Annotated in this window: 49 protein-coding genes and 1 rRNA gene (1 of these 50 running past the window's edge); 33 read left to right on the forward strand and 17 right to left on the reverse strand. The window is 71.8% G+C overall.

The window, feature by feature from the left end; genetic code table 11:
- Together rrf and ACWEQG_RS23630 are read left to right on the forward strand one after the other, a co-directional pair.
- A 5S ribosomal RNA gene (rrf, locus tag ACWEQG_RS23625) occupies window positions 1–91 on the forward strand; the annotation flags it as partial.
- Between the two features lie 1,822 nt (window positions 92–1,913).
- Window positions 1,914–2,939 carry a hypothetical protein gene (locus ACWEQG_RS23630; RefSeq protein WP_452287784.1) on the forward strand — a complete coding sequence of 342 codons (1,026 nt, stop codon included), beginning with the start codon at window positions 1,914–1,916 and terminating at the stop codon, window positions 2,937–2,939.
- A 90-nt stretch (window positions 2,940–3,029) separates the two neighbouring features.
- Here ACWEQG_RS23630 and ACWEQG_RS23635 read toward each other — a convergent pair whose 3' ends face one another.
- A complete protein-coding gene (locus ACWEQG_RS23635; RefSeq protein ID WP_363471370.1) occupies window positions 3,030–3,956 on the reverse strand; it encodes an MBL fold metallo-hydrolase in 927 nt (308 codons plus the stop codon).
- A gap of 104 nt (window positions 3,957–4,060) precedes the next feature.
- Between ACWEQG_RS23635 and ACWEQG_RS23640 the strand changes: the two genes are divergently transcribed.
- Window positions 4,061–4,750 (forward strand): hypothetical protein, encoded by a 690-nt coding sequence (locus ACWEQG_RS23640; protein ID WP_452287786.1) that lies wholly within the window; start codon window positions 4,061–4,063, stop codon window positions 4,748–4,750.
- Here the strand turns inward: ACWEQG_RS23640 and ACWEQG_RS23645 are convergent.
- Window positions 4,725–5,951, reverse strand: coding sequence for a DUF1015 family protein (locus tag ACWEQG_RS23645; RefSeq protein ID WP_452287788.1), 1,227 nt, complete (start codon window positions 5,949–5,951; stop codon window positions 4,725–4,727). The two genes, ACWEQG_RS23640 and ACWEQG_RS23645, sit on opposite strands and share 26 nt — an antisense overlap.
- An 87-nt stretch (window positions 5,952–6,038) precedes the next feature.
- Between ACWEQG_RS23645 and ACWEQG_RS23650 the strand changes: the two genes are divergently transcribed.
- On the forward strand, window positions 6,039–6,470 hold the full coding sequence (locus ACWEQG_RS23650; protein ID WP_346228895.1) for a tetratricopeptide repeat protein: 432 nt from the start codon (window positions 6,039–6,041) through the stop codon (window positions 6,468–6,470).
- Between the two features lie 20 nt (window positions 6,471–6,490).
- Window positions 6,491–7,495: an HAD-IIA family hydrolase gene (locus ACWEQG_RS23655; RefSeq protein WP_452287790.1), complete on the forward strand. Its 1,005-nt coding sequence runs from the start codon at window positions 6,491–6,493 to the stop codon at window positions 7,493–7,495.
- 346 nt (window positions 7,496–7,841) lie between these two features.
- Here the strand turns inward: ACWEQG_RS23655 and ACWEQG_RS23660 are convergent, their stop codons facing one another.
- Window positions 7,842–8,189: an SCP2 sterol-binding domain-containing protein gene (locus ACWEQG_RS23660; protein ID WP_452287792.1), complete on the reverse strand. Its 348-nt coding sequence runs from the start codon at window positions 8,187–8,189 to the stop codon at window positions 7,842–7,844.
- 426 nt (window positions 8,190–8,615) lie between these two features.
- Between ACWEQG_RS23660 and ACWEQG_RS23665 the strand changes: the two genes are divergently transcribed.
- The 13 genes from ACWEQG_RS23665 to ACWEQG_RS23725 all read left to right on the forward strand — a co-directional run bounded on the left by ACWEQG_RS23665 (window position 8,616) and on the right by ACWEQG_RS23725 (window position 22,419).
- Window positions 8,616–8,837 (forward strand): hypothetical protein, encoded by a 222-nt coding sequence (locus ACWEQG_RS23665; protein WP_452287794.1) that lies wholly within the window; start codon window positions 8,616–8,618, stop codon window positions 8,835–8,837.
- A 73-nt stretch (window positions 8,838–8,910) separates the two neighbouring features.
- Complete coding sequence (locus ACWEQG_RS23670) at window positions 8,911–9,720, forward strand: TlyA family RNA methyltransferase (RefSeq protein WP_452287796.1); 810 nt, start codon at window positions 8,911–8,913, stop codon at window positions 9,718–9,720.
- Window positions 9,721–9,754: 34 nt separating this feature from the next.
- Window positions 9,755–10,693, forward strand: a complete 939-nt coding sequence (locus tag ACWEQG_RS23675) for an NAD kinase (RefSeq protein ID WP_452288197.1) — start codon at window positions 9,755–9,757, stop codon at window positions 10,691–10,693.
- 181 nt (window positions 10,694–10,874) lie between these two features.
- Complete coding sequence (gene recN, locus ACWEQG_RS23680) at window positions 10,875–12,644, forward strand: DNA repair protein RecN (protein ID WP_452287798.1); 1,770 nt, start codon at window positions 10,875–10,877, stop codon at window positions 12,642–12,644.
- 375 nt (window positions 12,645–13,019) lie between these two features.
- A complete protein-coding gene (steA, locus tag ACWEQG_RS23685; RefSeq protein ID WP_452288199.1) occupies window positions 13,020–14,216 on the forward strand; it encodes a putative cytokinetic ring protein SteA in 1,197 nt (398 codons plus the stop codon).
- The gene (locus ACWEQG_RS23690) at window positions 14,213–15,190 is read left to right on the forward strand and encodes a copper transporter (protein ID WP_452287800.1); all 978 of its coding nucleotides are present in this window, start codon (window positions 14,213–14,215) and stop codon (window positions 15,188–15,190) included. Before steA ends, ACWEQG_RS23690 begins: the two co-directional genes overlap by 4 nt.
- 40 nt (window positions 15,191–15,230) lie before the next feature.
- Window positions 15,231–16,178 (forward strand): hypothetical protein, encoded by a 948-nt coding sequence (locus tag ACWEQG_RS23695; protein WP_452287802.1) that lies wholly within the window; start codon window positions 15,231–15,233, stop codon window positions 16,176–16,178.
- A gap of 94 nt (window positions 16,179–16,272) precedes the next feature.
- Complete coding sequence (gene murJ / locus ACWEQG_RS23700; protein ID WP_452287804.1) at window positions 16,273–17,925, forward strand: murein biosynthesis integral membrane protein MurJ; 1,653 nt, start codon at window positions 16,273–16,275, stop codon at window positions 17,923–17,925.
- Window positions 17,926–17,989: 64 nt separating this feature from the next.
- Window positions 17,990–19,102, forward strand: coding sequence for a glycosyltransferase family 4 protein (locus ACWEQG_RS23705; protein ID WP_452287806.1), 1,113 nt, complete (start codon window positions 17,990–17,992; stop codon window positions 19,100–19,102).
- A 279-nt stretch (window positions 19,103–19,381) separates the two neighbouring features.
- Window positions 19,382–20,395 carry a TerC family protein gene (locus ACWEQG_RS23710; protein ID WP_363471387.1) on the forward strand — a complete coding sequence of 338 codons (1,014 nt, stop codon included), beginning with the start codon at window positions 19,382–19,384 and terminating at the stop codon, window positions 20,393–20,395.
- A 139-nt stretch (window positions 20,396–20,534) separates the two neighbouring features.
- A complete protein-coding gene (locus ACWEQG_RS23715; RefSeq protein WP_452288201.1) occupies window positions 20,535–21,194 on the forward strand; it encodes a phosphatidylserine decarboxylase in 660 nt (219 codons plus the stop codon).
- Window positions 21,181–22,020, forward strand: a complete 840-nt coding sequence (pssA, locus tag ACWEQG_RS23720) for a CDP-diacylglycerol--serine O-phosphatidyltransferase (RefSeq protein ID WP_452287808.1) — start codon at window positions 21,181–21,183, stop codon at window positions 22,018–22,020. The genes ACWEQG_RS23715 and pssA overlap by 14 nt, the downstream gene beginning before the upstream one ends.
- A gap of 102 nt (window positions 22,021–22,122) precedes the next feature.
- Window positions 22,123–22,419 carry a hypothetical protein gene (locus ACWEQG_RS23725; protein WP_030507339.1) on the forward strand — a complete coding sequence of 99 codons (297 nt, stop codon included), beginning with the start codon at window positions 22,123–22,125 and terminating at the stop codon, window positions 22,417–22,419.
- Between the two features lie 79 nt (window positions 22,420–22,498).
- On the opposite strand, the gene menC is transcribed toward ACWEQG_RS23725, so the two are convergent.
- The 4 genes from menC to ACWEQG_RS23745 form a co-directional block, all read right to left on the reverse strand.
- Window positions 22,499–23,599: an o-succinylbenzoate synthase gene (gene menC / locus ACWEQG_RS23730; protein WP_452287810.1), complete on the reverse strand. Its 1,101-nt coding sequence runs from the start codon at window positions 23,597–23,599 to the stop codon at window positions 22,499–22,501.
- Window positions 23,600–23,653: 54 nt separating this feature from the next.
- On the reverse strand, window positions 23,654–25,060 hold the full coding sequence (locus tag ACWEQG_RS23735; RefSeq protein ID WP_452287812.1) for a GntT/GntP/DsdX family permease: 1,407 nt from the start codon (window positions 25,058–25,060) through the stop codon (window positions 23,654–23,656).
- 125 nt (window positions 25,061–25,185) lie between these two features.
- Complete coding sequence (locus ACWEQG_RS23740; protein WP_452287814.1) at window positions 25,186–25,830, reverse strand: MBL fold metallo-hydrolase; 645 nt, start codon at window positions 25,828–25,830, stop codon at window positions 25,186–25,188.
- Window positions 25,827–26,717 (reverse strand): maleylpyruvate isomerase family mycothiol-dependent enzyme, encoded by an 891-nt coding sequence (locus tag ACWEQG_RS23745; protein WP_452287816.1) that lies wholly within the window; start codon window positions 26,715–26,717, stop codon window positions 25,827–25,829. The genes ACWEQG_RS23740 and ACWEQG_RS23745 overlap by 4 nt, the downstream gene beginning before the upstream one ends.
- 269 nt (window positions 26,718–26,986) lie before the next feature.
- On the opposite strand from ACWEQG_RS23745, the gene uvrA reads away from it, so the two are divergent.
- The 11 genes from uvrA to ACWEQG_RS23800 all read left to right on the forward strand — a co-directional run bounded on the left by uvrA (window position 26,987) and on the right by ACWEQG_RS23800 (window position 40,215).
- Window positions 26,987–29,827: an excinuclease ABC subunit UvrA gene (gene uvrA / locus ACWEQG_RS23750; protein ID WP_452287818.1), complete on the forward strand. Its 2,841-nt coding sequence runs from the start codon at window positions 26,987–26,989 to the stop codon at window positions 29,825–29,827.
- A gap of 164 nt (window positions 29,828–29,991) precedes the next feature.
- The gene (locus ACWEQG_RS23755) at window positions 29,992–30,426 is read left to right on the forward strand and encodes a Rieske (2Fe-2S) protein (protein WP_363471373.1); all 435 of its coding nucleotides are present in this window, start codon (window positions 29,992–29,994) and stop codon (window positions 30,424–30,426) included.
- A 389-nt stretch (window positions 30,427–30,815) separates the two neighbouring features.
- Window positions 30,816–32,795 carry an excinuclease ABC subunit UvrC gene (uvrC, locus tag ACWEQG_RS23760; RefSeq protein WP_452287820.1) on the forward strand — a complete coding sequence of 660 codons (1,980 nt, stop codon included), beginning with the start codon at window positions 30,816–30,818 and terminating at the stop codon, window positions 32,793–32,795.
- Window positions 32,796–33,033: 238 nt separating this feature from the next.
- The gene (gene rapZ / locus ACWEQG_RS23765; protein ID WP_363470444.1) at window positions 33,034–33,903 is read left to right on the forward strand and encodes an RNase adapter RapZ; all 870 of its coding nucleotides are present in this window, start codon (window positions 33,034–33,036) and stop codon (window positions 33,901–33,903) included.
- Window positions 33,904–34,185: 282 nt separating this feature from the next.
- On the forward strand, window positions 34,186–35,145 hold the full coding sequence (locus ACWEQG_RS23770) for a gluconeogenesis factor YvcK family protein (protein WP_452287823.1): 960 nt from the start codon (window positions 34,186–34,188) through the stop codon (window positions 35,143–35,145).
- Between the two features lie 63 nt (window positions 35,146–35,208).
- Complete coding sequence (gene whiA, locus ACWEQG_RS23775) at window positions 35,209–36,189, forward strand: DNA-binding protein WhiA (protein ID WP_030507327.1); 981 nt, start codon at window positions 35,209–35,211, stop codon at window positions 36,187–36,189.
- Between the two features lie 276 nt (window positions 36,190–36,465).
- Entirely contained in the window at window positions 36,466–37,470 is a 1,005-nt protein-coding gene (gene gap, locus ACWEQG_RS23780; RefSeq protein ID WP_452287825.1) for a type I glyceraldehyde-3-phosphate dehydrogenase, read from the forward strand.
- The gene (locus tag ACWEQG_RS23785; protein WP_452287827.1) at window positions 37,470–38,657 is read left to right on the forward strand and encodes a phosphoglycerate kinase; all 1,188 of its coding nucleotides are present in this window, start codon (window positions 37,470–37,472) and stop codon (window positions 38,655–38,657) included. Before gap ends, ACWEQG_RS23785 begins: the two co-directional genes overlap by 1 nt.
- Window positions 38,658–39,437: a triose-phosphate isomerase gene (tpiA, locus tag ACWEQG_RS23790; RefSeq protein ID WP_363470455.1), complete on the forward strand. Its 780-nt coding sequence runs from the start codon at window positions 38,658–38,660 to the stop codon at window positions 39,435–39,437.
- 124 nt (window positions 39,438–39,561) lie between these two features.
- The gene (secG, locus tag ACWEQG_RS23795) at window positions 39,562–39,792 is read left to right on the forward strand and encodes a preprotein translocase subunit SecG (protein ID WP_142559501.1); all 231 of its coding nucleotides are present in this window, start codon (window positions 39,562–39,564) and stop codon (window positions 39,790–39,792) included.
- 75 nt (window positions 39,793–39,867) lie between these two features.
- Entirely contained in the window at window positions 39,868–40,215 is a 348-nt protein-coding gene (locus ACWEQG_RS23800; protein ID WP_079319880.1) for an RNA polymerase-binding protein RbpA, read from the forward strand.
- Window positions 40,216–40,281: 66 nt separating this feature from the next.
- Here the strand turns inward: ACWEQG_RS23800 and ACWEQG_RS23805 are convergent, their stop codons facing one another.
- Window positions 40,282–41,169, reverse strand: coding sequence for a LysR family transcriptional regulator (locus ACWEQG_RS23805; RefSeq protein WP_452287829.1), 888 nt, complete (start codon window positions 41,167–41,169; stop codon window positions 40,282–40,284).
- 118 nt (window positions 41,170–41,287) lie between these two features.
- Between ACWEQG_RS23805 and ACWEQG_RS23810 the strand changes: the two genes are divergently transcribed.
- Window positions 41,288–42,181: an MBL fold metallo-hydrolase gene (locus tag ACWEQG_RS23810; protein ID WP_363470461.1), complete on the forward strand. Its 894-nt coding sequence runs from the start codon at window positions 41,288–41,290 to the stop codon at window positions 42,179–42,181.
- Between the two features lie 32 nt (window positions 42,182–42,213).
- Here ACWEQG_RS23810 and ACWEQG_RS23815 read toward each other — a convergent pair whose 3' ends face one another.
- Window positions 42,214–43,821, reverse strand: coding sequence for an amidohydrolase (locus ACWEQG_RS23815; protein ID WP_452287831.1), 1,608 nt, complete (start codon window positions 43,819–43,821; stop codon window positions 42,214–42,216).
- 62 nt (window positions 43,822–43,883) lie between these two features.
- Window positions 43,884–45,281, reverse strand: a complete 1,398-nt coding sequence (locus tag ACWEQG_RS23820; protein ID WP_452287833.1) for an NAD(P)/FAD-dependent oxidoreductase — start codon at window positions 45,279–45,281, stop codon at window positions 43,884–43,886.
- Window positions 45,282–45,477: 196 nt separating this feature from the next.
- Between ACWEQG_RS23820 and ACWEQG_RS23825 the strand changes: the two genes are divergently transcribed.
- On the forward strand, window positions 45,478–46,554 hold the full coding sequence (locus ACWEQG_RS23825; RefSeq protein WP_363470469.1) for a GNAT family N-acetyltransferase: 1,077 nt from the start codon (window positions 45,478–45,480) through the stop codon (window positions 46,552–46,554).
- 77 nt (window positions 46,555–46,631) lie between these two features.
- Here the strand turns inward: ACWEQG_RS23825 and ACWEQG_RS23830 are convergent, their stop codons facing one another.
- Complete coding sequence (locus ACWEQG_RS23830) at window positions 46,632–46,781, reverse strand: hypothetical protein (RefSeq protein ID WP_452287835.1); 150 nt, start codon at window positions 46,779–46,781, stop codon at window positions 46,632–46,634.
- Window positions 46,782–47,130: 349 nt separating this feature from the next.
- On the opposite strand from ACWEQG_RS23830, the gene ACWEQG_RS23835 reads away from it, so the two are divergent.
- Entirely contained in the window at window positions 47,131–48,060 is a 930-nt protein-coding gene (locus ACWEQG_RS23835; protein ID WP_452287837.1) for a hypothetical protein, read from the forward strand.
- A 120-nt stretch (window positions 48,061–48,180) separates the two neighbouring features.
- On the opposite strand, the gene pgl is transcribed toward ACWEQG_RS23835, so the two are convergent.
- The 6 genes from pgl to tkt form a co-directional block, all read right to left on the reverse strand.
- Window positions 48,181–48,960: a 6-phosphogluconolactonase gene (pgl, locus tag ACWEQG_RS23840; RefSeq protein ID WP_452287839.1), complete on the reverse strand. Its 780-nt coding sequence runs from the start codon at window positions 48,958–48,960 to the stop codon at window positions 48,181–48,183.
- A complete protein-coding gene (locus ACWEQG_RS23845; RefSeq protein WP_452287841.1) occupies window positions 48,957–49,880 on the reverse strand; it encodes a glucose-6-phosphate dehydrogenase assembly protein OpcA in 924 nt (307 codons plus the stop codon). Before ACWEQG_RS23845 ends, pgl begins: the two co-directional genes overlap by 4 nt.
- Before the next feature lie 49 nt (window positions 49,881–49,929).
- A complete protein-coding gene (gene zwf / locus ACWEQG_RS23850) occupies window positions 49,930–51,450 on the reverse strand; it encodes a glucose-6-phosphate dehydrogenase (protein ID WP_452288203.1) in 1,521 nt (506 codons plus the stop codon).
- 199 nt (window positions 51,451–51,649) lie between these two features.
- Window positions 51,650–53,275: a glucose-6-phosphate isomerase gene (locus tag ACWEQG_RS23855; RefSeq protein WP_452287843.1), complete on the reverse strand. Its 1,626-nt coding sequence runs from the start codon at window positions 53,273–53,275 to the stop codon at window positions 51,650–51,652.
- A 7-nt stretch (window positions 53,276–53,282) separates the two neighbouring features.
- Entirely contained in the window at window positions 53,283–54,386 is a 1,104-nt protein-coding gene (tal, locus tag ACWEQG_RS23860) for a transaldolase (RefSeq protein ID WP_363471742.1), read from the reverse strand.
- A 10-nt stretch (window positions 54,387–54,396) separates the two neighbouring features.
- Complete coding sequence (tkt, locus tag ACWEQG_RS23865; RefSeq protein ID WP_452288205.1) at window positions 54,397–56,430, reverse strand: transketolase; 2,034 nt, start codon at window positions 56,428–56,430, stop codon at window positions 54,397–54,399.
- Window positions 56,431–56,751: 321 nt separating this feature from the next.
- On the opposite strand from tkt, the gene ACWEQG_RS23870 reads away from it, so the two are divergent.
- Window positions 56,752–57,671: the 5' portion of a heme o synthase gene (locus tag ACWEQG_RS23870; protein ID WP_452287845.1), read on the forward strand. It continues 34 nt past the right edge of the window; the window shows 920 of its 954 coding nt (coding positions 1–920); it begins with the start codon at window positions 56,752–56,754; its stop codon lies beyond the right edge, outside the window.

The following is a 57,671-nucleotide window of genomic DNA, read 5'->3' on the forward strand; positions in this document are numbered from 1 at the left end:
ACCCGGTTACTTTCCGAACCCGGAAGTTAAGCCTGCCAGCGCCGATGGTACTGCACCGGGGACGGTGTGGGAGAGTAGGACACCGCCGGACAATCGTTGAAAAAGGGGTCACCCCGCATGGGGTGGCCCCTTTTTTGTTTTGAGTCATGTCGCCGCCCCACGCCAGGTAGACCTGGTGGACGGGAGCGAAAGCCCCATAGAGGCCCGGGTGGTAGTGACGGCGCGCTAGGCTGGCAGTGCCGGGCCACCCCACGGGTGGCCTTCGTCGCATCGGACGAGAAGCGAAGGCTGCGGCGGACGCGATCTCAGCGGACCTGCGGCGAAACAACGAGTCTTCCCTGCAACTCATCGGGTATGGGGTGGATCCCCAATAGTCCAGGACTTCGGGAAGACAGAGCCCTGCGGCCGGCGAACCGGACGCGGTGAGCAAGCAACAGAGGACAGAAGTGAACAGAGAAGACGGGCGCGACGGCGCGGGCCGTGGCGGAGACAACCGCGAAGAGAGCAGGGACCGGGGCGAGCGCGCCGGAGGGTTCCGCGGTAACGGAGGAAGCGGCGGCTTCGGCGGTCGTTATGGAGAGCGGCGAGAAGGCTTCCGCAGCGACCGCGGCGAGCGCGGCGAGCGCCCGTTCCATTCCGACAGGCGCGGCTCTCGCGACCAGGGCGGTCCGTCCGGTGGACGGTTCGGTTCACGCGATCGCGATGGCAGGACGACCGGCTCCTACGGGGATCGCGAAAGGGGTGGCGGCTACCGTGACCGGGACGACCGCGGTCGCCGTCCCTTCGGCACCGAGAACCGGGCGGGCGGCCGTACCGATGATCGCGGTGGGTACCGCGACCGCGACGGGGGGCGGAGCTTCGACCGCGGCGACCGGCCGCGCGGCGCCGGCGGGTTCGAGGGACGGCGGGATCGCACCTACCAGGACAGGGACGCCTCTCGGACCGATCGACCGCGCCGCTCCTATGCGGACCGCGACGACTCCCGCGGGGGCCAGGGCTTCCGCGACCGCGAGGAGCGGGGCGGAGGCCGCCCGTTCCGGTCCGATGACCGCGGCAGCCGGCCGTACGGCGAGCGCCGCACCGATCGTCGGGAAGGCGGAGGGTACGGAGACCGTCCCCAGCGCCAGGGCGGCGGCTTCGGCGGACGGTACGGCTTCCGCGAGCGCGACAGCCGCGACAGTCGCGAGGGCCGGGAGAGCCGGGAAGGCCGTTCCTACACCCCTCGGTACGAGCGCGATGATCGTGACGGGTCCGGCAGTCGCCCGCCGCGACGTCCGGACCAGGAGCGCGGTTACGGCCGTGACGACAGGGGTGGCAGGGGCAACGAACGCCCGGACCGTCCCCGGCGTCCCTACGGCGACCGAGGCGGCGACCGGGGCCCGGATCGAGGATTCGGCGGAGGAGATCGGCCGCGGCGTCCGTTCGGCGACCGCGACTCCAGAGGCGGCGAGGACAGGCCCAGGCGTTCCTACGCTGACCGGCAGGACGCGGGCGGCGGTGACCGCTACCGTGACCGGGACTCCTCCTTCGGTGACAGGCCACGCCGTACGTCGGGGGACAGGCCTGGCGGGTCCTTCCGCGACCGCGACGACAGGCGTTCCGGCGGTGACCGGGGGGAAGGGACTCGGACCTTCCGTGGGCGTGCGCCTGGTTCGGGTGATCGGCCGCGACGCGAGTCCGGCGGTGACCGCGGTGGCCGTCCCTTCGGCAGAGATCGTGACGAGTCCAGGTCCTATGGTGGCGACCGCGGCGGGGCGCGTCCCTTCAGTCGTGACGACCGGGGCGGCAGCCGGGCGCGCTACGGCAGGCCGGACGAGCCGAGCAGGCCGAGGACCCGCGAGGAGATCCCCCCGCTGGAGCCGGACATCACGCCGGACGAACTGGATCGGGAGGCACGTGCGGAGCTCCGCTCGTTGCCGAACGACCTTGCGGACCTCGTGGCCAGCCACCTGGTGGCGGCCGCCCGTGCGCTGACGGCGGAGGAGCCGGAAAAGGCGTACGAGCACGCCAAGGTGGCCCGCCGCTTCGCGGGCAGGATCGGCGTGGTCCGTGAGGCCACCGGCATCGCCGCCTACCACGCGGGTCAGTACGCCGAGGCGCTGGGCGACCTTCGCGCCGCGAGGCGGATCACCGGCTCGGACGAGTACCTGCCGATCATGGCGGACTGCGAGCGCGGCCTTGGACGGCCCGAACGGGCGCTCGACCTCGTCCGGTCTCGTGAGGCCGAACGGCTGGACCGCGCGGGCCGGATCGAGCTGGCCATCGTGGAGTCCGGGGCCCGTCGTGACCTCGGCCAGCACGACGCCGCTGTCATCACGCTGCAGCGGGTTCCGGAACTGCGCGACCCGCAGCCCAAGCCCTGGTCGGCACGGCTGGCTTTCGCGTACGCGGACGCCCTGGCCGACGCGGGCCACGAGGAGGCGGCGACCGACTGGTTCGCCCGCGCGATGGCGTTCGACGAGGACGGCGAGACCGACGCGGCCGACCGCTACGCGGAGCTGACCGGCGGACTCATCGAGGACCTGGAGGAGGACCACGACGAGTCCGCTCCCGAGGGCGGCGACATCCTCGACGACCTTCTCGACGACGAGGAGGAAGACGAGGAGGAGATCGGCGACGAGGACATCGCGGGGACCGTCGAGGACGAGGAAGACCAGACCGGCATCCCCGGCGGCGACCCCTCCGGCGACTCCTCCGGCGACTCTTCCGGTGAGGTCGTCCCGGCGGGTGAGCCCGCGGACGACAACCCGGCGGACGAGGACGCGCCCACGCCTGTGACGTCCTCGGCCGCAGAGGAGGCACCCGGTGCCGCCGAGACCGACCGGGCTTCGGAGAAGGAGAGCGGGCCGTCCTACGGCCCCGCGTTCATCGAACCGAACTTCGGCGACGTGCTCGATGATCCGGAGGACTCCGAGGATCGGGTGAAGCGCCAGCCCTGAGCTGTTCGAACGGGCGTCGCCTTGGCGGCGCCCGTTTCCTTTTGCCCAAGAAGCGCCGCCCAGCCTCTGCCTCCGACTGAGATGCCGAGGTCAGCGCGGGGTGCGGTCCAGCCAGTGCATGATTCCCGCGACGTTCGACGGCGCGCCGCTCAGCAGTTCGAACTGCTCGGCGGTGGCCGCGTCGGCGCGCAGCGCGGCGTACCGCTCCCGCGTCCGGTCGCGCACCATCGCGACGGCGTGGTCGAGGTCGAGGCCCTCGGCTCTGGCCCGCTTCGTGAGGTCCACCCAGAGCCGGAGTTCCTCGGCAGACCGTTCGAGGGTCGTGGGCACGTCCTCCACGGGTCCGTAATGGCTGAACAGCAGCCGCTGCGGTTTCAGCGCCGTGAACAGCGCTATCGAGTCGAGGGCGACGTCGAGGTCGAAGTCCGGCGGCGGCGTGGCAGGCCGGAGGTCTCCGGTCTCGGGCAGATAGACGCCCGCGGCGTCGCCGACGTAAAGGTCCCCCGTGAGCGAGTCCAGCAGGCCCACATGATGCTTGGCGTGACCGGGGGAGTAGTGGCTCGCCAGGGTGCGGCCGTTGCCAAGGTCGATCGTCCCGGTGTCGCCCAGGGCACGGATGCGGGCCGCGTCGGTGGGCGCGAGAGTGCCGAACAGTACGTCGAGCTTGTCGCCCCAGACCATCTTGGCGCTCGCCATGAGCCGGGACGGGTCGGCGAGGTGGCGGGCGCCCTTCTCGTGGACGACGATCTCCGCGGACGGGTAGTAGTTCGCGATGTCTCCCACGCCGCCCGCGTGATCCAGGTGAATGTGGGTCACCACGACGGTCGCGAGATCGTCCGGTCCGACCCCGAGGGACGACAGAGCGTCCCTGACCACGGGAGCCGAGGTCGAGGTGCCCGTCTCGACCAGGCACGGACGGTCGCCGAGGATCAGGTAGCCGGCGGTGATGCCGGAATAGCCCGCCATCCGCGTGTCGATCTCGTAGACGTCGCCGCCGAGTGGAGTCACGTTGTCCACAGTCCACTCCTGTAACTAGAACCGGTATCCACAGAATGGCATTCAGAGAGTCGCCGGCCCAACCTGGTCACGCACAGTGATCTCCGAGGCAGAGAGGAGATCACATGCACCGCAACGAGGTGACGCTCGCGGGGCGGCTGTCCATGGAGCCGGCGCACCGGGAACTTTCGAGCGGAGCCCTGCTGACACAGTGGCGCCTCGCGGTCCGCAGGCCCGGAGGCCGGCCGGGCTTCCAGCGGTCCGACGCGATCGAGTGCGCGACGTTCGACGACGGGGTGCGCGACATGCTGGCCGGGTGGCGGCTCGATGATCTGGTCGAGGTGGAAGGCGCGTTGCGCCGCCGCTGGTGGCGGGGCGGCAGTCGCTACGAGATCGAGGTTCGCAGGGCGCGCCGCGTTGAGCCGGCCGTACCCGCCCGGAGACGGCGCAGGAGGGCTCCCCGCGCCGGTGACGACACCGCCATCGGGGACACCACCACCGGGGGCGCCGCGGCTGGGGACGCCACCCTTGAGACCGCTCAGGCAGATGCCGCGGCTGGGGCGGCTCACGCACATGCCGGAGCTGCGGCGGCTCGGGCAGATGCCGGGGCTGCGGCCACTGATGCCCGCGAGGCCGTCGGACGCGGCGAGGCCGCAGAAGCGTCCTCCGGCGGTGCGGCTCAGCCCGCAGACCTTCCGGGGTCTCCCGGCGGGCAGGTCGTGGTGTCTCCCGCGCCGTCGTCCTGCGATCAGCGCGTCGCCGACTCCGGGCAGCCCGCCGGCGAGGTGGTCAGTCAGTCGCGAAGGTCCGCATGACCAGCCCCGTCCTGGGCTTGGGGCCGAACGAGGTCGACTTGCGCGGCACCCGTTCGCCCTGCGCCGCGACCGTGAGGACGTCCTCCGTGGACAGCGGATTCAGCAGCACCGCCGTTCCGCCGACCCGGCGCGCCTTGTCCACGGCGGCGAGGGCGTCGTGGTGCACGACCATCACCGACTGCTCGCTGTCGGTGATCCCCCACACCTTGGGCAGGAGGAACGCCGTGAGGATCGAGGTGTCGAGCATCCGCCACCGCGCGGACTGCTCGGACGGCATGGCGTGCTCGACCTGCAGCGGGTCCGGATCCGTCAGCAAGTGGGCGGGGCCGTCGCCGGCGAGCACGAAGGCGGGGCCGGTCGCCGTGGCGAGACCCGCGAGGGCGTCCTCGACCAGGGGGAACTCGTGGACCTGCCAGGCGCCCTTGGCCCGGGCGGCGGCCTCCTGCAGGGGCAGCCCGGGAATGACCCGGTGGATGGCCCTGAGATCGGGGGGATAGACCGTGGAATCGACCAGATACGCCAGGCCGTAGTCCCAGGGCCCGGGGCCGATGTGGTCCTTCTGCAGCGCCTCGTAGGTGGCGTAACGGTGGTGACCATCGGCGATGAGCGCCTGGCGATCGCGCAGGTCCTCCGCCACGGCGTCGATCTCGTGGACATCGGTCACCGCCCAGAGCCGGTGGTGCACGCCCTCACGGGTCCGGACGTCCACCAGGGGGAATCGCTGTGTCGCCACGTCGTCGACGAGCCGGGAGGCGGTGCCGCCGCCCTCGTACAACAGGAAGATCGGCTCGAAGTTGGCCTGCGTGGCCCGCATCAGGGCGAGCCGGTCGGCGACGGGCTCCGGCAGCACGTTCTCGTGCGGGAGGATCGAGGCCGACCCGACCCCCACGCCGCCGATCAGGCCCCGCTGCAGGAAACCGACCCCGCTCTGCTCGTACACGTACAGGCCGGGCAGGGAGTCGACCGCCAGCACTCCCTCGGCGAGCCACTCGCCCAGGGCGGCGCTCGCCTCGCCGTAGTGGCTGATTCCGGGAAGGATCAGGCGCACGACGTTGTTCGCATGACGACTGAGCAGTTCCCGCAGTTCCTCAGGGGAGATGAGGTCATACGGCGGGGAGGTGACAGCGGCCAGGTCGTCCACCGCGTATCGGACGCCGTGGAACGGACGTAGCACCAGTCCCGCCCGTTCAGAACTCTCCATACCGGGCATGTTGCCATAAGTGCCCGGACTCCCCGACGCTGCGGTGCCCGGTTGCTAGCGAAATCGGAGTGCAGGAGGGCTTACCCGATGATCGAAGGACGAAACGAGGCTTCTGCTTCTTCCAATGATCCGGGCGGTACGCCTTCCGGTGGTGTCTACGAGTGGTTCCAGCGCGGCATGAGGCTGCTCGAGGAGGGCAGCCCGGCCGCGGCCGCGGCGATTCTGGAGCACGCCGCACGGGCCGAGCCCGACTCGCGCAGCATCCGCGAGGCCCTCGCCCGCGCCCAGTTCAACTCGAAGCGATACGACGAGGCCGCGGGTAGTTTCCGCTGGATCGTCGACGCCAATCCCGCCGAGGACTACGCCTACTTCGGTCTGGGCCTGTCGCTGTGGCGCAGCGGAGACGTCGAGGGAGCGCAGGAGCCGCTCGCGGTGGCGGTGGCGATGCGCCCCGACCTCCGGCACTACGTGTCCGCGCTCAAGCAGGTCCGGGCCACGCTGCGGGCGAGGCGTGCGTGACCGTAGGCCATACTTCCGCCATGTCAGAAATCACCGGCACTCTCGCGGACGCCTACGACACGCTGTTGCTGGACCTCGACGGTGTCGTCTATCTCGGAAAACAGGCGGTCCCCGGTGCCCCCGAGGCGCTGGTGAAGGCTCGGGACCTGGGCGTGCGGCTCGCGTTCGTGACGAACAACGCGAGCCGCACACCGGGGGCGATCGCACAGCACCTCAATCATCTGGGCGTGCCGGCCGCCCCGGAGGATGTGGTCACATCCGCCCAGGCGGCGGCCCGCCTGATCGCGGAGCACGTGCCGGTGGGGTCGGCCGTCCTGGTCGTGGGCGGCATGGGACTGCGGATGGCGCTGCGGGAGCACGGCCTGCGTCCCGTCACGTCGGCCTTGGACGCTCCTGCCGCCGTGGTGCAGGGCATCGCCGAGAACCTGTCCTACGGGCTGCTGTCCGAGGGGGCGCTCGCCGTACGTCGGGGAGCCTGGTTCGTCGCGGCCAACGGCGATACGACGATGCCGACAGGCCGGGGCGAACAGCCCGGGAACGGGGCGATGAGCCGCGTGATCGCCACCGCCACGGGTGTAGAGCCCGTGGTCGCGGGCAAGCCGGAGCCGCCGCTGCATCGCGAGTCGATGATCCGCACCCGCGCCGAACGGCCGCTGATCGTGGGCGACAGGCTCGACACCGACATCGAGGGCGCGACCCGGGCCGGCGTCGACAGCCTGCTCGTGCTGACCGGCGTCGCGGGCCCGCTCGACGTGCTCACCGCCGCTCCCCGGCACCGGCCCACCCACATCGCCGCCGACCTGTCCGGCCTGCACGCGCCCGTGGTTCCCGTACGGCGGGGTTCGGGCGGCTGGACCTGCGGCGGATGGACGGCCGCCTGGCAGGACGGGAAGCTCGTGCTGACCGGGGAGGGCGACCCGGTCGAGGGGCTGCGCGCCGCGTGCGCCGCCACGTGGGAAGCCGCAGGGGACGGTCAGGCGGACGAGGACGCGGTCAAGGGCGCCCTCGCGTCGCTCGGCAACTGACCGGGGCCCAAGAACGGCGGCCGTGCGCGGTCTCAAGTGTCGGCTCGCCGCTTCGCGGGGCCGCTTCCTTGTGCGATCACTGCTGCAGGTGGTGAGCGGGGTCAAGGCCATGACGAGTGGCACGGGTTCGGGTGCCGGCTCATCGCTTCACGCGGCCACTGCTGTACGCGGCCACTGCTGCACGGGGTCACTGCTGCACGCGGTGACCGGGTGGGTCGCCCGCCGGGGCGGCCGTTCACGAGGTGACGGCCGCCGCTCGCTCCCGGCCCGCCGCTTCGAGCCCGGCCGCCGGGGGACGGCGCGTCCCACGATCCATGGTCGGCTTGGCGGGTACGCGCGTGAGCGGTCAGAGGAGCTTGCGCAGGCGCAGCAGATCGCCGAGGCTGGCGTCGATCTTGACCCGGCCGCCGAGCAGCGCGCGGCCCATGTCGAGTTCGCCGTTCACCATCGAGACCAGATCCTCGCTCTTGAGCGTCAGCTTGACCTCGGCGGGCCGCCCGTCCTCCGGGGGCACCTCCTTGAAGGGGTCAAGCCCGTTCCGGTGAAGGCGGCCGTAGAACGTCACGCCGAGATCGGAGATCCGGCAGGCCAGCCGGCGTTCGACCACGTGCTTGGCACGGTCCTCCTCGCTGATCTCGTCGAACTGCTTGACGAGCTTGTCCAGCGCCGCCCGGCATTCCTCGACGGTCGCCATGCGCCTGCCTCTCTCCTTCGGACCGTGTCTCCTCGTGAACCGCTTCTCCTCGTGCCGTGCGCGGATCACCAGTCGACGATGTGATTTCCCCTCTACCTACCGACAGTAGCTTTCCACCGGCGGGCGGCGCGAAATCCGCGCCGGGTCACGGAACGGCAACGGCCCCGAGGGGGGTGAGACCACGGGAGGGAATGTCTCGCCGTCTCCCGCCGAACGGCCGGATGGCGCACGATCGTCGGTGGCGTCCGATAGCGTCGAGGCGACCAGCGCCGTCGCGGCCCGCAAGGGGGACCGCCGCGGCATGGGCCGCGTGCGCGTACGGCACGTCCGGGGCCCGGTCCCGGCGGAAGCACGGGCCCAAGCCCCGGCGCGAGCGAGACGCCGCGCGTGGGGGATCATGGCGGTCAGGCGCAGCAGGAAGGGACCATGACGGACAGCGGTATCGCGGCCGGGGAACACCTCGCCTCGGGCGCCGACGGCGTGCAGGCCGCGTTGTCGCCTCTCGGACGGCTGGCTCACGTGCCGGTGTCCGAGCACGTGGGCGTCTTCGAGCGGGTCCTGGCCGGTCTCGAAGCGGTGCTCGCGTCCGTGGAGGATGCCGGGGGACCGCAGCCCGTACTCGGCGGCGGCGAAGAGAGCGACCGGTGAGCGTCACGAGAGCGGCCGCGGTCGCCGGGAGCCGGACGTACCCGGCACGCGACTGCGCGGCGGGACGGGTGCGGTGAAGCGCGTCCGGCTGGACAGCGAGCTCGTGCGCCGAGGGCTCGCCCGTTCCAGGGAGCAGGCGGTCCAGCTCATCGAGGCGGGCCGGGTCAGTGTCGGAGGCCAGGTGGCGGGCAAGGCGGCCACCCAGGTGGACACCGCCGCACCCATCGTGGTCGCCGAGGCGGCGGAGGGCCCGGACTACGTGTCCAGGGGCGCGCACAAGCTGCTCGGCGCGCTGCGCGCGTTCGAGGGGCTGCGCGTCGAGGGGCGCCGATGCCTCGACGCGGGAGCCTCCACCGGCGGCTTCACCGACGTGCTGCTCAGGCACGGCGCCGCCCACGTGCTCGCGGTCGACGTGGGCTACGGCCAGCTCGCCTGGTCGTTGCGCACCGACGAGCGGGTGACGGTGATGGAGCGGGTCAACGTCCGCGACCTGACTCCGGAGATGGTGGGCGAGCCGCCGACGTTGATCGTCGGGGACCTGTCCTTCATCTCCCTCCGGCTCGTCCTGCCGGCTCTGGTGGGCTGCGCGGCCGAGGTGGCGGAGTTCGCGATGCTGGTGAAACCTCAGTTCGAGGTCGGCAAGGAGCGCGTGGGGGCGGGAGGCGTCGTACGCGACCCGGCCCTGCGGGCGCAGGCGGTGCGGGACGTCGCGGCGTCGGCGCGCTCGCTGGGCCTGACGGTCAAGGGCGTGACGGCGAGCCCGTTGCCGGGACCGTCCGGAAACGTGGAATACGTGCTGTGGCTCGGGAAGGGGCAGGGGCACGAGCCCGTGCCCGACGTGGACACCGCCGTCGACACGGCGGTCGCGGAGGGCCCCCGATGAGCGCGGGCGGCGAGGCGTGGAGACGATGAACGCGATGAGCACGGGCGGCGCGGCGGGCGACCGGACGGACGCCAAGAGGACCGTCCTGGTGACGGCGCACACGGGCCGGGAGGCGGCCGTGCGCAGCGCCCGCCTGGTCGTGGAACGGCTGATCGAGGCGGGCATCAACGTCCGGGTGCTCGACGAGGAGGCGGCGGAACTCGGCCGCGTCCACGCGGAGGTCGTCCCGGAGAACGGGGCGGCGCTCGACGGGGCCGAGCTGATCATCGTCCTGGGCGGTGACGGCACGCTGCTGCGCGCGGCCGAGCTGGCCCGTCCGGCCGCGGTGCCGCTGCTCGGCGTGAACCTGGGCCATGTGGGCTTCCTCGCCGAGGCGGAGGTGGAGGACCTGACGTCCGTGGTGGACCGGGTGGTCGAGGGCAGCTACGAGGTCGAAAAGCGCATGACGGTCGAGGTCGTCGTGCGCCTCAACGGCTCGGTGCTCGCCCGCACCTGGGCGCTCAACGAGGCGTCGGTCGAGAAGAAGGACCGCATGCTGGAGGTCGTGGCGGAGATCGACGGCCGCCCGCTGTCGCGCTGGGGGTGCGACGGTGTGATCTGCGCGACCCCCACCGGGTCGACGGCGTACGCGTTCTCGGCGGGCGGCCCGGTGGTCTGGCCCGAGGTGGAGGCGCTGCTCCTCGTGCCCAACAGCGCCCACGCCCTGTTCGCCCGGCCGATGGTGGTGTCACCGAAGTCCACGCTCGCGCTGGAGATCCTTCCCGACACCAGCGCCGGCGTGCTGTGGTGCGACGGGCGCCGCCGCTTCGACATCCCGCCCGGCGCCCGGGTGGAGGTCCGCAGGGGTGAGGTGCCGGTGCGGCTGGCCCGACTGCTCGGCGTGGAGGCCACCGGGGCTCCCTTCACCGACCGTCTGGTGGCGAAGTTCGGCCTGCCGGTGCAGGGCTGGCGAGGCCGGGTGCGCTCCGGCTGACCGTGAAGGCGCCGCGGTCCACAGCGCAGTGTGGCGGTTGGTGGCGATATGCCGGATGAGCAGGCATTTCGTGTCCACAGATTCTCGTTCGGGCCGCGGGACGGACACGCCGTCCTCGAAAATCTTGACGAGTTACGCGTAGGATCTCTGGCGAGTTCGGTCGGCAAAACGGGAGGGACCAGTGCGGCCACGGGTCGAGGAGGTCCGCATCCAGGGGCTCGGCGTGATCGACGAAGCCATCCTGGAGCTGTCACCGGGATTCACCGTCGTCACGGGTGAGACGGGAGCCGGCAAGACGATGGTCGTCACCGGCCTCGGCCTGCTGTTCGGAGGGCGGGCCGACCCGGCCAGGGTCCGGCCCGGCGCCGACAAGGCCACGATCGAGGGCACGCTCGTCATCGAGCCGGGGGGCCGCGTGGCCCAGCAGGTCGCCGACGTCGGCGGCGAGGTCGAGGACGGGCAGCTCATCATCTCCCGGTCGGTCTCCGCCGAGGGCCGCTCCCGCGCCTGGCTGGGCGGCCGTGCCGTGCCGGTGGGCACGCTGACCTACATCGCCGACGACCTCGTGGCCGTGCACGGCCAGATGGACCAGCAGCGGCTGCTGCAGCCCGGCAGGCAGCGGGCGGCGCTCGACCGCTACGCCGGAGACGAGCTGATCAAGCCCCTGCGGGCCTACGAGCAGGCGTACAAGCGGCACAAGCAGGTGGGCGAGCTGCTCCACGAGCTGACCGTCAAGGCCAGGGAGCGGACGCAGGAGGCCGACGTGCTGCGGTTCGGCCTGGAGGAGATCGAGAAACTGGAGCCCCGGCCGGGGGAGGACGCCGAGCTGAAGGAGGAGGCCGAGCGGCTCTCCCACGCCGACGCGCTGCGCACCGCCGCCACGACCGCGCACACGGCGTTGCTCGGGGATCCGATGTCGGGCGCGCAGGACGTGCAGGACGCCGTGTCGCTGCTCGGCCACGCAAAGGCGGCCGTGGAGTCGGTGCGCGACTTCGATCCCGCGCTCGCCGGTCTCGCAGACCGCCTGGCCGAGGCCGGTTACCTGGTCTCCGACGTGGCCACCGAGCTGGCCGCGTACGCCGAGTCGGTCGAGGCCGACCCGGCGCGGCTCGCGGCGGTGCAGGAGCGCAGGGCGGCGCTGAACGGCCTCATGCGCAAGTACGGCGAGGACGTCTCGGCCGTCCTCGCCTGGGCGCAGCGGGCCGCCGAGCGGCTGTCGGAGCTCGAGGGCGACGACGAGCGCATCGAGGAGCTGACACGGGAGCACGGCGAGCTCACCGAGCGGCTGGGCGAGCTGGCCGGTGAGCTGACCGCCATCCGCGCCGCCGCGGCCGAACGGTTCGGCCGGGCGGTGACCGAGGAGCTGACCGCGCTCGCCATGCCGCACGCCCGGGTGAGCGTGGAGATCACCGCCACGGAGGGCTTCGGCCCGCACGGCGTGGACGAGGTCGAGCTCCGGCTGGCCTCGCATCCCGGCGCGCCGCCGCTGCCGCTGACCAAGGGCGCCTCGGGCGGTGAGCTGAGCCGGGTGATGCTCGCCATCGAAGTGGTCTTCGCCGGCGCCGACCCTGTGCCGACGTTCGTGTTCGACGAGGTCGACGCCGGAGTGGGCGGCAAGGCGGCCGTGGAGATCGGCAGGCGGCTGGCCAAGCTCGCCAGGACCGCGCAGGTCATCGTGGTCACCCACCTGCCGCAGGTGGCGGCCTTCGCCGACCAGCACCTCGTGGTCGAGAAGGCGAGCGACGGCAGCGTGGTCCGCAGCGGTGTCGTGACCCTCGACCGGGACGGTCGCGAGCGGGAGCTGGCGCGGATGCTCGCCGGCCTGGAGGACTCCGAACTCGGCCGGGCGCACGCGGCCGAGCTGCTGTCCATCGCCGCCGCCGACAAGGCCGCCTGGGAGAAGCAGTCCTCGGGCGGGTCCAAACGTTCGGGCCGCCGCACCGCCGGCTGAGTGCCGTGCACCGGCGCCCCGGAGTGCCGAGCGCCGGCCCCGGGGGTGGGCGTGGCCTGGCCCGGGGGCGTGTGGCGGGCACCTGCGCCCCGGCTGAGCGTATGCGCCCCGAAGGCGTCCCCGGCCCGCCCGGGGCGTACACTCGGCGGGGCGTGCGCGGGGGTGACGTTTCGATGGGGGCGCGCCGGGAAGCAGTCAAGCCCCGGGAACGAGGGGGCGAGGAACGGGGGTCGGACGGCGTCGCGGAAGGTGTGCGTCGACCCCGGCTGCCCCCGGTCGTCGCACCTCGGCAACATCCCTGACTTGCAGTGAGAAATCAGACGAGCCGTGGGGTGTGGAAGCGTGGCGGTCGCCGCCTCTGGCAGGATGGTCATGATGAAGGTCCCGAGCTTGAATGTTCCGGGCCTCCGCCGCAGGAAGGCCGACGGCCTTCCCGGGGTGACGGCAGTGGCGAGAATCGACAGGCGGACGAAGAGGCTGACCAAGCGCCTCAAGCCCGGGGAAATCGCGATTATCGATCACGTCGACATCGACCGGGTCAGCGGGGAGGCTCTCGTCGCGTGCGGCGTGGCGGCCGTGGTCAACGTCGCCGCGAGCATCAGCGGCCGTTACCCCAACCTCGGGCCGCAGATCCTGATCGACGCGGGCGTTCCCCTGATCGACAACGCGTCGCCGGAGCTGTTCGAGCGGATCGCGGACGGTGACGTGATCCGCGTCCACGAGGGCATGGTCTACCTCGACGAGGAACTGATCGGCAAGGGGCAGCCGCAGACCGCCGAGAGCGTCGAGGCGGCGATGACCGAGGCCCGCGCGGGCCTGGCCGTCCAGATCGAGGCATTCGCCGCGAACACGATGGAGTACGTCCGGCGCGAGCGTGACCTTCTGATCGACGGAGTCGGCGTGCCCGACATCCGCACCTCCCTGGAGAATCGCCACGCCCTCATCGTGGTGCGGGGTTACCACTACAAGGAGGACATCGCCACGCTGCGGCCGTACATCCGGGAGTACCGCCCGGTGCTGATCGGCGTGGACGGCGGGGCGGACGCGCTGCTCGACGCGGGGTACGTGCCCGACATCATCGTGGGCGACTTCGACTCCGTCTCGCAGAAGGCGCTGTGCTGCGGCGCCGAACTGGTCGTCCACGCCTACCGCGACGGGCGGGCTCCGGGGCTGGAGCGGGTGCACAAGCTCGGCCAGGAGGCGGTCGTGTTCCCCGCGACCGGGACGAGCGAGGACATCGCCATGCTCCTCGCCGACGACAAGGGCGCCACGCTGATCGTCGCGGTCGGCACCCACTGGACGCTCGACGAGTTCCTGGACAAGGGCAGGTCGGGCGCGGCGAGCACGTTCCTCACCCGCCTGCGGGTGGGCAGCAAGCTCGTGGACGCCAAGGGCGTGAGCAGGCTCTACCGCAGCCGGATCTCCACGCCCTCCCTCCTGCTGCTCGTGGCCACCACACTGGTCACGATCGGCGTCGTGCTCTCGGTGTCGCCGATCGGCCAGGTCTGGCTGAACGGCCTGCGCGTGGCCTGGAACGGCTTCATCTTCTGGCTGGTCGGACTCTTCTCGTGATCGATTTCCGTTATCACCTCGTCTCGATCGTGGCGATCTTCCTCGCGCTCACGGTCGGCATCGTGCTGGGCAGCACCGTGCTCGAGCCCACGTTCTTCAAGTCGGCCGAGGAGATGACCGCGTCACTGCGGAAGGCCAACGAGAGCAACCTGGCCCAGATCTCGCAGCTGCAGAGCCGCGAGGAGGGCAGCGACTCGCTGGTCACCACCCACCTGCCCGAGCTCGTGCGCGGGCAGCTCGCCGGGGAGCGCGTCGTGCTCGTCGAGGCTCCGGGCGCGTCGGCCGCCCTGCGCGACCCGATCGAGAAGCTCGTGACGAGCGCGGGCGCCGTCTACAGCGGCAGGGTCAGCCTGACCGAGAAGTTCACCGACGCCGAGCAGGCGAACGTGGTGGACGGGCTGGCCACCAACCTCGCCCCGGCCGGCACCGCCTTCCCCGACGGGGCCACGCCGTACGACAAGGCCGCGGCGATGCTCGCCGGTGCGATCGTGACCAACGACCGCGCGCAGGCGGGCCGGGCCAACCCCGCGGCCACCGGTGTGCTGGAGGCCTTCCAGGCCGGCGACTTCCTGACCCTGAAGGGCGATCCGGAGCAGCGCGCCACGATGGCCATCCTGCTCGCGCCGTCCCAGCCGTACGAGGGAGAGGACGCCGACCGGCAGACGAACGCGGTCGTCTCGGTGGCGGCCGGGCTCGACACCGGCGCCCTCGGCACCGTCCTCGCGGGCACCGTCACCGCGTCCGGCACGGGCGGGGTCATCGCGGCCCTGCACGACACCGGCGGCGTGGCCTCCGCCGTCTCGACGGTCGACACCGTCGATTTCGCCGCGGGCCGTGTCGTCGTGGTCTACGCTCTGCGGGAGCAACTGACCGGCCGTTCCGGCGCGTACGGCGTCGGCAGCGGCGCGACGGCGTTCGAGCCCGCGGTGACCGCGCCCAGCCAGACCCCCACCCCGGTGGCGAGCCGGGGCTGAGCCGCCGGCCGGCACACCAACGGAGAGAAGGGCAACAGCCGTGGCCACACGTTCCCAGGCCGGCACCCGCGCCGCCGCGGCGCTCGGAGCCGCCGTCGGCGCCGCGCTCGGCGCCGTCGCCGCGCGTGCCGCCTTCGCCGCGTTCCGGCGCCGCCCGCCCATCGGCGACGAGAAGACCGCCGACGAGTACTGGACCCGGGTCAACCACCGCGGCGAGCCGGTCACGCTGCTGGAGGGGCCGGCGTTCGCCGCCGGCGCTGTCGCTGCCTCCGCCCTCGCCCCCGGCCTGCCCGTACGGACCCGCGCGGCGGCCGTGCTCGCCGGTGCGGGCAGCGGCGTCCTCGGCGCGTACGACGACCTGTTCGGCTCGACCTCGTCGAAGGGGTTCAAGGGGCACCTGGCCGCGCTCGCGCGCGGCGAGGTGACCAGCGGCGCGGTCAAGATCCTCGGCATCGGCGCGACCGGGCTCGCCGCGGCGGCGCTCGCCCCCCGCGACGGCCGGGGCATGGTGACGCGGTCTCTCGACACGCTCGTCGACGGCGCGTTGATCGCCGGCAGCGCCAACCTGGCCAACCTGTTCGACCTGCGGCCCGGCCGCGCGATCAAGGTCGGTCTGCTCGCCGGGGCACCTCTGCTGGCCGCCTCGGTCGCGGCGCCGTACGGCCCGCGCTCCCGCCAGACGGCCGCGCTGACCGCCGTTCCGCTGGGCGCGGCGGCGGCGCTGCTCCCCGAGGACCTGGGCGAACGGGCGATGCTCGGCGACGCCGGAGCGAACGCGCTCGGCGCGCTGCTCGGCCTGGCGGCCACCGCACGGCTGGGCAGGCCCGGCCGGATCGCCGCCCTCGGTGTCGTCGCCGCTCTCACCGCGGCCTCGGAGAAGGTCAGCTTCACCAAGGTCATCGCCGGCAACCGGGTGCTCAACCGCCTGGACATGCTCGGCCGGCGCGCTCCGCAGGCAGCCCCCGGCACGTCGGGGCCGCGCGGGTGACCTGGACGACCAGGGCCGTACGCGGAGGCGTATGGCATCGGCATGGGTAAGCGGCGTGGGTAAGCGGCATGGTTAGGCGGCATGGTTAGGCGGCATGGTTAGGCGGCTCGGGGCGGGGATCGCCGGGGCGGCGGTCCTCATCGGGGTCATCACGGTCCTGGCCCGGGTGACAGGCTTCGCCAAGCAACTGGCGTTCGCCCGCACGGTCGGCACGAACTGCCTGGCCACCGCCTACTACTCGGCCAACAGCGTGCCGAACATCGTCTTCGAGGTCGTGGCGGGCGGTGCGCTCGCCGGGATGGTCGTCCCGGTGCTCGCGGGAGCCGCCGCCAGATCGGACGGCGAGGCGCGTGCGGAGGTCGGTCGGATCGCGTCCGCGCTGCTGACCTGGGTGATCGTGCTGCTGGTGCCGCTCGCGGCGCTGACCGCGCTGGTCGCGGGGCCGGTGGCGCGGCTGCTCGTCGGCTCCGAGGTGGAGCACTGCGACGTCGGCCAGGTGGGCGCCGTGGCCGCGCGCATGCTGGTCGTCTTCGCGCCGCAGATCCCGTTGTACGGCATGGCGGTGGTGCTCTACGGCGTGCTGCAGGCGCACCGGCGCTTCTCGGGGCCGGCGCTGGCGCCATTGGTGTCGAGCGTGGTGGTCATCATCGCCTACCTGGCTTTCGGGCCGCTCAGCGGCGGCGACAAGGACCCCGCCACGGTGCCGGGACCGGCGGAGATCGCGCTGTCGGCGGGTACGACGCTCGGCGTGCTGGCTCTGGTGGTCACCGTGGTCGGGCCCGCGTGGCGGCTCGGCCTGCGGTGGCGGCCCACACTCCGCTTCCCCGACGGCGTCGCCGTACAGGTGCGGCGGCTCGCCCTGGCCGGGCTGAGCGCGCTGGTCGCCCAGCAGGCCGCCGCGGCGATCCTGATCCCCGTGGCCAACCGTGTCGGCGGGGGCGCGCTGCCCGCCTACAACTACGCCTGGGCGATCTATCAGGTGCCGTACGCCGTGCTGGCGGTGCCCATCGCGACCAGCGCGTTCCCGGCGCTCGCCGCACGGGCGCAGACCGACGGCGAGGGCTTCGCGGCGCTGGCGGCGCGGACCACGCGCGCGGTCGTGCTGGTCTGCGGCCTGGCGGCCGGCGCGCTCGCCGCGATCGCGGGACCGCTCGCCCACGTCTTCCTCGCCCAGGCGGACACCGAGGTCGCCGCGGCCGAGTTCGCCCGCGGGATCGCGCTGTTCGCGCCGGGGCTGATCGGGTACGGCCTGGTGGCCCACCTCAGCCGGGTGCTGTACGCCGGGGGGCAGGGCAGGGCGGCGGCCCGGGGGCAGGTCGCCGGATGGCTGGTCGTGGCCGTCGCCCAGGTGGCGTTCGTCCTCGTGCTGCCGGACGGCTGGGGTCTGGGCGGGCTCGCGCTCGGCCAGGCGGCCGGCATGACGGTGGGGGCCGCGTTGCTGCTGGCCTCGGTCGTGCGGGCGCGGGGAGCGCGGGCCGTCCACGGTGTGACGAGGGCCGGGCTGGCAGCCCTGCTGGGCGGGGGCGCGGGCTTCCTCGCGGGCGCGGCGGCCGCTCGGCTTCCCCTGGCGGGGGAGGGTCCGTGGGGCGGTCTCCTGACGGCCGCTCTGGCCGGGCTGACGGCCATGGTCGCGGGGCTTGTCGTCGCCGCGCTCGTGGACCGCGCGGACCTGGCCGCCGCCCTGTCCGGAGTCAGACGCGGAAGAGGCACGAGTCCGGCGGACCCGCCGGCCGAGGAGGCGGTGTGAGCGAGCGAGTGGGTGGACACGGTGCCTGGCGCATGCCACTTCGAGCCGCAGGCGAGGAGGGGGCATGAGCCGGATAGTGCTCGTGCTGGGGTCGAGCCTGGGGGGTGTGGGCCGGCACGTGCGGATGCTCGCCGGAGGGCTGGTCGCGCGGGGGCACCGGGTGCTGGTCGCGGGCCCCGGCAGCACCGAGGAGGCCTTCGGCTTCACCGGCACGGGCGCGGGCTTCGCCGAGGTCGAGATCGCCGACCGGCCGCATCCCGCCCAGGATCTGCGGACCGCCCTGCGCCTGCGCACGCTGGCCCGTGGCGCGGACGTCGTCCATGCCCACGGCCTGCGGTCCGGTGCGCTGGCCGCGCTCGCCCTCACCGGGTCGCGGGGGTGGCCGCGTCTCGTGGTCACCCTGCACAACGCGGTCACGGCGGGCGGGGCGATCGGGACGGTCTACGGGCTGCTGGAACGGATCGTCGCCCGGCGCGCGGACCGCGTTCTGGCGATCTCGCCGGACGTCGCGGAGCGCATGCGGGCGAGGGGCGCACGCGGGGTGGACCTCGCGGTGGTGCCCGCGCCGCCGCTCGCGGAACCCGCCCGCCCGGCCGAGAAGGTGCGGGCCGAGATCGCCGCCCGGCTGTCCGGCGCCGCGGACGCGGCACGGGCCGCGCGGGAGCGGCCGATCCTGCTCACGGTAGCCCGGCTGGCTCAGCAGAAGGGCCTGGAGACGCTGCTCGACGCGGCGGCCGGGCCGTACAAGGGGGATCCGGTCTTCGTGATCGCGGGCGACGGGCCGCTGCGCGCGGAGCTTCAGGCCCGCGTCGACGCCGAGGAACTGCCCGTGGTCCTGTACGGCTGGGCCGACCCGGCCGATCTGCTGCAGGTCGCGACGGCGGTGATCGTGCCCAGCAGATGGGAAGGGCAGCCGCTGAGCGTCCAGGAGGCACTGCGGGCGGGCAGGCCGATCATCGCGACCCGGGTGGGCGGCATCCCGGAGATGGTGGGCGAGGCGGCCCTGCTGGTGCCGCCGCAGGACCCGGGCGCGCTGAGCCGGGAGATCGGCCGCCTGCTCGGCGACCCCGCCCTGGCCGGTCGTCTGGCGCAGGCCTCCGTACGCCGTGGCCGGGAGCTGCCCGACGAGGACGCGGCGTCGCGTGCGGTGCTCAGGGCGTACGGGCTGGCGTCGTAACGTGTCAGGAGTGGCGGGAGGGTGCGAACACCCTCCCGCGGCGGTGACAGAAGACCGCCGGTCCGGTGACCCGCCGGGGTTTTCGGTCGAGGATCGCCGACGTTCCGGCAAGGATTAGGTGGGACTAAGTCTGATCCATATACTGGACGGGTTGGGGGGGAGTATCCCTTCGCGGCGGTTCCGTCATCACGGTGTCAGCACCCGGGGCCGTCGGTCCGTCGTGCGCGTACGGGCGGGAGAGACCTCCGGCAGTGTGTTCAGCGCGCGCCGGAGGTAGTCGTGGTACATGCACCGTTGTGGCTGTGGGCCCTGGTCATCGTGGGTCTTCTCGTCGTGGTCGCCGTCGACCTGTGGATCGTCGATCGGGGTGAGCCGCGGGAGTTCTCGATGCGGCAGGCCGGCATCTGGGTGGGCTTCTACGTCTGCCTGGCGGTGCTGTTCGGCATCGGGTTAACGATTTGGGCGGGACCCGGGACCGGTGGCGAGTTCTTCGCGGGCTATCTGACGGAATACAGCCTCAGCGTCGACAACCTGTTCGTCTTCTACATCATCATGAGCCGTTTCGGCGTGCCCCGGATCTACCAGCACAAGGTCCTGCTCGTAGGCATCGTCCTCGCCCTGGTAATGCGCGGGATCTTCATCGCCATCGGGGCCGCCGCGCTGAGCCGCTTCGGCTGGCTGCTGTACGTGTTCGGGGTCTTCCTGATCTACACGGCGTACACGCTGATCCGGGACCACAACAAGGATGACGACGAGTTCAACGAGAACATCCTCCTGCGCTGGGCCCGGCGGGTCTTCCCGACCACTCCCGACTACGTCGGCTCCCGGGTGAGCGTGCGGGTGGACGGCAAGCGCATGGTGACGCCCATGCTGATCGTGATGATCGCCATCGGGACCACGGACCTGCTGTTCGCCCTCGACTCGATTCCGGCCATCTTCGGCCTCACGAAGGCGGCCTTCATCGTGTTCGCCGCGAACGCGTTCGCCCTGATGGGACTGCGTCAGCTCTACTTCCTGCTCGGCGGACTGCTGCAGCGGCTGGTCTACATCAGCTACGGATTGGCGTTCATCCTCGGTTTCATCGGGGTTAAGCTGATTCTCGAAGCACTTCACGAGAACGAGGTCTCCTGGGCTCCTCAGATCCCCATCTGGGTGTCGCTGGCGGTCATCGGCGTCACCATGGCCCTGACCACCGTCGCCAGTCTGATCAAGGCTCGCCGCGACGACAAAACCATCACTCCGGCGGAAGCCTCGCAAGCGGAGGCCTCTCAGGCGGAAGCCCCGCAGGGCTAGCGAAAACGGGCAGTCACCCTGTTTGCTTGTTCTCGTTGTGCCACACATTGACTGCCGGATCGGTAATATCGATCGTTAGCTCGCATGCCGGTCCATAGTCGCCAGAAGAGTACAAAGGTCATCTGTGTCCAACGAATCGTTGCCTCGCGGCCCTGAATCCGGGCCCGCGCAAAGTGCCCGGGGACGAGTCAGGCTCGCACGCGGGGTGTCCCCGTGGCTGGCTCCGACCGCCGCGGCGGCGGCCGTCACCGCCGTTCTCACCCGAAGGTCGCCCCGTTGGGCGCTGGCCGCGGCGCCACTCGCCGCACTCACCGGCGGGATGCTGTGGTTCTTCCGCGATCCCGAGCGCGTGCCCGGCGAGGGCAGGCTCATCTCGCCCGCCGACGGCGTCGTGCAGAGCATCGACCCCTGGCCGGACGGCCGGACCCGGGTCGCGATCTTCATGAGTCCGCTGAACGTCCACGTCAACCGGGCGCCCGCGGCCGGCACGGTCACCTCGGTCGAGCACGTGCCCGGCGGCTTCGTGCCCGCGTTCAACAAGGACAGCGACCAGAACGAGCGTGTCGTCTGGCATTTCGACACCGTGCTCGGAGACATCGAGATGGTGCAGATCGCCGGCGCCGTCGCGCGCCGCATCGTGCCGTACCTGTTCGCGGGCGCGAAGGTCGTCCAGGGCGAGCGGGTCGGGCTGATCCGTTTCGGCTCCCGAGTGGACGTCTACCTGCCCGAGGGCATCAGGCCGGCGGTCACCGTCGGCACCCGGACCGTCGCGGGGGTGACACGTCTTGACCACGTCTGACCTGGGAGCCGAAGCCTCCTGGCCGGTGGAGGAGGCGGCCGAGGAGCCGCGCGGGCCCGTCGGCAAGGCCTTCCGCCTGTCGGCCGCCGACTCCCTTTCGCTGGGCAACGCCCTCAGTGGCTTCCTCGCCGTCTGCGTGCTCGCCTGGTCGGCGATCAGCGACCTGCAGGCCAGCGGCAAGTTCGCCCCCGACCCGCGCTTCTTCGGCACCGCCGTGGTGCTGCTGCTCATCGGCGCGACCTGCGACCTGTTCGACGGCCTGGTGGCGAGGAAGTTCCGCGCGTCCGCGATGGGCGCGGAGCTGGACAACCTCGCCGACGTGATCAGCTTCGGTTTCGCGCCCGCCTTCATGGTGATGATCTGGGCCGGTTTCTCCGGCAAGCTCCCGCTGTGGCTGGTGCTGTGCGCGGCCGGATCCGTCCTGCTCGCCGGCGTCGTACGGCTGGCCCGCTTCGCCTGCGTGAAGACCAAGAGCGGCGACTTCATGGGCCTGCCGATCCCGATGGGCGCCATGACCGTGGTGTCGATCGTGCTGCTCTTCCAGCCGAACTACCTCACCATGGCCGCCATCTTCGGTGTGGCCTGGCTCATGGTCAGCCGCATCGAGTACCCCAAGCCGAAGGGCAACCTGGCGGCCGTCGTGCTGGCCTGGATGCTGATCAACGTGGCGTGCCTGACGATCTGGGCGGCCGGTCTCGCCGGCGGTGACCAGCTGATCAAGGTGGGCGCCACGATGCAGATCGCGATCGTCTCCGCGATTCCGCTTCGGGTTCTCATGTTCAAACAGCAGCAACGCAGGGAACGACGCTCGGAGAACGCGGGCTGACGTCGTCGCACGAACAGGGCCCCGGTCGGCTGGGGCCCGCCATCCTGGGCCCGGGCCAATCCACGTGGAGAAAACGCCTAGTCCAATGGAGCCCTGGTCGCCATGCCTCGTGAGCACACCCGGACGTACTTTCTCGGAAAACTGGCCCGTGAGCTTGAGTTGCGGGGGCTGGAGGCGTCGCTGCGCCCGGATCCGCCGTCGCTGAAGGTCCGCGACCCGGACGCGGCGCTGTTCACCGAAACGGTCGACTGTGTCGCGATGTCGGACGGCTGGTTCTACCGCTGGTCCTGGGGCGACGTGGTGGAGAGTGCGGAGGAGCCCGCTCTCGCGGCCGACCGCATCGTCAAGGTCTTCACCACCGGCGAACCCCGGCCGCACCCTGCCCTTGGCGACGCCTGACGGGTCGCGCTCTGTCTTCGGCGACGCCTGACGGGTCGCGCTCTGCCCTCGGCGGCGCGCTGACCGCCCGCCCACTCAGTCAGAGGCGGATCCACTCCGTCGCCGTGGTGACCTCGTCCAGGACGTCCGGGAGGGGATCCACTCCCAGCCCAGGGCCGTCCGGCACGTCGAGGTGCCCGCCGTCCAGCTCGAACGGCGGGGTCACGTCGGTGTGGAAGTAGCGCCGGGAGGCGGAGGTGTCGCCGGGGAGTGTGAAGCCGGGCAGCGCGGCCAGCGCCACATTGGCCGCCCGGCCGATGCCCGTCTCCAGCATGCCGCCGCACCAGACCGCGACGCCGTGCGCGCGGCACAGGTCGTGGATGCGCCGGGCCTCCAGGTAACCGCCGACCCGCCCCGGCTTAATGTTGATCACCGAGCACGCGCCGAGGCTGATCGCCGCCGCAGCGTGGGCCGCCGACTCGACGGACTCGTCCAGGCAGATCGGCGTGCGGATCGACCGGGCGAGCCGGGCGTGCTGCACGAGGTCGTCGTCGGCCAGCGGCTGCTCGATCAGCAGGAGGTCGAAGTCGTCCAGCCGGGCCAGGTGCCGGGCGTCCGCGAGCGTGTAGGCCGCGTTGGCGTCCACCTGGAGCAGCAGCTCCTCCCCGAACCGCTCGCGGACCGCGCGGACCGGCGCCACGTCCCACCCAGGCCCGATCTTCAGCTTGACCCGTACGTACCCCTCCTCGACGTACGCCCCGACGGTGTCGAGCAGCTCGGCCACCGAGCCCATGATCCCGACCGAGACGCCGCAGGGGACGCGGTCCCGGGTGGCGCCGAGGAACCGGGCGAAGGACTCGCCGGTGATCCGGAGCGACGCGTCGAGCACCGCCGCCTCCAACGCGGCCTTGGCCATCCGGTGACCCTTGAACGGCGCGAGGGCGGGACCGACGGCCTGGGGGTCCAGCCCGCGGGGCAGCGCGGGGATCAGGAAACGCCGCAGCACGTCGGCCGCCGCGTCCACGTACTCGGAGGAGTAGAGCGGCTCGGACATCGCCACGCACTCGCCCCAGCCCTCGGCCTCCGGCGTCACCACCCGCACGAGAAGGACGTCGCGTGCGGTCTCGGTGCCGAACGACGTCCGGAACGGCGCGACGAGCGGCATCGCGATCCGGCGCAGTTCGATTCCAGTGATCTCCATGAGGTGCCCGGCTCCAGGGGAAGGACGGTTTGCGCCGTTCACTATACGGACGTCTCAGACCACCAGTCCGAGCAGGAGCACGCAGCAGAACGACACCACGGAGATGATCGTCTCCATGATCGACCAGCTTCTGATCGTCTCGCCGACCGACATCCCGAGGTACTCCTTGACCAGCCAGAACCCGGCGTCGTTCACGTGGGAGAAGAACAGCGACCCGGCCCCGATGGCGAGCACGAGCAGGGCGACGTGGGCGGGGGACTGGCCGGCGGCCAGCGGCGCGGCGATCCCGGCGGCGGAGATCGTGGCGACGGTCGCGGAGCCGGTGGCCAGCCGGATGCCGACGGCGATCAGCCAGCCGAGCACCAGCACGGGTACGCTCGCGCCCTGCGCGGCCTCGCCGATGACCTTGCCGACCCCCGAGTCGACCAGGGTCTGCTTGAATCCTCCGCCCGCGCCGACGATGAGCAGGATTCCGGCGATCGGCGGCAGCGAGTCGGCGATCGCCGAGGAGATCCGGGCCCGGCCGAAGCCCGCGGCGCGGCCCAGCGTGAACATCGCCACGATCACCCCGATCAGCAGGGCGATCAGGGGAGTGCCGAGGACCTCGAACAGGGTGCGCACCGCGTGGTCCTCCGGCAGGACGATCTCCACGACGGCCCGGCCCAGCATCAGCACCACTGGCAGCAGGATCGTGGCCACCGTGACGCCGAAGCCCGGCCGGGGGCGCGCCCCGTCCTCCGGCTCCGCGTCTTCCGCCTCAGGGGTCTGTTCGCGTTCGAGCCGTTCCGGCGGCGCCGGTCGCACCCATCGGGCGGCGAGCCTGGCGAACAGCGGGCCGGACACGATCACGGTCGGGATCGCCACCAGCAGGCCCAGCCCGAGCGTGAGCCCGAGGTCCGCCTTGAGCGTGTCTATCGCGACCAGCGGCCCGGGATGCGGGGGCACCAGGCCGTGCAGGACGGACAGGCCCGCCAGGGCGGGGACCGCGATGAGCAGCAGCGGGCGGCCGCTCCGCCGGGCCACCAGCAGGATGACGGGGATCAGCAGGACCAGCCCGATCTCGAAGAACATCGGCAGTCCGATGAGCACCGCGATCAGCGTCACCGCCCATGGCAGCGCCCGGTCGCCGCTGCGGCGCAGGATGCCGTCGACGATCTCGTCGGCCCCGCCCGAGTCGGCCAGGAGTTTGCCCAGCATCGCTCCGAGGGCGATGAGCACGCCGACTCCGGCGACGGTCGAGCCCAGACCGGCGGTGAAGCTGTCGATCAGCTTGGCGGGGGCCATGCCGGCCACCAGGCCGAGCACGCCCGAGCCGAGCGCGAGCGCGAGGAACGGGTGGGTCCGCAGCTTGGTGATCAGCACCACGATGACCGCGATGCCGGCCAGGACGGCAACGATGAGGCGGGTGTCGTGGCCGCTCCACGCGGCCGCGCCGGCGAGGGGGGTCATGAGGGGGGTCATCCGGGGGCTCCTCCGACGGTCCGTGCGGTAGCCGCTGCCCCGCAGGAGCCCTCCGAATCACGTACGCCCGGCCCCCGTGGATCACGCCCCTCGGGGCCGGGACGCCGGTGGCGTCCCGGCGTCCGTCACCAGCCGCGGGCCTTCCACTCCGGCAGGTGCGGCCGCTCGGCGCCGAGGGTGGTGTCCCTGCCGTGGCCGGGGTAGACCCAGGTCTCGTCGGGCAGGCGGTCGAAGATCCGTTCCACGACGTCCGTGAACAGCTGCTCGAACCGGGCCGGGTCCTTCTGCGTGTTGCCGACGCCGCCGGGGAACAGGGAGTCGCCGGTGAACAGGTGGCGGTCCTGGTAGAGCAGCGCGATCGAGCCGGGAGTGTGGCCGCGCAGGTGGATGACGTCCAGCGTCACCACGCCGACCGTCACCCGGTCGCCGTGCTCGACCTCTCTGGTCACCTTCACCGGCAGTTCGGGGGCGTCGAGGGGGTGGGCGACGGTCTGGGCTCCGGTGGCCCGCGCGACCTCCTCCAAGGCCATCCAGTGGTCGGGGTGCCGGTGGGTGGTCACGATCGCGCTGATCGGCATGTCGCCGATGAGCTCGAGCAGCCGGTCGGGCTCGGCCGCCGCGTCGACCAGCACCCCGTCGCCGGTCTCCGCGCACCGCAGCAGGTAGGCGTTGTTGCCGAAGTCGCCGACCTCGATCTTCGAGATCGTCAGCCCCGGGACCTCGCGCACGTCGGCGGGCCCGTTCTTGGTGACGTTTCCGGTGTAGGTCATGATCGTTCCTCTCTGGGTTCCCGGTTCTGGTTCGCCGTGGGCGGCCAGGACGGCGGTGGTTCGGCGGGCAGTCCCGCGGGGGACGGCTTCGGCCACGGTGGCGGGGACGGCAGCCCTCCGGCCGCGTCGCGCTCGAGGCGCGCATCGGGAGTGTCGCGCCGGAGGCGCGCATCGGAGGTGCTGTGCCGGGGAGGCGCCTGTGGTGCACCGAGTCGCAGGCCCGCGCCGTCGGTCCTGCCCGCGAGCCACGCGAGCAGCTCGCGCGGCGTGCCCTCCACGACGGGGCCGTCGCCGAGGCCCGTCCAGGTCCTTATGACCTCGCCGGTGCCCGGCTCGCGGGCGACGACCTCGCCCACCGGGGTCTCACTGCCGAGCCAGAGCATCGTGTCGTGCAGCTCTCGTCTCACGTACGTCTCGGGCCAGTCGGCCCACCCGTAGCCTGCCCCGAGGTCGGCGTGGTGCACCTCGACCTCCCTGAGCCGCCGGATCGGGACGTACCAGGCGGGGTGGTCGGGCGGGTTCATCCCCGCGACCATCGCGGTCCACGCCTCGGCGGGCGTCTCCCTCATCGCCGCCGCGAACCGCTCGGCGCTGTCGCGCAGGTCGGCGAGCTGCTCGGCGGCCGGGCGGGCCGCGCCCGCCTCGATGTCGGCCTCGCGGGCCCGCGCCGAGGCGTACTGCGGGGTACGCACCCCCGTGCGCGCCCAGGACAGCAGGTTGACGTAGCTGTCGGCGTTGCGGGCGACGTGCGTCAGGACGTGCCCCCTCGTCCAGCCGGGCAGCAGGGACGGCGCGCGGAGATCCTGGTCGGTGAGGCGGGCGGCGGTCGCCATCAGGCGCCCGGTCGCCTCGGTGAGCTCCCGCTCGATCTCGTCGATTACGGACATGGAGAGAATCATGCCCCCGGCACCCCCGGCCGCCGTCCCCGCACCCGGCGGGAAGAGGACGGCGCCCGCGGCGGTTGTATGAGCAGGGGTTTCCTGCGGATGGCAGGCACCGGTTTGACGAAGCTCATACCCTGGTTCACGGAGCGTGTCCCACACAGCACGCGGGGCCGCCCCCTCCGGCCGCCGGACGATGCCCCCCGAAATTGTCGGTGGCTCTGGATAGCCTGCCCGTGCACCTCCATTCACCTCATCGACCTATCGGGACCACCGTGGCTGACCGCCTGATCGTGCGTGGCGCACGCGAACACAATTTGAAGGACGTCTCGCTCGACCTCCCGCGAGACGCTCTGATCGTTTTCACCGGACTGTCGGGCTCCGGCAAGTCCAGCCTGGCCTTCGACACGATCTTCGCCGAGGGACAGCGGCGATACGTGGAGTCCCTGTCCGCGTACGCCCGGCAGTTCCTGGGTCAGATGGACAAGCCCGACGTCGACTTCATCGAGGGCCTGTCCCCGGCCGTCTCCATCGACCAGAAGTCCACCAGCCGCAACCCCCGTTCGACCGTCGGCACGATCACCGAGGTCTACGACTACCTGCGCCTGCTGTGGGCGCGCATCGGCAAGCCGCACTGCCCGCAGTGCGCTCGCCCGATCGCCCGGCAGACGCCGCAGCAGATCGTGGACCGCGTGCTCGAGCTGGAGGAGGGCACCCGGTTCCAGGTCCTCGCCCCGATCATCCGCGGTCGCAAGGGGGAGTACGCCGAGCTGTTCCGCGAGCTGCAGACCAAGGGCTACGCCCGGGCACGCGTCGACGGCACGATCGTGCGGCTGGAGGAGCCGCCCACGCTCAAGAAGTACGAGAAGCACGACATCGAGGTGATCGTCGACCGTCTGTCGGTCAAGGAGAGCGCGCGGCGCAGGCTGACCGACTCGGTGGAGACCGCCCTGCAGCTGTCCGGCGGCACCATCACGCTCGACTTCGTCGACCTGCCGGACGACGACCCCAACCGTGAGCGCTTCTACTCCGAGCACCTCTACTGCCCCTACGACGACCTGTCGTTCGAGGAGCTCGAGCCGCGGTCGTTCTCGTTCAACTCGCCCTTCGGCGCCTGCCCCGAGTGCACCGGTCTCGGCACCCGCATGGAGGTCGATCCCGACCTCCTCGTCCCCGACCCCGAGCGCACGCTCGGCGACGGCGCGATCAGCCCGTGGGCGAACGGCCACACCAGCGACTACTTCGTACGGCTGCTGGAGGCGCTGGGCAACGCGCTCGGCTTCGACCTCGACACCCCGTGGGAGCGGCTGACGAAGAAGGCGCAGAAGGCGATCCTGCACGGCCACGACGAGCAGGTCCACATCCGCTACAGCAACCGGTACGGCAGGCAGCGGTCGTACTACACCGACTTCGAGGGCGTGATCCCCTGGGTGCAGCGCCGGCACGCCGAGTCGGAGAGCGACGCCAGCCGCGAGCGGTTCGAGGGCTTCATGCGCGAGGTGCCCTGCCCGGCCTGCAAGGGCCGCCGCCTCAAGCCGGTCTCGCTGGCCGTGACCGTCGGGGACGCCTCGATCGCCGAGGTCTCGGGAATGTCGATCGCCGACTGCGCGAAGTTCCTGTCCGGCCTGCGGCTGTCGGAGCGGGACATGCACATCGCGGAGCGGGTGGTCAAGGAGATCAACGCCCGGCTGGGCTTCCTGCTCGACGTCGGGCTCGACTACCTCACGCTCGACCGCGCCGCCGGCACGCTCGCCGGTGGCGAGGCGCAGCGGATCAGGCTGGCCACGCAGATCGGCTCCGGCCTGGTCGGCGTGCTGTACGTGCTGGACGAGCCGTCCATCGGACTGCACCAGCGTGACAACCAGCGGCTGCTGGAGACGCTGATCCGGCTGCGCGACATGGGCAACACGCTGATCGTGGTCGAGCACGACGAGGACACGATCGCCGCCGCCGACTGGGTGGTCGACATCGGCCCCGGCGCGGGTGAGCACGGCGGCCAGGTCGTCGTGTCCGGCACCGTGCAGGAACTGCTCGCCAGCGAGGAGTCGCTGACCGGCGCGTACCTGTCGGGCCGCAAGGCGATCACCGTGCCGGAGATCCGGCGCCCCCGGGACAAGAAGCGGCAGCTCGTCGTGAAGGGCGCCCGCGAGCACAACCTCAAGGGAGTGGACGTCGAGTTCCCGCTCGGCGTCTTCACCGCGGTCACCGGCGTCTCGGGGTCCGGCAAGTCGACGCTGGTCAACGACATTCTCTACGCGGCGCTGGCCAAGGAGCTGAACGGCGCGAAGAGCGTGCCGGGACGGCACTCCCGGGTGGTCGGCACCGACCTGGTCGACAAGGTCGTCCACGTCGACCAGTCGCCGATCGGCCGCACGCCGAGGTCCAACCCGGCGACGTACACGGGCGTCTTCGACCACGTGCGCAAGCTGTTCGCCGCCACGACCGAGGCGAAGGTCCGCGGCTACCTGCAGGGCCGGTTCAGCTTCAACGTCAAGGGCGGGCGCTGCGAGGCCTGCTCCGGCGACGGCACCATCAAGATCGAGATGAACTTCCTGCCGGACGTCTACGTCCCCTGTGAGGTCTGCCACGGCGCCCGGTACAACCGGGAGACACTGGAGGTCCACTACAAGGGCAAGACGATCTCAGAGGTCCTCGACATGCCGATCGAGGAGGCGCTGGGGTTCTTCGAGGCGATCCCCGCCATCCGCCGTCACCTGCAGACGCTGCACGACGTCGGTCTCGGGTACGTACGGCTGGGCCAGCCGGCGACCACGCTGTCGGGCGGCGAGGCGCAGCGGGTGAAGCTCGCCTCCGAGCTCCAGCGGCGGTCGACCGGCCGCACGGTGTACGTGCTGGACGAGCCCACCACCGGTCTGCACTTCGAGGACATCCGCCGGCTTCTCGGCGTGCTCAATCGGCTGGTGGACGCCGGCAACACGGTGATCGTCATCGAGCACAACCTCGACGTCATCAAGACCGCCGACTGGATCGTCGACATGGGGCCCGAAGGCGGATCCGGGGGCGGCAGGGTCGTCGCCGCCGGCACGCCCGAGCAGATCGCCCGGGTCGAGGAGAGCCACACCGGCGTCTTCCTCCGCAAGATTCTGGGCGTATGAGTATTCGTCTCATCTTCTCTCCCTACTCTTCTCCTTCCGACCGCGTCACCCTGAACCGGCCACGGGGTGATGGCCGTACCTGAGAGCACACAGGGTGACGCGTCGCGCAGGGGAAGACCCGGGGCCATGGACGTCCCGGGCCGCCGCATCAGGGAAGGATGAGCATGACGGATACGACACGCCGGGCCGTGATCTTCGGCGCCGGGGGCGCCGGGCTGGCCGTGGCGCTGAGCGCGTGCGGCGCCTCCGACGGGGACGCCACGGCGTCGGCGGACCAGGGCACGTCCCAGGACGCTCAGGGAGCACAGGGCGGGGGCGAGATCGCGAAGACCTCCGACATCCCCCAGGGCGGCGGCAAGGTCTTCAAGGACCAGGACGTCGTCATCACGCAGCCGGAGGCCGGCACGTTCAAGGCGTTCAGCGCGACCTGCACCCACCAGGGCTGCCCGGTCGCCAGCGTCTCGAACAACGAGATCGTCTGCCCGTGCCACGGCAGCAAGTTCAGCGCCAAGGACGGTGCCGTGACCAACGGGCCGGCCACCAAGCCGCTCGCGGAGAAGACCATCACGGTGAGCGGCGACAGCATCACCCTCGCGTAGGGGCGCCGGAGAGCGTGCCGCCGCCTGCCGGACGCGGGGATCCCGCGCGGAGGCGGCGGTCGCCCGACGGCTCCGGCTCCTCGTCCCGTGGAACCCCTTCGGCGCGTGAACCCTCCGGCTCGCGAACCCCGCGCGAGGCCGGCCGGGCCGCGTCGGAGAGGTCCTCCCGGGCGTGGGGACCGGTGCGGCCGCCACGGGACGGCAGGTGAAACGTCACGCCGGCGGCCGCGGTCGTGCCCGCCGGGCGATCGGCGGAATCGGCCGGTGCTGTGCTGATCTACGCCGTAAAGGCGCGCTCATCTCTCATCGCGCCAGGACCCGCACGGGCCCTGGCTCGTCGGCCGGGATTGTCGGCCGGGATTGTCAGCGGAGCCCAGTAGTCTTTGGGTGTGGCGGATCCGGCAACCTATCGACCGGCGCCCGGATCGATCCCCGAGTCGCCAGGCGTCTATCGCTTCCGCGACCCGGGCGGCCGGGTGATCTACGTGGGCAAGGCGAAGAGCCTGCGGCAGCGGCTCAACTCGTACTTCGCGGACTTCGCCGGCCTGCACCCGCGGACGCAGACGATGCTCACGACCGCGGCGTCCGTGGACTGGACGGTGGTCGGCACCGAGGTCGAGGCGCTCCAGCTCGAATACTCCTGGATCAAGGAGTTCGACCCCCGGTTCAACGTCAAGTACCGCGACGACAAGTCGTACCCGTACCTGGCCGTGACGATGGGGGAGGACTTCCCCCGGGTGCAGGTGATGCGCGGGGCCAAGCGGAAGGGCACCCGGTATTTCGGCCCCTACTCGCACGCCTGGGCCATCCGGGAGACCGTCGACCTGCTGCTGCGCGTCTTCCCCGTGCGGACGTGCTCGGCCGGGGTCTTCAAGCGGGCGGGGCAGATCGGCCGCCCCTGCCTGCTGGGATACATCGACAAGTGCTCGGCGCCCTGCGTCGGCCGGGTCACCCCGGAGGAGCATCGCGCCCTCGCCGAGGACTTCTGCGACTTCATGGCCGGCAACACCGGGCGCTTCATCAAGCGGCTGGAGCGCGATATGCGCGACGCGGCTGCCGTGGAGGAGTACGAGCGGGCCGCGCGGCTGCGCGACGACATCCAGGCGCTGCAACGGGCCCTGGAGAAGCAGACGGTCGTGCTCGGCGACGACACCGACTGCGACGTGATCGCCCTCGCGGAGGACCCGCTGGAGGCGGCGGTCCAGGTCTTCTACGTGCGCGGCGGCCGCATCCGCGGGCAGCGCGGCTGGGTGGTGGACAAGGTCGAGGAGGCCACCCCCGGCGAGCTGGTGGAGCAGTTCCTGCTCCAGATGTACGGCGAGGCCACGATTCCCCGCGAGATCCTCGTGCCGGCGCGGCCCCCGGACGAGACCGCGCTGATCGAGCTGCTGAGCGAGCAGCGGGGCTCCCGGGTCGACCTGCGCGTTCCCCAGCGCGGTGACAAGAAGAGCCTCATGGAGACGGTGGAGCGCAACGCCAAGGAGTCGCTCGCCCAGCACAAGCTGCGCCGCGCCAGCGACCTCACCACGCGCAGCCGCGCTCTGCAGGAGATCGCCGACGCCCTCGATCTCGACCAGGCGCCGCTGCGGATCGAGTGCTACGACGTGTCGCACATCCAGGGCGAGAACGTCGTGGCCTCGATGGTGGTCTTCGAGGACGGCCTGGTCCGCAAGAGCGAGTACCGCCGCTTCTCCATCAGGACCGCGGAAGGCGACGTCGCCTCGATATACGAGGTGATCTGCCGGCGGTTCAAGCGCTACCTGGAGGAGCGGGCGGAGACGGGTGAGCTGGACGCCGAGGCGGACGACGGGGCGGACGACGGGGCGGACGACGCGGGCGAGCGCGAAGCCGGGCACGGGGCCGGGACGCCGATCGACCCGGAGACCGGCCGTCCCCGCAAGTTCGCCTACCCTCCCAACCTCGTGGTGGTGGACGGCGGCCCGGCGCAGGCGGCGGCCGCCCAGCGCGCCCTGGACGAGCTCGGCATCGACGACGTCGCCGTGTGCGGCCTGGCCAAGCGGCTGGAGGAGGTGTGGCTGCCTGGCGACGACCAGCCCGTGATCCTGCCGCGCAGCAGCGAGGGGCTTTACCTGTTACAGCGCGTCCGTGACGAAGCGCACAGGTTCGCCATCACCTACCATCGGACGAAGAGGTCGAAATCGCTCAAAGAGAGCGCGCTCGACCAGGTGCCGGGCCTGGGCCCGGCACGCCGTCAGGCCCTGCTGCGTCACTTCGGGTCGGTGAAGCGGCTGCGGGAGGCGAGCGCGGAGGAGATCCGCGAGGTCCCCGGCATCGGCCGCGCGACCGCCGAGGCCATCGTCGCGGCACTGCGCGGTGAGAGCCCGTCCCCGGCGGGGCAGGGGTCGTGAGGTGCCCGCGCGAGCACCATGGCATGTCCCGGCCAGGGCGGGGTCAGCAGGGAGGGCACCATGGGAGTTGCCCGGCGTGGCGGTGGCGCGATCAGGTGAAGAGGTGTCATGCTCCGGCACCAGAAGGTCCTCCCCGCGGGGCACGCCAGGTCCCGGCGGCCGTCCCGGTGCGGGCGCCGGGCGCGGACGGGGCTGACGTTGGGCGAGATGACATGGGCGGCAAGGCGGTGAGCGGGCGATGAGCACGACTGAGCCGGCATTCGTGGTGATCACTGGAATGTCGGGGGCGGGGCGCAGCACCGCGGCGAAGTCTCTGGAGGACCTCGGCTGGTACGTGATCGACAACCTGCCGCCGGGGCTGCTGTCCTCGCTCGCCGAGGAGGCGGGCCGGGTGAACATGGCGACCGACCGCGTCGCGGCCGTGGTCGACGTGCGCAGCCTCGCCTTCACCACCGACCTCAACGCGGCGATCGAGGAGCTCGACGGGCGCGGCGTCGGCGTCCGGGTGGTGTTCCTGGAGGCCAGCGACGAGGAACTGGTCCGCAGGTTCGAGAACGTCCGGCGGCCCCACCCGCTGCAGGGCGACGGGCGGCTCGTCGACGGGATCGACCGTGAGCGCGGCATCCTGCGCGAGGTCCGCGCCAACGCCGACCTCGTCATCGACACGTCACTGCTGAACGTCCACGAGCTGCGTAAGAAGATCGTGTCGTTCTTCGGCGGCGAGGACCGGCCCGGGCTGAAGGTCAACGTGGTGTCCTTCGGCTACAAGTACGGCCTGCCGGTCGACGCCGACCTCGTCGTGGACTGCCGGTTCCTGCCCAACCCGCACTGGGTGCCGGAGCTGCGGCCCATGAACGGGCTCGACGCCCCCGTGCGCGACTACGTGCTCAACCAGCCGGGTGCCAAGGAGTTCCTCGACGGATACGAGGAGGTCCTCGGCGTCGTGGCCGCGGGATACACCCGCGAGGGCAAGGGCTACGCCACCCTCGCTGTGGGCTGCACCGGAGGCAAGCACCGCAGCGTCGCGATGGCCGAGCAGCTCGGCGCGCGCCTGCGCGAGCGCGGCATGGACGTCCAGGTCAGCCACCGGGACGTGGGCCGCGAGTGACGGCTTCCGGCCGCGGCGCGGCGGGGGCGGTCCCCTCAGGGCGTACGGTGGCGGGCACCGGCCCGTGACGGGTCCGGGCCCGCACCACGTCCGCCGAGGAGCGCGCCCGGCGCCGGCCGCGGTGACCGGAAGGGCGCGATCGATCAGCACGACGTGAGCGCCACGGCTCCGCAGAGCGGTGCTCGTGGCGCGGCGAGGAGGACGATGAAGGACCCCGCCGCGGAAGCCGCGGACCCCCCCGTCCCCCGACATTCCCCGGAATCCCCCACCCCCGGCAGACCGATGTTCCCCCAGCAGCCCGAGACCGCCGCGAGCGGTCCCAAGGTCGTCGCGCTCGGCGGTGGCCACGGCCTCTACGCCTCCCTGTCGGCCCTCAGGACCGTCACCGACGACCTGACGGCCGTGGTGACGGTGGCCGACGACGGCGGCTCCAGCGGACGTCTCAGGCGTGAACTGGGGGTCCTGCCGCCCGGTGACCTGCGGATGGCGCTCGCGGCCCTGTGCGGCGACGACGAGTGGGGCAAGACCTGGAGCGAGGTCGTCCAGCACCGGTTCAGGAGCGAGGGCGAGCTGCACGGCCACGCCGTCGGCAACCTGCTCATCGTCGCGCTCTGGGAGCTGCTGGACGATCCCGTCGTCGGCCTGGAATGGGTGGGCCGCCTGCTCGGCGCGCACGGCCGCGTGCTGCCCATGGCGTCCGTGCCGCTCGACATCCAGGCGCAGGTCGAGCTGGACGGGCTGATCACCACGGTGCGCGGGCAGGTCGCGTGCGCCTTGACGCCCGGGCGGGTTCGCTCCATCTCGCTGCTGCCGCCCGACCCGCCCGCCTGCCCCCAGGCGATCGAGGCGATCGAGGCGGCCGACTGGGTGGTGTTCGGGCCCGGCTCCTGGTTCACCAGCGTGCTGCCGCACCTCAAGGTGCCCGGGCTCGCCCGGGCGCTGCACGAGACGAGCGCCAGGCGGATGGTGATCCTCAACCTCGCGCCGCAGGCGGGGGAGACCGACGGCTTCTCGCCCGAACGGCACCTGGAGGTGCTCAGGGAGCACGCACCCGCGCTGCTCGTCGACGCCGTGGTCGCGGACGACGCGGTGGTCGCCGACCCGAGGGCGCTGGAGAAGGCGGCGGCGTCGATGGGCGGCCGGGTCGTTTTGGCCGATGTGGCCGCCTCTGACGGATCCGCCCGGCACGACGGACCACGTCTTGCCGCTGTCCTGAATGAGATTTTCCGCGAGAAGCGGTGATTGCGTGCGCACAAGGTGCGAGAGACTGGCGGGCAGAGTCTGTTTGGGGGAGGACACGCGCTGATGGCCATGACGGGTGTGGTGAAAGACGAGCTGAGCCGCCTTCCGGTGCTCAAGCCATGCTGCCGGAAGGCGGAGGTGTCCACGCTGCTGCGGTTCGCCAGCGGGCTGCACCTGGTGGGCGGGCGCATCGTGATCGAGGCCGAGCTCGACACCAACGCCACCGCCCGCAGGCTGATCAAGGACATCGGCGAGGTCTTCGGGCACAAGGCCGAGGTGCTGGTCCTCGCGCCCGCCGGGCTGCGCAAGGGCTCGCGCTACGTCGTGCGCGTCTACAAGGACGGCGAGGCGCTGGCCCGGCAGACCGGCCTGATCGACAACCACGGGCGTCCCGTGCGGGGGCTGCCCCGGCAGGTCGTCTCCGGGGCGACCTGTGACGCCGAGGCGGCCTGGCGGGGTGCGTTCCTCGCGCACGGGTCGCTGACCGAGCCGGGCCGGTCGATGTCGCTGGAGGTGACCTGCCCCGGTCCCGAGGCGGCGCTGGCCCTGGTCGGCTCGGCCCGGCGGCTCAAGATCCACGCCAAGGCCCGCGAGGTGCGCGGCGTCGACCGCGTGGTGGTGCGCGACGGCGACGCGATCAGCGCGCTGCTGACCCGGCTCGGCGCCCACGACAGCGTGCTGGCCTGGGAGGAGCGGCGGATGCGCCGCGAGGTGCGGGCCACCGCCAACCGCCTGGCCAACTTCGACGACGCGAACCTGCGCAGGTCGGCACGGGCGGCCGTGGCCGCGGGGGCGCGGGTGCAGCGTGCGCTGGAGATCCTCGGCGACGAGGCCCCCGAGCACCTCGTGATCGCCGGCCGGCTGCGGGTCGAGCACAAGCAGGCGTCCCTGGAGGAGCTCGGCCAGATCGCCGACCCGCCGCTGACCAAGGACGCCATCGCCGGGCGCATCCGGCGCCTGCTCGCCATGGCCGACAAGCGCGCCCAGGACCTCGGCATCGCCAACACCGAGGCCAACCTCACCGCCGACATGCTCGCTCAGTAGCGGTCCCTCTGCCGGTTCCGTCCCCGAGTCCCGGTGACGGTGTCGCCGAGCCGTCCCAGGCGGCCGATCGCGGAGGGCGGCGGTCCCGCGGAACGGGGTGCGGCGGGGTCCGCGCCATGGGGAAAGGACCCGCTCATCGGCCTGTCCGGCCTGACACGCCGTCAAAGTGCGGCCCGGTGGTCTACACCAATTTGGGTCCGATAAGGTCTGTCATTGAGGTTTAACACAGCCCTGGCGCCGGTAGTCCGGCGCACGACGTACGAGGAGATCGGTTCCGTGAGCATCCGCGTAGGCGTCAACGGCTTCGGCCGTATCGGCCGCAACTTCTGGCGCGCTGTGGCGGCCAGCGGCAAGGACATCGAGGTCGTCGCCGTCAACGACCTCACCGACAACGCCACGCTGGCCCACCTGCTGAAGTACGACAGCATCCTGGGCCGCCTGCCGTACGAGGTCAAGGCCTCGGCGGACGAGATCACCGTTGACGGCAAGGCGATCAAGGCGTTCGCCGAGCGCGACCCCGCCAAGCTGCCCTGGGGCGACCTCGGCGTGGACGTCGTCGTCGAGTCGACCGGTCTGTTCACCGACGCCACCAAGGCCAAGGTGCACGCCGACAACGGCGCGAAGAAGGTCATCATCTCCGCTCCGGCGAAGAACGAAGACGTGACGATCGTCATGGGCGTGAACCACGACAAGTACGACCCGGCGGCTCACACGATCATCTCGAACGCCTCCTGCACCACCAACTGCCTGGCCCCGATGGCCAAGGTCATCAACGACACCTTCGGTATCGAGAAGGGCCTGATGACCACCATCCACGCCTACACGCAGGACCAGAACCTGCAGGACGGCCCGCACAAGGACCTGCGCCGCGCCCGCGCCGCCGCGCTGAACATCGTCCCGACCTCCACCGGCGCCGCCAAGGCCATCGGCCTGGTCCTGCCGGAGCTGAAGGGCAAGCTCGACGGCTACGCGCTGCGTGTGCCGATCCCGACGGGCTCGGCCACCGACCTCACGGTCGAGGTCGGCCGTGAGACCACCGTCGAGGAGGTCAACGCCGCGCTCAAGGCCGCCGCCGAGGGCCCGCTCAAGGGCTTCCTCAGCTACACGGAGGACGAGATCGTCTCCAGCGACATCGTCACCGACCCGTCGTCCTGCATCTTCGACGCCGGCCTCACCAAGGTGATCGGCAACCAGGTCAAGGTCGTCGGCTGGTACGACAACGAGTGGGGCTACTCCAACCGCCTCGTGGACCTCATCGAGTACGTGGGCGCCTCCCTCTGATGATCGGAATCGACGAGCTCGACGTGAAGGGCCGGCGCGTGTTCGTGCGCGCCGACCTCAACGTCCCCCTCGACGGGGAGACGATCACCGACGACGGCCGCATCCGGGCGTCGGTGCCGACGATCAGGAAGCTGGTCGAGCGCGGCGCGAGGGTCGTCGTCGCCGCCCACCTCGGCCGCCCCAAGGGCTCGGTGACGCCGAAGTACTCGCTCGCCCCGGTCTCCCGGCGGCTGGCCGAGCTGCTCGGCGAGGACGTGGCCTTCGCCGCCGACGTGGTGGGCGAGTCCGCGCAGAGCGTGGTGGCGGGCCTGCAGGACGGGCAGGTCGCCCTCCTGGAGAACCTGCGCTTCGAGCCGGGCGAGGAGTCCAAGGACGACGCGGTCAGGGGCGAGTTCGCCGACAAGCTGGCCGCCCTCGCCGAGCTCTACGTCGGCGACGGCTTCGGCGCGGTGCACCGCAAGCACGCCAGCGTCTACGACCTGCCCAAGCGGCTGCCGCACGCGGCCGGCGACCTGGTCCTCGCCGAGGTCGAGGTGCTGCGCAAGCTCACCGAGGACCCGGCCAGGCCGTACGTCGTCGTGCTGGGCGGCGCGAAGGTCTCCGACAAGCTCGGTGTGATCGCGAACCTGCTGTCCAAGGTGGACCGCCTGCTCATCGGCGGCGGCATGGCCTACACCTTCCTCAAGGCCCAGGGCCACGAGGTGGGCAAGTCCCTGCTGCAGGAGGACCAGATCGACCAGGTGAAGGGCTTCCTCGAGGAGGCGGCCTCCCGCGGCGTCGAGCTGGTGCTGCCGGTGGACGTGCTGGCCGCGACCGAGTTCGGCGCCGACGCGCCCCACGACGTCGTGGAGTCCACCGCGATCCCGGCCGACCGTGAGGGCCTGGACATCGGCCCCCGCACCCGGGAGCTGTTCGCCTCGAAGCTGGCCGACGCCCAGACGGTGTTCTGGAACGGCCCGATGGGCGTGTTCGAGTTCGAGGCGTTCTCCGGCGGCACCCGCGCGGTGGCCGAGGCGCTGGTGAGCTCCGAGGCGTTCACCGTGGTCGGCGGCGGCGACTCGGCGGCGGCCGTGCGCAAGCTCGGCCTGCCCGAGGACGGTTTCTCGCACATTTCCACCGGTGGTGGCGCGAGCCTCGAGTACCTCGAAGGCAAGACGCTGCCCGGACTCGCGGCGCTGGAGGAGTAGATGGCTCGCAAGCCGCTGTTCGCCGGCAACTGGAAGATGAACCTCAATCACCTCGAGGCCATCAACCTGGTGCAGAAGCTGGCGTTCACGTTGACCGACCGCGACTACGACAAGGCGGACGCGGCGGTCATCCCGCCGTTCACCGACCTGCGTAGCGTGCAGACGCTGGTGGACGCCGACAAGCTCCGCATCGCCTACGGCGCCCAGGACCTGTCGGCGCAGGACTCCGGGGCGTACACCGGGGAGATCTCCGGGGCGATGCTGGCCAAGCTCGGCTGCACCTACGTGCTCGTGGGGCACTCGGAGCGGCGGCAGTACCACGCCGAGGACGAGGCGCTGTGCAACGCCAAGGTCAAGGCCGCCTACCGGCACTCGCTGACGCCCATCCTGTGCGTGGGCGAGGGGCTGCCGGTGCGCCAGGAGGGCCGCCACGTGGAGCACACGCTGGCGCAGCTCGACGGCGCGCTGGAGGGCGTCCCCGCCGAGCAGGTGAAGTCAATCGTGATCGCGTACGAGCCGGTCTGGGCGATCGGCACCGGCGAGGTCGCCACGCCGAAGGACGCCCAGGAGGTCTGCGGCGCCATCAGGACGCGACTCGCCGAGCTCTATGGTGACGAAGTGGCCTCTGTTGTCCGTATCCTTTACGGTGGCTCGGTGAAGTCGGACAACGTCGCCGGCATCATGGCGGAGGCCGACATCGACGGCGCCCTCGTGGGAGGGGCCAGCCTCGACGCGGGGGAATTCGCCAAGATCTGCCGATTCGGCGAGACCTCCGGCTAGCTGAGCCGTTTGGGGGGTGCGACTTGACAACAGGTCGTACCCTCAAGGGACACAATTGAATCGTCACGCCGATGGCATCGTGCACAACGCGTCGTGCACGCCCGGACATAGGAACAGGTCTACGGTGACAATCGGAATCTCCATCGCCCTCATCCTGTCGAGCGCTCTGATGGTGCTGCTCGTCCTGCTCCACAAGGGCAAGGGCGGCGGTCTGTCGGACCTGTTCGGAGGCGGGTTCACCTCGTCCTTCGGTGGTTCGTCGGTGGTGGAGCGCAACCTGGACCGCCTGACCATCATCACGGGCATCGTCTGGTTCGTCTGCATCATCGCGCTGGGCCTGCTGCTCAAGCCGTAGCGGACGGCCTCCGGCCACGCGTGACAGCGATTCACCTCCCCCCGTCCGCGGGGCGATCGAGCAAGGAGTTCTTCGGTGGGTAGTGGCAACGCGATCCGTGGCAGCCGAGTCGGCGCTGGCCCCATGGGAGAGGCCGAACGCGGCGAGGCCGCCCCCCGTGTGCGGGTCTCGTTCTGGTGCGCGAACATGCACGAGACGCGCCCGAGCTTCGCCAGCGACGCGGCCGTCCCCGAGTTCTGGGACTGCCCGCGGTGCGGACTGCCGGCCGGGCAGGACCAGTCGAACCCGCCCGCTCCGCCGAAGAACGAGCCGTACAAGACGCACCTCGCGTACGTGAAGGAGCGCCGTAGCGACAAGGACGGCGCGCAGATCCTCGCCGAGGCGCTGGAGCGGCTGCGCTCCTCCTCCCGCCCGATCTACTGATCCGGACGCCCGGTTCACCGATCTGGACAACTGTGCAGGCCCTTCCCGCTCAGGCGGGGAGGGCCTTCATGTATGCGCGGGTTCCCGGCCGGCGGAGCGGTACACGGCCGTGGCGATGTGGGCGAACGAGCGGATCAGCGGGTTGGCGTCGGCGCTGTTCCAGGCCAGGACGAGGCGGCTGGGCGGCATGTCGGCCAGTGGCACCGACGTGAGCCCCTCGGGCAGCGCGTGGGCCGCCGGCGCCAGCCCGACCGTGCCGTTCCACAGAACGGCCTGCAGGCACTCGTGGACGGTACGCACCACCGGGCCGTCCCTGAGCTCGCCGCCGGGCGCGGTGGCGTTCCAGTAGGCGCGCCAGACGGGATCGGTGCCGTCGGGCAGCCGGAACCACGGGCGGCCGGCGAGATCGCTCAGCCGCAGGGTCGCGCGGCGGGCGAGCGGATCGTCGGCCCGCAGGACCACTCCCATGGGGTCGGAGCGCAGCAGGCGGGTGGTGATCCCGGTGTCCTCGAACGGCTCCCTGGTGAGGGCGACGTCGACGAGGCCGGCCCGAAGGCCTGTGGTCGGGTCGCTGAAGTCGGCTTCGCGGACGCGGACCTGGACCTCCGGATGACGCCGGCGGAAGGTCGCGGCGAGCCGGGCTCCGGCCTGCTCGGCGCTGTCCGCGAGGGTGCCGATGGTCAGGGTGGCGGCGCCGGCCGCGGCGGCGACCCGGGCGCGCACTCGCTCGGCCTGCTCCAGCAGCGCACGCGCCTCGTCGTACAGCGCGGCCCCGGCGGCGGTGAGCGTGACGCCGGTGGGCGACCGGAGCAGCAGAAGGGCGCCGAGATCGGCCTCCAGCTGCCGGACGGCACGGCTCAGCGGCGGCTGGGTCATGTGCAGGCGCGCGGCGGCCCGCCCGAAGTGGCGCTCCTCGGCGACCGCCACGAAGTAGCGCAGCGAGCGTAGATCCATCACCGGCGACGATACCGGCACGGTATCGGGCGTGCGCAACCGGTGTTGGACGCGGCAGAGCATCCGGTAATGGACTGGAGCAGCCCGATTGTCAGGCTCTCTCCGAGAAGTGGATGCCATGTCTGAATACGTGCTGCCCGAGCCCGTCGTGCGGATCGAGGAGGTGCGGGAGCTCGCCCGGGACCTGGTGGTGATCCCCAATCGCCGGGTGCAACTGGTGCCCAACATCGGCCTCATCGGCGGCACGCATTCCGTGCTGGTCGTCGAGACCGGAATGGGTCCGGGGAACGCCGAGACCGTGCTCGCGTTCGCGACGGAGTACGCGGCGGGCCGCAGGCTGTACCTGACCACGACCCATTTCCATCCGGAGCACGCGTTCGGGGCGCAGGTGTTCGCCGGGGAGGCGACGTTCCTGGTCAACCGGGCGCAAGCAGAGGACCTGACCGCGAAGGGCGCCGCCTACCTCGACATGTTCCGGGGTCTCGGCGAGCCGGTCGCCCGGCAGCTGGAGGGCGTCGAGATCGCCACCCCGGACGTCGTCTACGACGACGCGTACGACCTCGACCTGGGCGGCCGGGTGGTGCGGCTGCGGGCCGCCGGCCGGGCGCACAGCAGGGGCGACCAGGTGATCACGGTCCCCGACGCCGGGGTGATGTTCACCGGCGATCTCGTGGAGGCCGGGCAGTTCGCCATCTTCCCGTGGTTCCCGCCGTACGACACCGACGTGTCCGGCACCCGCTGGATCAGCGTGATGCGGCGGCTGGCCGACGCGTCGCCGCGGGTGGTGGTGCCCGGCCACGGCGACGTCGGCGGCCCGCAGCTGCTCGCCGACGTCCGCGACTACCTCGAACTGCTGCGCGACGAGACCTGGGCGCGCCGGGACTCGGCCGTGGGCGAGCAGACGATCGTCGAGGAGGTCAGGGCGCTCATGATCGAGCGGCACCCGGAGTGGGCCGGCCGGGAATGGATCGAGAAGGGTGTCGGCTGCCTGTGCGCCGAGCACCCCGCATGACGCGGGCGGCGGCGCCGTAGGCGCCGCCCCGGTCACCCGCCGTGCACCGGCTCGCCGTCGAGGAACGTCATGACGACCTTGGCGGTCCAGATGTCCTTCGGGTCGAGCGTGAAGGGGTCGCGGTCGAGGACGACGAGGTCGGCCGGGCGGCTCTCCTCGATCACCCCGGCGGGGGAGCGGTTGATCCAGGCCGAGCCCTCGGTGTAGGCCGTCATGATCGTCCGCAGGTCGAGGCTCTGCTCGGGCAGGAACGGCGTCTGGGCCGTGGGGTACGTCGCGTGGACGGAGCCGCCCGGCTCGGTGCGGTTGACCGCCACGTGCATGGCCTCCAAGGGGTTGGCCGAGGAGACCGGCCAGTCCGAGCCCCCGGCGAAGCGGGTGCCGTGCCGTACGAGGTCGGCGAAGGGGTACTGCCAGGAGGCGCGCTCCTCGCCGAGGTAGGGGATGCACAGCTCGTCCATCTGCAGGTGATGGGTGGCCCACAGCGCCTGCAGGTTGGCCGTCACACCGAGCTCGGCGAAGCGCGGCACGTCCTGCGGCGTGATGATCTGCACGTGCGCGATGTGGTGCCGGTTGTCGGGATCGGTGCCGGTCAGCGCGTCGAGCGCCTCGCGCACGGCCCGCTCGCCGATGGCGTGGAAGTGCACCTGGAAGCCCAGGGCGTCGAGCTCCTTGACGTACCCGTCGAGCAGCGCCGGGTCGACGTACGACAGGCCGGTGCCGCCGCAGCGGCAGTAGGGCTCGATGACGGCGGCGGTGAAGTTCTCCGGGATGCCGTCCTGCATGATCTTCACCGACGTCGCCCGGAAGCGGTCCAGGCCCTTGGCCGTCGCGCGCCGCTCGACCAGCTCGGGGATCTGCTCGGCGCCGCGGGTGCGGTCCCACCACAGGGCGCCGACGACCCGCGCGCGCAGGCGTCCCGAGGAGGCGGCGGACAGATAGGCGGGCAGCTGGTCGTCCGACCCGGCGTACGACCCGACGATGGCGTCCTGCCAGCCGGTGACGCCCAGCGAGAACAGGTGGGACTGCGCGTCCATCAGGGCGGCGTCGACGTCGGCCGGGGTGGGGCGCGGAGTGAGCAGGCCGACGAGGTCCATCGCGCCCTCGTGCAGCACACCGCTCGGCGTGCCGTCCGGGTCGCGCTCGATGCGGCCGTCCGCGGGATCCGGGGTGTCCTTCGTGATCCCGGCGACCTCCAGGGCCCGCGTGTTGACCCAGGCGGCGTGGTGGTCGCGCTGCACGAAGTACGCGGGGCGGTCGAGGAAGTCGAGCTGCGACCGGTGGGGGAGACCGCCGGGGAAGGCCGACATGTCCCAGCCGCCGCCGTCGATCCACTCCCTGCCCGGATTGTTCGCCGCGTAGCCGGCGATCAGCGTGGTGTAGGCGTCGAGGCCGTACACCTCCGACAGGTCGCACTTGGCCCGCTCCAGCCCGGCCTGCACCGGGTGGACGTGGGCGTCGGTGAATCCCGGCGTCAGCAGGCCGCCGCCGAGGTCCACCGGCTCGGCGCCCGGCGCCAGCCGTACGAGGTCGGCCTCGGGACCGACGGCGGCGATGACGCCGTCACGGACGAGGACCGCCTCGGCGAAGCCGCCGGGGACGAAGACGCGGCCGCCGCGGAACAAGATGGTGGAGCTCAAGGGTGTCGTGTCCTTCTTCGAGATGTACGGGCGTCTCGCGAACAGCGCGAGATCACAGAGGGCTAGTGGCCGGTGATCCTGTCGGCGATCCTGGCCAGTACGGACGTCCTGGCCATGCCCCTGCCCTCTCGGGCGTCGGCCAGGCGGTAGAGACGGTACATCGAGTGGACGCCGAACCAGCGCAGCGGCTCCGGCTCCCAGGCGCGTACCCGCCGGTCCACCCACGGCATGCGGGTCAGGTCGGTGTCACGGCGCAGCACCAGGTCGCGCAGCGTGCGCCCGGCGAGGTTCGTGGTGGTCACGCCGTGGCCCGTGTAGCCGCCCGCCCAGCCGAGGCCGGTCGCGGGGTCCACGTGCACGGCCGAGCACCAGTCGCGCGGCACGCCGAGCACCCCCGACCAGGCGTGCTCCACCCGCGACCCGGCGACGGCGGGGAAGAAGGCGACCAGCAGGTCCCACAGGGCGTCCACGGTCCAGGTGTGCGTGTGCCCCCGCTCGTCGACCCTCGACCCGTACAGGTACGGCCTGCCGCGGCCGCCGAAGGCGATGCGGTCGTCGGCCGTCCGCTGGGCGTACATGTAGTAGTGCGCCATGTCGCCGAGCAGTTCGCGGCCCTGCCAGCCGATCTCCGCCCAGACCTGCTCGGGCAGCGGCGCGGTGACGATCAGGGAACTGTTCATCGGCAGCCAGTCGCGGTGGTGGCCGGCGATGGTCGCGGTGAACCCCTCGGTGCAGCGCAGGACGTGGTCCGCCGTCACCGTCCCGTACGGCGTGACCGCCCGGCCGGGCGCGATTTCGGTGACGGGCGTCCGCTCGTAGATCTCGACACCGAGGTCCCGTACGACCCGCGCGAGGCCGCGGACGAGCTTGGCCGGCTGGATCCTGGCGCAGTGCGGGCTCCAGGTGGCCCCCGTCGCGCCCGCCACCCGCAGCCGGTCGTTCATCTCGCCGGTGCTCAGCAGCCGGACGTCGTCGCGGTCCCAGCCCCACTCGCGCTGCGCCGCCAGTTCCTCGCGCAACCGCAGCGCCTGCGCCGGGCCGCGGGCGACCGTGAGCAGGCCGCCCTTGACGATGTCGGCGTCGATGCCCTCCTCGCGGGCGACGCGGATGACCTCGTCCACGGCCTCGAACATCGCGCGCTGCAACCGCCGGACCGCGTCCCGGCCGTGGGTATTCGCGTACCGCTCGGGCGAGCCGGCCAGCGCGCCGGTCAGCCAGCCGCCGTTGCGCCCCGAAGCGCCGAACCCGGCGAACTCCTTCTCCAGCACGACGACTCGCAGCGACGGGTCGGCCTTCTTCAGGTAATAGGCGGTCCACAGCCCCGTGTAGCCCGCGCCGACCACGGCCACGTCGGCCCGCAGGTCGCCGCCCAGCGGTTCTCCGGGCTCGGGGACGCCGAGCGACCGATACCAGAAGGACACCTCGCCGTTGACGAAACCAGGGGACAGGGGAGCGGTCATGGTGCACATCCTGCTATATCCGTGCTCATCTCGCCATTCGGCGACGGATGTCGTGGAGATCCGATGGAACACATGCGGATAACCGTAGTCGTAACGTGGCGCATCGACAGGAAACGATCGGCTCACCGCTGTGTAGCAAAGGTGTAACAGCACTCCGCCACCCTGAAGACCAGCGCAACGGAGGGAGCGGATACCGATGGGGTTCTTCCGGATTCGTACGACCGTGGACGAGCGGCCGGGGCGGCTGGCGTCCCTGGCCACGGCCCTGGCCGACAGGGGCGGCAACATCCTGGGCCTGTCGGTGCAGCCCGACACGGACGGCACGGTCGACGAGTTCGTCACCGACATCCCCGCCTCCCCCGAGGCCGTACGCGAGGCGCTGGAGGCGGCCGGCGGGAGACGGGTGCGGATCGTCCCCGCCACGGCGCACGAGCTGACCGACGAGCCGACGCGGACGCTGCTGCTCGCCGCCCGGCTGCGCTCGGCTCCCTGGCGCCTGCCGGAGATCCTGGGCGAGCTGCTGCGCGCCGACGACGCCCGCTGGGTGTACGGCGCCACCGCCGTGCGCCCGCGGACCGAGGACGGCGAGCGAGACGAGGGGGAGGCGCCGGAGCTGCCCGACCCGACTCTGCTGGTGGTGCCCGTGGCGCCGCGGCGGTCGATCCGGCTGCGCCGCTCAGGCCTTCCGTTCACCCTGACCGAGGCGGCCCGCGCCGCCGCGATGGTGAGGCTGGCGCAGCCGCCGGCCGAGCCGTCCGCGGCCGAGGGGCCGGTGCGGCTCGCCGACGGCGCGGAGGTGCAGGTCAAGCCGTTGACCTCGCTCTATCGCGAGGCGCTGCGCGACCTGCACGAGCGCTGCTCGCCGGAGACGCGCAGGTTCCGCTACTTCACCGCCAACCCCACCCTGCCGCCCCACATGTTCGACCGGCTGTGCGACCGGGCCCGCGGGCAGTCGCTCGTCGCGGGCCACGACGGCCAGGTCGTCGGACTCGCCTCGTTGATGTTCACCGCGGACCCGGGCACGGCGGAGATCGCCTTCCTCGTGGAGGACCGCTGGCAGGGCCGGGGGCTCGGCACCCACCTGGCCCGCATGCTGCTCGCACAGGCCAGGGACCTCGGCTTCGCCGAGGTGCGGGCGACCCTCCTGTATGACAACACGCGCATGCGCAGGCTGCTCGGCTCCCTCGGCGCGACGCTCACCTACACCGAGGACCCCGGTGTGATGGAGGCGCGGCTCGCCGTGGGCGTGATGGCGACGGCATCCCCGAGCTGACGTCCTCACGGGTGGTCCTCCTGGTCCGGTGTAGCTCAGGGCACCGGACCAGGACGGGTCGCCGCAGGCGCGCGCCGTCACTCGGTGATGCACCACTCGACGAACTCCCGCGCCTGCTTGTCGTGCCACACAGCGATGGCGGGGGCGCTGTCCTGGAAGCCGGCCAGCGCGCCGAGGAGCAGCTCCGACCGCAGAGGGACGATCAACAGGGCGTGCCGCGTGTCCATGGACCGCCGGAGCTCCGTCACACAGCGTCAGAGCAGTGGACGGTCTGCTCACCGACTCGTTGCCCAGGAGAACGCGAGCGGACCGCAGCAGCGGGCGTGCGGTGAGCGCGAGGACATAGCTGCCCTCGGGCAGGAGCAGCGGCAGCTCCAGATCATCGGTGACCTTGCCGGCCATCCATTCCCAGAACGCGCCGGACTCGTCACCGGTAGCCCATTCCCCGATCGCATCCGTGATCGCTTCCCGCAGTGGCCGTCGGGACGATCCGCGATGTGGCGACGGCGGTCGACCGTCTAGGAGATCTCGCCGGTGCTGGTAGATCGGCGCGGCGAACTCAGGTACACGTGGTCTGTGGACTTCGACGAGGCGGCCGAGCGGCTTTATGGCATGGTGCCCGAGGAGTTCACGTCGGCTCGCGACGCGCTGGCGAAGGAAGTGAAGGCGGCAGGGGACGCCGTGCTGGCCAAGCGGATCAAAGGGTTGCGCAAGCCCACCGTCGTCGCCTGGGCCGTGAACCGGACGGCCCGGGGGCGCGGGGACGAACTCGGCCGGCTGCTCGACCTCGGCCGGCGGCTGCGGGAGGCCTGGCGGGCCCAGGACGCCGACGCCCTGGCCGAGGCCGGCCGCGACAGGACCCCGCTCATCGCCCGTCTCGTCCGGTCCGTACGCGAGGAGGCCGAGGCGGCCGGACATCCGCTGGCCCCCGCGGCCGACCTGGAGATCGAGCAGACCCTCGACGCCGCCGTGGTGGACGAGGACGCGGCCGAGCGGGTGCGCCGGGGGACGCTGACCCGTCCCCTGAGCTACAGCGGATTCACCCCCGCCCCCGTCGTACGGCCCGCTCCGGAGCCGGCCGCGCGTGCGGTGCGGAAACCCGCGAGAACCGCCGGGAAACCCGAGCGCCGCGAGGGTGAGGAGGAACGGCGGGAACGCGAACGGCGCGAGGCCGAGCAACGGGAGGACGAGCGCCGTCGCCGGATCGAGAACCTCGAGAACGCGCTCGCCGACGCCGAACGAGCCGCGACCGAGGCGGAGCGGGGCCGTGCCGACTGGGAGGCCGAGCGGGCCGAGGCCGTACGCGAGCACGAGCGGCGCACGGCCAAGGTCGAGACGCTCGCGGCCAAGCTGTCCAAGGCGAAGGACAAGCTGAATGCGGCCGAACACCGGCTGGAGGTCGCCCGCCGGGAGGAGACGAACGCCGAACGCGCCGCCCGCTCGGCCCGCGTACGCGCGGACGAGGCCCGCGCCGCCCTCGACGAGGCCCGGTCAGCCCACGAATGAAGATCCGGGCGTGCCCTCCGACGTCGAGGAGCCTCTGGCGGCGTGCACAGCCGGCCGGGACGTGGAACGGCCGGGCGGGGGAGTGCCCCGGCCCGGCCGTCATGCCACGGACTCCCCCGCTCAGGGGGAGGCGATCCTGCCCAGGCTGGGCGGGATCTTGTGCGCGGCGGCGCGGTCGAGCAGGAACAGCGTGCGCTGCCGCCCGCGCGCCCCGGCGGCCGGGACCTGGAACGGCCCGGCGTCGGACAGGGCCATCCGGACCGCCTGCGCCTTGTCCTCGCCCGCGGCGACGATCCAGATCTCCCTGGCGGCCCGCAGCGCCGGGAACGTCAGCGACAGCCGGGTCGGCGGCGGCTTGGGGGAGCCGTGCACCGCCACCACCGAGCGCTCCTCCTCGTAGACCGCGGGTCTGTCCGGGAACAACGAGGCGACGTGCGCGTCCGGTCCCATGCCGAGCAGGAGCACGTCGAACGATGGCACCGGCCCGTGGTCCTCGGGCCTGGCCGCCTTGGCCAGCTCGATCGCGTACGCGTCGGCGGCCTCCTCGGCGGTCATCCCCGAGTCGGGGCCGGGCATCGGGTGGACCCGGGCCGGGTCCACGTCGACGTGGTCGAGCAGGGCCTGGCGGGCCCCGGTCTCGTTGCGCTCGGGATCGCCGGTCGGCAGGAACCGCTCGTCGCCCCACCAGATGTCGAGCGCCCGCCAGTCGATGGCGTCGCGCGCCGCCGTCCCCGCGAGGGCGGCGAGCGTCGCGATGCCGACGGTGCCGCCGGTCAGCACCAGGTGCGCCGAACCGCGGGCCGCCTGGGTGTCCACCAGCCGCGTGATGAGGCGGGCGGCCACGGCCTGGGCCAGCAGTTCGGCGTCCCGGTGGACGATGACGGTGGGAACGCCGCTCACGCCCGTCCCCGCCCCTTCATCTCCGCCAGCCGACGGATCGCGGCGGCGTAGATGTCGTCGGGATCGAGCCTGCGCAGCTCCTCGGCCAGCAGCTCCGAGGTCGGCCGGCGGGCCAGGGCGACCCGGCGGTCGGGGTTGCCGGGCCGCGACAACGTGGCGAGCCTCGCGTCGGTCCTGCTCACCGTCAGCTCGCCGCCGTCCTCGATGGACAGCCGCACGCCCGTCAGGCCGGGGCCGGCGGAGTCGGCGACCTCGATCGGCACCTCCAGCCGGTCGCACAGCCAGGCGGCCAGCAGCGGCGCGCTGGGGTTGCCCGCAGCGGCCTCCACCACGCCTCCGGTGACCTTCCCGATGGGCTGGTCGAAGGCGGCGGCCAGCAGGCTGCGCCACGGCGTGAGCCGCGTCCAGGCCAGATCGGTGTCGCCGGGCACGTACTGGCCGGCCCGGGCGGCGATGGCCGACACGCCGTCCTGAGCCGACCTGGCGTCGGTGATACGGCGGCTGCCGAGGTGCCCGATCGCGGTCTTGGCGGGGACGTCCGGGCAGTCGCCCGGCCACCACACCACCACCGGCGTGTCGGTGAGCAGCAGCGGCGTGATCACCGAGTCGGCGTGCTCGGTCAGCTCGCCGTACAGGCGCAGCAGCACGACCTCGCCCGGCGCCGACTCGCCCACGCGGATCTCCGCGTCCAGCCGGTTGGGCTCGGCCGGGTCGCGGCTGATCACCATGAGGATGCGCGAGGGGTGCTCGCGCGCCGCGTCGGTGGCCGCGCGCAGGGCGTCGTACTGCCCCGCCTCGTCCACCACCACGACGAGCGTCAGCACCATGCCGACGGCGGGCGCGCCCATCTGGTGCCGCAGGCGGGTGAGCGTCGAAGAGATCTTCGACGCGGTCGTCTCGGTCAGGTTGAAGGTCGTCACACCGCTCTCCGCTCGATCCGCCCGGAACGCGCCTCGCCGGAAGCCGCGCTCACAGCCGCCTCCAGGCGCGTCCGTCCCTGGCCAGCATCGCGTCGGCCGAGGCGGGACCCCAGGAGCCGGACGCGTACCCCTCGGGCTGGCCCTGGGAGGCCCAGAACTCCTCGATCGGGTCGAGGATCTGCCACGACAGCTCCACCTCCCGCTGGTGCGGGAACAGCGGCGGATCGCCGATGAGCACGTCGAGCAGCAGCCGCTCGTACGCCTCGGGGGAGGACTCCATGAACGACTCGCCGTAGGCGAAGTCCATGTTGACGTCCCTGACCTCCATGGCCGTGCCCGGCACCTTGGAGCCGAAGCGCACCGTGATGCCCTCGTCCGGCTGGACACGGATGACCAGCGCGTTGTGCCCGAGGATCTCGGTGTCGTCCTTGCTGAACGGCAGGTGCGGCGCCCGCTGGAAGACGACGGCCACCTCGGTCATGCGGCGGCTGAGCCGCTTGCCCGTACGCAGGTAGAACGGCACCCCGGCCCACCGGCGGTTGGCCACCTCCAGCTTCACCGCGGCGTACGTCTCGGTGACGGAGTCGGAGGAGATGCCCTGCTCCTCCAGGTAGCCCACGACGGGCTCGCCGCCCTGCCAGCCCCGGACGTACTGACCGCGGGCGGTGCCGGTGGCCAGGTCGGCGGGCAGCTTGACGGCCCGCAGCACCTTCTCCTTCTCCCGGCGCAGCGCGTCGGCGTCGAAGGACGTGGGGTCCTCCATCGCGACCAGCGCGAGGAGCTGGAGCAGGTGGTTCTGGATCACGTCACGGGCCGCGCCGATGCCGTCGTAGTAGCCGGCCCGGCCGCCGATGCCGATGTCCTCGGCCATCGTGATCTGGACGTGGTCGACGTAACCGCGGTTCCAGATCGGCTCGTACAGCGTGTTGGCGAAACGGAGCGCCAGGATGTTCTGGACGGTCTCCTTGCCGAGGTAGTGGTCGATCCGGAAGACCGAGCTCTCCGGGAACACCGCGCTGGTGATGGTGTTGAGCTCCTGCGCGCTCTTCAGGTCGTGCCCGAACGGCTTCTCGATGACGACCCGGCGCCAGGAGCCCTCGGGGCCCTTGGCCAGGTTCGTCCGCTTCAGCTGCTCGATCACGAGCGGGAAGAACTTCGGCGGCACCGACAGGTAGAAGGCGTAGTTGCCGCCGGTGCCCCGCGTCTCGTCGATCTCCTTGAGCATCATGGCGAGCACGTCGAAGGCGCCGTCGTCGCCGAACTCGCCGGGGCAGAAGTGGATGCCCTCGCTGAGCTGCTTCCAGACCTCGTCGCGGAACGGCGTCCGCGCGTGCTCCTTGACCGCCTCGTACGTGACCTGGGCGAAGTCCTCGTGCGCCCAGTCGCGGCGGGCGAAGCCGACCAGGGAGAAGCCCGGGGGCAGCAGCCCCCGGTTCCCCAGGTCGTAGATGGCCGGCAGCAGCTTGCGCTTGGCGAGGTCGCCCGTGACGCCGAACAGCACGAGCACGCACGGCCCGGCCACCCGGGGCAGGCGCCGGTCGCGCGGGTCGCGCAGCGGGTTGGCCGCCATGGTCAGCTCGGTCGTCCCCGTCGTCGCGGCCTGCGCGGCGGCCAGGACCGCCCGCTCGGCGGCCGTCAGGTCGTCCACGGCCTGCTGCGGCAGCTCGCCTCCCGCCTGCCGGGCGTCGTCGGCGGGGGCCTGCGGCTCCTGTTGCTCCGTCATGTGTCCTCCCTGCGGACGGGCCCTACGCCTGTAACGCATCGCATCTTCAGAGCTCCTCCGCCACGGAGAGCAGATGCCTGACGCCGGCGACGCGGTCGGTGAGGTGCAGGCGGACCGCCGGACGGCCGCGGGAGGTCAGGGCTCCCAGGTCGCCCAGCGCCTGCGCGAGTTGCAGCCTGCCCAGCGTGTACGGCTTGCCGGGGACCTGGACGTCGTCGGAAACGGCCCCGGTGACCTGCAGGAACACGCCGGCCTCCGGCCCGCCCTTGTGGTACTGGCCGGTGGAGTGCAGGAAGCGCGGGCCCCAGCCGAACGTGACCGCGTGGTCGGTGCGGTAGTCGAGCAGGGCCCGCAGGGTGGCGACGTCGGCGCTCGCCCACGTCTCGGTCATCTCCTCGAAGGAGGCGTCGCCGACCACCGCGGCGTCGAACGCGGCCTCGCGGTCGAGGTACGCCATGACCGCCAGGTAGCCGCGCTCGGGGATCGCGCGCAGCAGCCAGGTGAGGACGTCGGCCAGGTTCTTCAGGTCGCCGGGCACGTCGCCGTACACCTCGACCGGGCCGTCGGTGAGCATCGGCGTGCCGGTCGGCAGCGGGCCGTCGCCGGCCTCCTGCAGGATCCTGGTGGTGTTCTCCTTCGACTCGGCCACGTTCGGCTGGTCGAACGGGTTGATCCCCAGCACCCGGCCGGCGATCGCCGTGGCGTACTCCCAGACGAGGAACTGCGCGCCGAGCGGGCCGTCGACGGTCGTGCCGCTGTCGGGGCCGATGGTGACCAGGAACTGGTCGCCGGCCTCGGCGGCCTCGGCGCCGACGACGGGCAGGATGCCCTTGCCCTCCTTGCCGGTCGACTCGGCGATGAGCTGCTCGATCCAGTCGGGCAGGCCGGTGATGTCGGAGGGCGCGTCGCGCAGGATGAGCTTGTCGCGGCCCTGCAGCGCCCGCGCGCCGAGCAGCGCGCCGAGCTCCAGGCCCGGGTTGCCCTCGTCCTGCGCGAGCAGCGGCGCCACCGCGGCGGCGTCGTCGAGCAGCTTGGCCACGTCGGCGCCCGCCAGGGCGCTCGGCACCAGGCCGAACGCGGTGAGCGCGCTGTAGCGGCCGCCCACGTTCGGGTCGGCGAGCACGACCGGGTATCCGGCCTCGATGGCCGCCCGCTCGAGCGGCGAACCGGGGTCGGTGACCACCACGATCCGCTCGGCCGGGTCGATGCCCGCGTCCAGGAACGCCTGCTCGTAGACGCGCCGGTGACTGTCGGTCTCGATCGTGCCGCCGCTCTTGCTCGCCACCACCACGACCGTGCGGTCGAGCCGGTCGGCGAGCGCGCGGCGGACCTGGTGCGGGTCGGTGGTGTCGAGGACGGTCAGCGGCACGTCCTCGGTGGCGCAGATCACCTCGGGGGCGAGGGAGGAGCCGCCCATGCCGGCGAGCACCACGTGGTCCAGGCCCGCGGCGCGGGCCCGCTCCACCAGCTTGGCGATCTCCGGCAGCAGCTCCCGGCTGGCGTGGTGCAGGCCCAGCCAGCCCAGCCGGATCGCGGCCTCGGACTGCGCCTGCGGGCCCCACAGCGTGGAGTCGCCCGCGGCGAGGGCCGCGGGCACCCCCTCGGCCACGAGCTTGTCCTTGACCGCCTTGACGGCGTCCGCCTCGTCGCCGAGGGTCACCTCGATTGTCATCTGTAGCTCAGGCCTTCCGCAGCTCGCCGTCGACGGTCTCGAGAAGCTCGCTCCAGGACGTCTCGAACTTCTCGACGCCCTCCTCCTCCAGCGCGCGGACGACGTCGTCGTAGTCGATGCCGGCCTGCTTGAGCGAGGCCATGACGTCCCACGCCTGCTGGTAGAAGGGGCGGATGGTGTCGCCCGAGATCCGGCCGTGGTCGGCCGAGGCGTCCAGCGTCTTCTCCGGCATGGTGTTGACGACCCCGGCCGTGACCAGCTGCTCGACGTACAGCGTGTCGGGGAAGTCGGGGTTCTTCACGCCGGTGGAGGCCCACAGCGGCCGCTGCGGGTGCGCGCCGGCCGCGCGCAGCGCCTGCCAGCGCGGCGAGTTCATGACCTCCTCGTACGCGGCGTACGCCAGGCGGGCGTTGGCCACGGCGGCCTTGCCCTTCAGCTCGGCGGCCTCCGGCGTGCCGATCTTGTCGAGGCGCTTGTCGATCTCGGTGTCGACGCGGCTGACGAAGAACGACGCGACCGACTCGATCGTGGCCAGGTTGAGGCCGTTGGCCTTGGCCTTCTCGAGCCCGCTGAGCCAGGCGTCCATCACCTGGCGGTACCGCTCGAGCGAGAAGATCAGCGTGACGTTGACGCTGATGCCCTCGGAGATGGCCTGGGTGATCGCCGGCAGGCCCTCGACCGTCGCCGGGATCTTGATGTGCACGTTGGGCCGGTCGACCAGCCACCAGAGCGCGCGGGCCTCGGCGATCGTCGCCTCGGTCTTGCGGGCCAGGCGCGGGTCCACCTCGATCGACACGCGCCCGTCGACGCCGCGGGTGGCGTCGAAGACCGGCCGCATCACGTCGGCCGCCCAGCGGATGTCGAACGTGGTGATCGCGCGTACGGCCTCCTCGACCGTCACCCCGCGGGTGGCGAGGTCGCGCAGCTGCGCGTCGTAGGCGTCGCCCTTGCTCAGGGCGGAGGCGAAGATCGTCGGGTTGGAGGTGACCCCGGTGACGTTCTTGTCGCGGATCAGGGCGGCGAGGTTGCCGGAGCGCAGCCGCTCCCGGCTGATGTCGTCGAGCCAGATGGAGACTCCGGCGTCGGTCAGCCGCTTCAGATTCTCATTCATCCTTCGTCCCTCAGTTTCCGGTCGTCTCGCCCTTGTCGGCGCCCGTCTTGGCCAGGCTGGCCTTGGCGGCGGCGACGACGCGGTCGGCGGTGAGGCCGAACTGCTCGTAGATCGTCTTGTACGGCGCGGAGGCGCCGAAGTGGTCGAGACCGAGCACCTCGCCCGCATCTCCCACGAACTCGCGCCAGCCGAGCGTGATTCCCGCCTCGACGGCGACCCGGGCCTTGACGGCGGGCGGAAGCACGGTCTGCTTGTAGGCGGCGTCCTGCGCCTGGAACCACTCCACGCACGGCATCGACACGACGCGGGTCGGGATGCCCTGCGACTCCAGGATCGTGCGGGCCTCGACGGCGAGCTGGACCTCGCTGCCGGTGCCGATGATCACGACCTCGGGCTGGCCGTTGGAGGCGTCCTGCAGCACGTAGCCGCCCTTGGCGACGGCGTCGGGGTCGCCCGCGCCGTCCAGGGTGGGGACGTTCTGCCGGGTCAGGGCGAGGCCCGCCGGGCGGTCGTTGTTCTCCAGCACGGCCTTCCACGCGGCCGCGGTCTCGTTGGCGTCGGCCGGGCGGACGACGTCGAGGCCGGGGATCGCGCGCAGCGCCCACAGGTGCTCGATCGGCTGGTGGGTCGGGCCGTCCTCGCCGAGGCCGATCGAGTCGTGCGTCCAGACGTAGGTCACCGGCAGCTTCATCAGCGCGGCGAGACGAACCGACGGCCGCATGTAGTCGCTGAACACCAGGAACGTGCCGCCGTAGGGGCGGGTGCCGTTGTGCAGGGCGATGCCGTTGAGGATCGCGCCCATGCCGTGCTCGCGGATGCCGAAGTGCAGCGTCCGGCCGTACCGGTTACCGGGGAACTCCTTGGTCTGGTACTCGTCCGGGATGAAGGACGGCTCGCCCTTCATCGTGGTGTTGTTGGACTCCGCCAGGTCGGCCGAGCCGCCCCACAGCTCCGGCAGCACCGGCGCGAGCGCGCTCAGCACCTCGCCGGACGCCTTGCGGGTCGCGACCTGCGAGCCGATCTCGAACGACGGCAGCGCCTTGTCCCAGCCCTCGGGCAGCTTGCGCTTGGAGATCCGGTCGAACAGCTCCGCCCGCTCGGGGTTGCCCTCACGCCAGCTCTGGTAGCCCTTGTCCCACTCGGCGCGCAGGGCGCGACCGCGTGCGACGACCTCGCGCGCGTGGCCGAGCACCTCGGCCGGGACCTCGAAGCTCTTGTCGGGGTCCATGCCGAGGACGCGCTTGGTCGCGGCGACCTCGTCGGCGCCCAGGGCCGAGCCGTGGATCTTGCCGGTGTTCTGCTTGTTCGGCGCCGGCCAGCCGATGATCGTGCGGAGCTTGATGAACGTCGGCCGGTCGGTCTCCGCGCGGGCCGCCTCCAGCGCGTCGTACAGGGCCTGGACGTCCTCCTTGTACTCCCCGGTGGCGGTCCAGTCGACCTCCAGGACCTGCCAGCCGTACGCCTCGTAACGCTTGGCGATGTCCTCGGACAGGGCGATCTGGGTGTCGTCCTCGATGGAGATGTGGTTGGAGTCGAAGACCACGGCCAGGTTGCCGAGCTTCTGGTGACCCGCGAGGGCGCTGACCTCGTGGCTGATGCCCTCCTCGAGGTCGCCCTCCGAGGCGAAGCACCAGATCATGTGGTCGAACGGCGAGGCGCCGGGCGCGGCGTCCGGGTCGAACAGGCCGCGCTCGCGGCGGGCCGCCATCGCCATGCCGACCGCGTTGCCGATGCCCTGGCCGAGCGGGCCGGTCGTGGTCTCCACCCCGGCCGTGTGCCCGTACTCCGGGTGGCCCGGCGTGAGGCTGCCCCACTGCCGGAGCGCCTTGAGGTCGTCCAGGGTCAGGCCGTAGCCGGACAGGTAGAGCTGAATGTAAAGCGTCAGGCTCGAATGCCCGCAGGAGAGGACGAACCTGTCCCGCCCCGCCCACTTGGGATCCGAGGGGTCGTGACGCAGGACCCGCTGGAAAAGAAGGTAGGCGGCGGGGGCGAGGCTCATGGCGGTGCCGGGGTGACCCGACCCCGCCTTCTCCACGGCGTCCATCGCCAGGGCCCGCACGACGTCGACCGCCTGCCGGTCGAGGTCACTCCACTCAAGGCTTGCGCTGCTCAACTGCTCGATCCCCTCTAGTTGTCGCGCCGTTCTGGCATTTCCCGCCCACAGGGGACCCTAACGGGTTCGGCGTAATACCGTTTGGTAGCCACCTCGGTAACGGCCCCATGCGGCCTCGGCCCCGATTGGGGGACCACCTGCGGTGGCGACTACAGTGATTGACCAAGTGCCGGCTGCTGCCCGGAGACAGGCTGCCCGGAGATCCGCCCTAATCAGAGGTTACGCGTTGACCCCGCACGTGTTGGAAGCGCCTTGACGGTCTTGACGAACAAGCAGACGGTGGCCCCCCTCGGGTCCACCGCGACGGCCACGGCTCCCCGCTCCCTGGGGGCGCTCGTGAAGGCCTACGTGGCGCTCACCAAGCCCCGGATCATCGAGCTGCTGCTGATCACGACCCTGCCGGTCATGTTCCTCGCGGCGCATGGCCTGCCCGACCTGTGGACCGCCACCGCCACCATGGTGTTCGGCACCCTGTCGGCGGGCAGCGCGAACGTCCTGAACTGCTACATCGACCGGGACATCGACCGGACGATGCGGCGCACCCGCAGGCGCCCGCTCGCCAAGCACGACGTGTCGCCGATGGGCGCGCTGGTCTTCGGTGTGATTCTCGGCACTCTTTCCACGCTCGGGCTCGCCCTCACGGTGAACGGGCTCGCCGCGGCGCTGTCGCTGGGCGCGATCCTGTTCTACGTCTTCGTGTACTCGCTGGTGCTCAAGCGGCGCACGTCGCAGAACATCGTGTGGGGCGGCATCGCTGGCTGCATGCCGGTGCTGATCGGCTGGGCCGGCATCACCGGCGGGGTGTCGTGGGCCCCGGTCGTGCTGTTCGGCGTCGTGTTCTTCTGGACGCCGCCGCACACCTGGACGCTCGCCATGCGCTACCGCGAGGACTACGCGGCGGCCGAGGTGCCCATGCTCCCGGTGGTCGCCACCGAGCGCCGGGTCGTCCAGCAGGTGGTCGCCTACACCTGGGCCACGGTTCTGTGCTCGCTGCTGCTGTGGCCGGTCGCCGGCACCTCCCTGCTCTACCCGGCCGCCGCGCTCGTGCTCGGCGTGGTCTGCCTTGTGGAGGTCCACCGCCTGCTCGGCCGGGTGAAGGCCGGCAAGACCGGCGTCGACCTGCGCCCGATGCGGTTCTTCCACTGGTCGAACATCTATCTGGCGCTGCTGTT

It is taken from the genome of Microbispora sp. NPDC004025 (genome assembly GCF_053604425.1).

Bases quoted from the DNA above. Each gene is read 5' to 3' on its own strand.
- ACWEQG_RS23640 (WP_452287786.1), top strand. From the start codon at position 4,061: ATGCACCGCAACGAGGTGACGCTCGCGGGGCGGCTGTCCATGGAGCCG.
- ACWEQG_RS23645 (WP_452287788.1), bottom strand. From the start codon at position 5,951: ATGGAGAGTTCTGAACGGGCGGGACTGGTGCTACGTCCGTTCCACGGC.
- ACWEQG_RS23650 (WP_346228895.1), top strand. From the start codon at position 6,039: ATGATCGAAGGACGAAACGAGGCTTCTGCTTCTTCCAATGATCCGGGC.
- ACWEQG_RS23655 (WP_452287790.1), top strand. From the start codon at position 6,491: ATGTCAGAAATCACCGGCACTCTCGCGGACGCCTACGACACGCTGTTG.
- ACWEQG_RS23660 (WP_452287792.1), bottom strand. From the start codon at position 8,189: ATGGCGACCGTCGAGGAATGCCGGGCGGCGCTGGACAAGCTCGTCAAG.
- ACWEQG_RS23665 (WP_452287794.1), top strand. From the start codon at position 8,616: ATGACGGACAGCGGTATCGCGGCCGGGGAACACCTCGCCTCGGGCGCC.
- ACWEQG_RS23675 (WP_452288197.1), top strand. From the start codon at position 9,755: ATGAGCACGGGCGGCGCGGCGGGCGACCGGACGGACGCCAAGAGGACC.
- steA (WP_452288199.1), top strand. From the start codon at position 13,020: ATGAAGGTCCCGAGCTTGAATGTTCCGGGCCTCCGCCGCAGGAAGGCC.
- murJ (WP_452287804.1), top strand. From the start codon at position 16,273: ATGGTTAGGCGGCTCGGGGCGGGGATCGCCGGGGCGGCGGTCCTCATC.
- ACWEQG_RS23705 (WP_452287806.1), top strand. From the start codon at position 17,990: ATGAGCCGGATAGTGCTCGTGCTGGGGTCGAGCCTGGGGGGTGTGGGC.
- ACWEQG_RS23725 (WP_030507339.1), top strand. From the start codon at position 22,123: ATGCCTCGTGAGCACACCCGGACGTACTTTCTCGGAAAACTGGCCCGT.
- menC (WP_452287810.1), bottom strand. From the start codon at position 23,599: ATGGAGATCACTGGAATCGAACTGCGCCGGATCGCGATGCCGCTCGTC.
- ACWEQG_RS23735 (WP_452287812.1), bottom strand. From the start codon at position 25,060: ATGACCCCCCTCATGACCCCCCTCGCCGGCGCGGCCGCGTGGAGCGGC.
- ACWEQG_RS23740 (WP_452287814.1), bottom strand. From the start codon at position 25,830: ATGACCTACACCGGAAACGTCACCAAGAACGGGCCCGCCGACGTGCGC.
- ACWEQG_RS23745 (WP_452287816.1), bottom strand. From the start codon at position 26,717: ATGTCCGTAATCGACGAGATCGAGCGGGAGCTCACCGAGGCGACCGGG.
- ACWEQG_RS23755 (WP_363471373.1), top strand. From the start codon at position 29,992: ATGACGGATACGACACGCCGGGCCGTGATCTTCGGCGCCGGGGGCGCC.
- rapZ (WP_363470444.1), top strand. From the start codon at position 33,034: ATGAGCACGACTGAGCCGGCATTCGTGGTGATCACTGGAATGTCGGGG.
- ACWEQG_RS23770 (WP_452287823.1), top strand. From the start codon at position 34,186: ATGTTCCCCCAGCAGCCCGAGACCGCCGCGAGCGGTCCCAAGGTCGTC.
- whiA (WP_030507327.1), top strand. From the start codon at position 35,209: ATGGCCATGACGGGTGTGGTGAAAGACGAGCTGAGCCGCCTTCCGGTG.
- ACWEQG_RS23785 (WP_452287827.1), top strand. From the start codon at position 37,470: ATGATCGGAATCGACGAGCTCGACGTGAAGGGCCGGCGCGTGTTCGTG.
- tpiA (WP_363470455.1), top strand. From the start codon at position 38,658: ATGGCTCGCAAGCCGCTGTTCGCCGGCAACTGGAAGATGAACCTCAAT.
- ACWEQG_RS23805 (WP_452287829.1), bottom strand. From the start codon at position 41,169: ATGGATCTACGCTCGCTGCGCTACTTCGTGGCGGTCGCCGAGGAGCGC.
- ACWEQG_RS23810 (WP_363470461.1), top strand. From the start codon at position 41,288: ATGTCTGAATACGTGCTGCCCGAGCCCGTCGTGCGGATCGAGGAGGTG.
- ACWEQG_RS23820 (WP_452287833.1), bottom strand. From the start codon at position 45,281: ATGACCGCTCCCCTGTCCCCTGGTTTCGTCAACGGCGAGGTGTCCTTC.
- ACWEQG_RS23825 (WP_363470469.1), top strand. From the start codon at position 45,478: ATGGGGTTCTTCCGGATTCGTACGACCGTGGACGAGCGGCCGGGGCGG.
- ACWEQG_RS23830 (WP_452287835.1), bottom strand. From the start codon at position 46,781: ATGGACACGCGGCACGCCCTGTTGATCGTCCCTCTGCGGTCGGAGCTG.
- zwf (WP_452288203.1), bottom strand. From the start codon at position 51,450: ATGGCGGCCAACCCGCTGCGCGACCCGCGCGACCGGCGCCTGCCCCGG.
- ACWEQG_RS23855 (WP_452287843.1), bottom strand. From the start codon at position 53,275: ATGACAATCGAGGTGACCCTCGGCGACGAGGCGGACGCCGTCAAGGCG.
- tal (WP_363471742.1), bottom strand. From the start codon at position 54,386: ATGAATGAGAATCTGAAGCGGCTGACCGACGCCGGAGTCTCCATCTGG.
- tkt (WP_452288205.1), bottom strand. From the start codon at position 56,430: ATGGACGCCGTGGAGAAGGCGGGGTCGGGTCACCCCGGCACCGCCATG.